The sequence below is a fragment of the Myroides odoratus genome (assembly GCF_001549985.1).
Taxonomy (GTDB): domain Bacteria; phylum Bacteroidota; class Bacteroidia; order Flavobacteriales; family Flavobacteriaceae; genus Flavobacterium; species Flavobacterium odoratum_A.
The window spans coordinates 1-57,671 of the sequence record NZ_LROZ01000014.1; the positions used below are offsets into that span (position 1 = coordinate 1).

Here is a 57,671-nt window from a genome sequence, read left to right on the forward strand (position 1 = left end):
GCCTTGTGCATCGTAATACACAAATGTATTGGTTGTTGGATTGTAGTTTACATTTCCATATTTCCCTTTTAATTCATTGATAATATTTTCAATGAACTCATTGTTATTGGTAATGTGGTTAATGAACTCAACGTTATCTCCTAACTTAGTAATGAACTCTTGGTTCTCTACTAAATTTGTAATGAACGTTTCGTTATTAGCAATTTCTTCAACCGCTAATGAAACTGTATTTCCTGCTGAATCTGTAATTACTAAACGGTCATTTACCAAAGTAAAACTTACGTTTACTGTATTCAGGGCTGACCAATCAATGTCATGCTCTACGCCTTGTGCATCGTAATACACAAATGTATTGGTTGTTGGATTGTAGTTTACATTTCCATATTTTCCTTTTAATTCATTGATAATATTTTCAATGAACTCATTGTTATTGGTAATGTGGTTAATGAATTCTACGTTATCTCCTAACTTAGTAATGAACTCTTGGTTCTCTACTAAGTTGGTAACGAATGTAGTATTATTCGCAATTTCTGCAACTGAAAGATATACACTATGATTTTGATTGTCTGTAACGACTAAAGACTCTTCTCCATTTTTTGTAGGATTTCCTGCAATAGTAAAAGAATAGTTTTTTCTATCAATATAGGTATCACCAGAAAGTAACGGAGTCCAAGCATTTGATTTCCAATAGTAGAACCCTGCAGCTAACTCAGCATTCCCTGTATGATAAACTAATAAACTTTCAATCTTTTCACCCTCAATAGGATTAAAATCAGTACTATTATTCAATTTTACTCTAGGTAGTAAAACCCCTTTTTTCAAAGCAACCACATCTAATTGAGCAGAGCTAGCTGCTTTTTTAGTACCTATACCAACTTGAGCCATTGCTGAACTACTCAATATAAGTGCTACTAACGGAATTAATCTTCTTATCATATTCATTTTTTTTGTTATACAACTCCTAAAATCTTATCTTACAAAGTTATACCTATTATATTAAATTTAATAATACTATGCAATTATTACAATAAATATAAAAAATAATCCAAATAAATAACATTAAACTTGTAAAATTATATTAAATATGAATTTGCATCATATTTAGTTTTATACTAATTATTCGCATAAAATCACTTTTTATATCTATTAAATTCTACCCTATTGAATCCACTCTACCTATAGCAGGTTTGAGAATAAAAACAATCTCGAAATGAGCATTTTCTTACAACGAAAAAAAATTAGATAATTCGCTGCCTTTTTTTTCACTTTTCAAAAAACAAATATCAAAAACTCAAAAAAAAACGTCAGGTAGTACTTCTTTTTACTAAAAGCACAACACTTTACTTCTTTCAATTAGTAATACGAAATAGCAATAGTATTCAAGTCAAGTAAAATGTTCCTAACTACTCAACTCTTATTACAGAGGAAGACACAAAATTTTATTTAGTATTATTCGTTTTAACTATCGATTTATATAGGAAACAAATCAATAAAAGTTGGGTAAAGTATCACGTAGGAAGACGAACATATTTAATCAACTCTAACCCTATAATATACATGAGGTCTTTACAACCCATGTAAGTCCATTTGAGACTTTATTTCCTATTTTGAGCATTATTAATAGTCTGATAAATTTTTGATATTCGGTAAAAATGCTCCGCGAATACAAAAGATTTCTCGAATGTCGTTTGGGTTCACAGTAAAGGTCTCAAAAGCAGGATTATCACTAATAAATAGCAATTCTCCCTCTACAGTATAACGCTTAAAACGGTAGCATAAAATTCCCTTTCCTTCCACCACTAATAAATAAATATGCCAGGGTTTAATATCGGCTAAATCGATTTTCTTGGTTAGCACATAAGAACTTACCTTAATTGTTGGATACATATTTTCAACACCAATCTGAAATGCCATATCAATTTCTTCCTCTGTTGGAAAAACACAACTCGGCGAAGTACCACAACATTTCTCTGGATTTAAAAAATATTCTATATGATGATCTACTGAGATCATTTTTACTCTTCTATTTTCTAAATCTACATTCAATACTGAATTTGGATGAGCTAAAAACAAATCATTTAAATCAATTTTATGTTTCTTGCAGATGGCGATAATTTTATCGTAACGCATGGTTCCACGAACTTTCCACGAGGATAAAGTATTAGGTTTAATTCCCAATAGATTAGCCAATTCTAAATCATTCTTGTAGCCAAGTAGTTGTTTCAATCTTTTAATTACTTCGTTTGCTTGTAACATAACTTTCTTTCTTTTTCTTAATTCTACATTTTCTTCTATTCTCTAAAAATCAATTATCTTGCCAGAAAAATCGCGATTTTCGTTTTTAATAAAAAAACTATTAATATTATGTCGCTAAAAAAACACAAACACCTAAAAACCAACAATATAAAAACAGTACACCTGATTTTATTTTTAGCTTTTTATTAACAAAAAACTTTTGATTATCAAATAAAACCTAGGCCTAAGTTTCATTAAAAACTTTAAAAGGATATTAATTACATTGAATAAATCGCGAATTGTTATTCCAAAAAAATTCGAAACAACCATACATCGATATTACAGAAATGAAAATTCTTATAATTGAGAATAAAACATACGCTCATTGATACGAAATAAGAATAGCTTCATTATTTCATCGATAATGTAGCAGCAATTTTCTCTTCAAGTGCAATGAAGCAAATTTAAACATTACACAACTAAAATAGAGTATGGTTGATATTTTTACTACTAAATACATTTAAACCATAAAAAACAACAATGATTAAATATAATTTAACAATTAAATTACAAACCAAACAATTTAAAATTATTCTAAAAACACACGATTCACCATATTTAGTCCTGATAATTTCTCGTATTGAGGATTTATCTACATTTCATAAGTAAAAAAGACAAAACATGACATATTGTAACTAAAAAACACATACCCAATATTTTAGATAATATGTATCTCTTTTTGTGAAAGAAAATAATAATTTTGGATAAATTCTACTCAATAAGGCTTAGAAATGGTTTTAAAAAGACACATTCTCCTATTGATTTTACAAATTTGAGAGGTGAAGAACCTCTTTCAATATCCTACTTTTATTTAGCTATTTAACCTCAACTTGTGAAGAATTAAAAAAAAAACGCCAGGTAAAACCACCTGGCGTCTGTAAAAATACTTTATTTTTTTTATTCTAATTCAAAACTAATGGATACGGATGTATTAATTTCAATCTCACCAACTGCTAATGTTTGATCCATTGCTTCATCAGCTGCAGCACCTTTCAATGCGTACATCGGTCTAAAAACAGGTGGCATAGAACCCCCACCATCAGTTATCACTAATACTTTTCCAACCTTTTGTCCCAAAGCCGTTGCATAATCTGTCGCTTTTTTCTTTGCTTCTTGTACTGCTAATTTTCTAGCTTCTGTTTGGTAAGAAGCTAATTGCGAAGATTTATACTCCACTCCATCAATTCGATTCACGCCTTTTCCCATCACTCCTGCTACCAATACTTCATATTTCGATAGATCTTCTAAAGTAAGTGTAATCGTTTGACTTGCTTGGTAATAGTCTTTTTTATCTGTATAATCCTTGTAAGAATAAAAGCTTACGCGTTCTGTTTGAATATTCTTTTCAGGAACCTTCGAATCTTTTAAATATTTTAAAACCGCTGAAACAATTGCATCATTTGTTTTTTTAACTTCTTCTGCTGTTTTTCCTTTGTTTTCAATACCTAATCGAATAACAGCTTGATCTGGTACAGCTTTTATTTTCCCTACCCCTTGTACTTGAATTTGAGGGATATTATTTCCTGTTGTAGCAACTTGCGCTTGAGCTGTTACCCCCATAGCTACACAAGCACCTGCTAATAAAATACTCTTTTTCATCTTGTATATTTTCTTAATCGTTCCTAACAAATATAGCCAACTCACTCAAAAAAATACGTTTACCTTTCATTTTATAATAAACCTTTAACAACTATAGTTTGTTGGTTTTAGCTAAAATTAGGAGTAAAACAATGGGTATCAATAGTAAACCTATTAGAAATAATTGTTGTTGCACCAATTCTGGATAACGAATTAACGTCAAAACCAATCCCCCAATCGCCCCGCCAAAATGGGCAGCATGTCCAATATTATCGCTTTTCTTTTTCATGCCATATAAACTATAAAGCAAATAACCTAAAGCGAAAATATACCCTTTAATCCCAATGGGAATAAAGAACAAATACAATTTTAAATCAGGGTACAATAAAATAGACGCGTATACCACTCCTGTAACACCTCCTGACGCACCAACAGCATAGTATTGCCTTTGTTTAAAATACAATTGGTAGGTCAAAATGTTTCCTATAATAATACTCAATACATAAATCAATACAAAGTAAAAACTACCACTAATAGCCACCACAATACCAGAGAACATATATAAGGTAAACATATTAAAGGCAAAATGCATCCAATCAACATGCAAAAAACCAGCTGTAATCATGCGATACACTTCTCCTTTGCGAATGCGATCTAAATCAAAATTATACTTCGCAAAAAAAGCATAATCTTGTAGTCCCTTATACGTGACAATTCCTGAAGCAATTAAAATAACTAAAATAATAGGCGCTATATCCATCTTTATACATTTAAAATCCGTTACTTGGTGTAATTTATGTCGTAAATTACGGACTAAAAATAGTCTAAATCGAGTATCTTTGCTAGTAAATTAAACCAAAATAATGAAGTTATTAATTTACTATATCGCCTATCCTATCTTATGGCTTATTTCTAAATTACCTTTTCCAATCTTTTACTTTGTATCGGATTGCTTTTTTGTCTTACTCTATCATATCGTAAGATACCGCCGCAAAGCCGTAACAGAAAACATAACGTTGACAATGCCTCATTTATCGGAGGAAGAAGTACAAAAAATAGTCAAACAGTTTTATAAACATCTCTGTGATATTTTCTTAGAGATGATAAAAACGTTTACTATTTCTGAAGAAGAGCTCAAAAAACGCTTTCAATTCACCAATCTAGACACTATCTTAGAGGTTGAAAAACAAGGCAAAAGCGCCTTGCTCTTCTGTGCACACTATGCCAATTGGGAATGGTTAATCATATTGGATAAATTCATTAATTTCCAAGGATATGCTGTATATAAAAAATTAGGCAACCCGCATTTTGACAATTTATTTTTAAAGATTCGCACGCGCTTCAATACTCGTCTAGTTGAAATGAAAGAAACCATTCGCGTGATTCGCCAAAATGAAATGGACAAACACCATGGTATTTATGCTTTTATCAGTGATCAATCTCCAATGATTGGAGATGCCAATTACTGGCAAAATTTTATGGGAATTGAGGTTCCTGTATTCACTGGTGGCGAAGCCTTATGTAAAAAATTCAATATGGAACCGATGTATCTAAAAGTTGAATATGTAAAACGAGGGCATTATCAAGCGACATTTATCCCTCTTCGTAAAGAAGAGGAAAACGTAAAAGAAATTCCCAATTATGAATTAACTAATCGCTTTTTACAAGAGGTAGAAAAACAAATACACGAAGCCCCTGCATACTATTTTTGGACACACAAACGATGGAAACACAGAGGTAAAAAACCAGCAAACATCAAGTCTTTTCAATAAAAACCTTTATCATTTTCTTTTTTTCTGAGTAAAACACCTGAATTATATCAGGTATAAAAATTGCATTTTGTACCTTTAACTGAAATTACGCATATTATGACACATATAGAAAAGCTAAACGCTATTCGTTCTTTAATGAAAGAACAAAAAATAGACGCCTATATTATCCCTTCATCGGATCCTCATATTAGTGAATACTTGCCAGAATATTACAAGTGTATTGCTTGGACTTCTGGTTTCACAGGTTCTGCTGGTACATTAGTGATTACCCAACAATTTGCTGGTTTATGGACAGATTCTCGCTATTTTGTTCAAGCAAATGAACAATTAGCGGCTAGTGGTTTTGAATTAGTAAAATTAAAGGTTCAACACATGCCAGAATACGTGGACTGGATTGCAAGTCAATTTGAAACAGGTGTAGTCGCATTTGATGGAAATTTAGCCTCTTTAGCTGTCGCTAATGCTATTCAATCCACGTTGGCTCCAATTGGATTTACCATTAATGGTCATGTGGATTTACTGAGTCCTATTTGGAAAAATAGACCTGCGCTACCAACAGAAAAAGCTTATACCTTACCATTAACTACTACGGGGCAAAGTACAGCAGACAAATTAGCGAAAGTACGAGCTATACTTAAACAAAAAAGAGCCACTTGCCATATCATTTCTTCTTTGGATGATATTGCTTGGTTGTTCAATATCAGAGGCACAGATGTACCTTGTAATCCTGTAACCTTGAGCTTTATCTATCTTGATGCAGAAAAAGCAATCTTGTTTATTGATGCAACTAAATTAGAAGAAGCGACAAAACAAGAATTAAGTAGCTTCGGCATTACCCTTGCAGCATACGATAGCTTACCTCAAACCATTGCAGCTATTCCTGCGGGAAGTACCATTTTACTTGACCCTAAACGCACGTGTTTTGCTACATATGACAGCGTTCCTGTTACAGTAAACATCAAAGAGGATATGAATCCTTCTACTTTATTAAAAGCGATTAAAAACGACGTTGAAATAGCGCACGAAAGACAAGCCATGATTCATGATGGTGTTGCTATGACAAAATTCTTCAAATGGATTGAAGAAAATGTAGCTAGTGAAACATTGACGGAGTTGAATATTGCAGATCATCTACTTGGATTACGCGCTGCTCAACCAGGGTTCAAAGACATCAGTTTCAATACTATCGCAGGGTATAAAGATCACGGAGCATTGCCTCACTATTCTGCCAATGAGCAAAGTAGTTATGATTTAAAAACAGAAGGGTTGTTATTAGTTGATTCTGGAGGACAATACGAAACAGGAACAACAGATATTACTCGTGTTGTAGCTTTAGGTACGCCTACGCAAGAAGAAAAAGATGATTATACCATCGTTTTAAGAGGTACTATTGAAGGATCTATGGCTGTTTATACAAAAGGAACACGTGGATATCAAATTGATGCGATTACAAGAAGACCTATTTGGGCTACATTGAGAAATTATGGACATGGTACAGGACATGGTGTTGGATTTTTCTTGAATGTGCACGAAGGTCCACACGTATTCAACCCAACGCCTACCGATATTGCTATTGAAAAGGGTATGATTACCTCAATTGAACCAGGATTATATCGCGAAGGAAAACATGGAATTCGAATTGAAAACTTAGTTTTAGCTAAAGACCTAGATTCAAATCAATTTGGCGATTTCATGGATTTTGAAACGTTGACCATCTGTTATATCGCTACAGATTTAGTTGATACAAAATGGTTAGAACAAACGCATATTGATTGGTTAAACCAATACAATGAATGGGTATACAACAGCTTAAAAGATTTATTATCAACCGAAGAAGCTTCTTGGTTAAGAGAAAAAACAAAAGCTATTTAATCAAATAAAAAAACCGTCTACTTAAGTAGACGGTTTTTTTATTACGTTATATTATACTTGCCAATTAATTGGTTCTTGTCCAGTATGAACTAAATAATCATTAATTTTTGAAAAGGGTTTGCTCCCGTAAAATCCTCGATATACAGACAAAGGAGAAGGGTGTGCAGTTTCTATTACGAAATGCTTCGAGCGGTCAATCATCTTGCCTTTCTTTTGGGCATAACTTCCCCATAAAACAAATACAACATGCTCTAATTCTGTAGCGACCCTTTCAATTACAGCATCTGTAAACCTTTCCCATCCTTTCTTTTGATGTGATCCTGCTTTAGAAGCTTCTACAGTTAATGTCGCATTCAGCAATAGTACGCCTTGTTTAGCCCAACTTGATAAATCTCCATTGTGGATATTCTTTATCCCTAAATCTTCTTCCAATTCTTTGAATATATTCTTCAAGCTTGGAGGAAATTTTACGCCTTGATGTACGGAAAAAGCCAAACCATTTGCCTGAAATTCACCGTGATAAGGATCTTGTCCTAAGATCACCACTTTGACATCAGAAAAATCAAGACTTTCCAACGCTTGAAATACTTGCTCCTGAGGAGGATAAATTGTTTTCGTTGCTCTTTCTTGAGCGACAAAGGCTTGTAAATCTTTGAAATACGGCTGTTCAAATTCACTTTGTAAAACTGTATTCCAACTTGTATGCTGTAATTTAAAACTCATTATTCGATATAAACGGTTCTTCGATAAGATACTACTTGCGTAGCATCTCTTGCTTCAATTAATATTTGATTGTATTCGTTCAATCCTTTTTTAGGCTTGACAATTTGTTGGCGTACCACCCAGAAAAATTCCTTTTTATCTGGATCAAACTCAAAAGACACAAAATCAACAGGTTCAAACTTCGTTCCTGTTTCTTTGGCAATTTGCAATACTTTACACAAATCTAAGGAATAATCTAAGGCTAATTTCTCTGCTGTTTCAGGTAATTGCAAAGGTGAAATAATTTGCTGGTAATCGTTTAATGCAATACCCACGCAATAGCTCACTCCAGCGACAGGTTCGAAATCGTAGTAAAAGAAATATTTAGTCAAACATTTACTCATATCCACCACGGGATATCTTGATTCAAACTTGCGTATACTATCATATGCGCTAATACTAACCCCTTTGAACTTTAATTTGCTCACCATATCTGCCCCTACTTTAGTCACCAAAAGATCTTCTAAGTTCTTCTTTACTGTAGAAAACCCTTCTGGAACTAGTGCTATCGGTCTGTTACCATAGTGATATCCCGTTGAAGACTTCTCAGCATCAACGAAGTAGTTGTAATACGGACACGCATCTATAAATAAATCACTTTGATAACTTCCTCCTATTTTTACCTTATTTTTATCTAAACCTTGTGCTTGAATCTGAACAATACTTAAGAAAAGTAAAATGACCGACAGATATAACTTCATCTTATTAATATTTTATTAAGAAATCAAAAATATAAAACTTTTCAAATATTCCTCACTTTCTGCGATTTATTTTATATCCAAAGCAGTAAAACTAGAAGTAAAAAACAAAAGCCACATGTTGTACATGTGGCTTTTGTTTATATATTTTTGTTTACAAGCGTTTCATTTGCTCTTTCATCATTTTGATTTGATCTTTTAGCATCCCTTGTTTATCTAATTTTTGCGCTTCTCCTAATAACTTCGTCGCTTCTAATTTTCTGCGCTTTGTCATAGAAATTCCAGCTAATTGTAGTTTGGCCATAGCTAAATCTTGATCCATATTTAAACCTAATTCAATTGCTTTCTTCATGTATTTTTCAGAAGCATTCAAATTCGTTTGAGAAGTCATAATCCCCATCAAGTAATTATAATACCCATTTTGCTTTCTCACTAAAGCTGTTTCAGGATTTTTAATTTTTTTCAACCATCTTTCAGCTCCTTCAAAATCTTGTTTTCTCAATTTTAAAAAAGACAATAAAATGAACTCATTTTTGAAATACAATAGTATTACAAGCCCCATTAAGAATAGTAAGAAAATTCCATTTCCAATATTCGATTCATAAAACTGCCAAACAGCCATTGCTAGTAATAGTGCTGCGATACCTAATTTAATATACCTATGAAACATACGCTATAATTAACTTCATTAAGAATGCAAAATTAAAAAAATAAGCGTAGTATAAAAATTATTCCTCATAAACCTCTTGTCTTTTGTGCGGTTTGTTTGTTGTTCAGTTGCATCCTTCGTTTTTTATCCCAATTATTCCAATCAATTGAACGAATGCTCCTTCCCTCCCCTACACCTCCAATTTTATACCTCGCCTTATTTTCATTTATTTCGATTGAAATAAATGAGCTAATTTATGTGAATCTACGTGCAAGAAAGATTCAATGATAAAATCCGCGGTGCTATAATCCTGTTGTTTAGAATTCTGACTTTGATACCCCAATACTTTAATTCCCGCAGCATTTGCAGCTTTAATACCATTGGTACTGTCTTCAATTACCAAACAGTGTTCTTTTGTTGCAATTTTAGCTAAAGAAGCCGCTTGATTGAAAATCGCTGGATCAGGCTTAGATTTCGGAAAATCCTCTCCACTCACAATATGAGTGAAGTACGGAAACAAGTCAAAACGATTAAATACCCGATGAATCGTACTTTTTGATGCAGATGATCCCAAAATCAATTCAATATCCTGTTCATGAAGCTGTACAATTAAATCGCGAACTCCTTCAATAAGTTCTAAATCGGGTTTGGTATCAAAAGATTCATTAAATAAAGTGCGTTTGCGTAAAACCAAATCAGGAACTTCTTGGGCTAATTGAAAGTGTTCCTTTACTTTTTGATAGGTGTTTTTGGTAGAAAATCCAGTAAAAGAAGTATACATCTCTTCAGGAACTTCAATCCCCAATTCGTCAAAATGCTGAAAATAGGCATAACGATGAACAGGCTCTGTGTCCACAATTACTCCATCCATATCAAAAATAACTGTACGTAACATAATGGTCAATTTTTGTGTAAAGGTAAGGGGTTTTTCGCTATACCAAATAGCCCAGAACTAGAGATTTAGTACTGTACCAGTAAATTATATCTAAAATAGTAGGGTCGCCTCGACTCTTTTTATTATTTTTACATTTACACCTTACCTCACATTCAAATACTTATTCATCTTGTTAGCCTCGGAAGAAGAACAATTCGTACAACAACTGCAACATATCGATACCAAAGACACTGCTTTTCGCACCCTTATCGCGCAAAACAAGACGATGTTATATTACCATATCCGGTCGATTGTAATCCAGCACGAAGATGCAGATGATGTCTTACAAGAAACCTTTATCAAAGCCTACGAAAATATAGACAGCTTTAAAGGTAATAGCAAACTCTCCTCTTGGCTTTTCCGCATTGCAACGAATCATGCCTTGGACTTTTTAAAACAAAAGAGCAAGAGGCAAAAAGTGAGCTTAGAGGAATACAATCAACAGTTAATTGAACACCTTGAAACGGATTCTTTTTTCAATGGAGATGAAGCAACACAACTCTTGCATAAAGCTATAGCCACACTACCCGAAAAGCAACAACTCGTATTTAAAATGCGCTATTTTCAAGAGCTGGATTACCAAAGTATATCAGACATTCTCGAGACCTCCGTTGGGGCTCTAAAAGCCTCGTACCACCATGCGATGAAAAAAATTGAACTTTTTTTAAAATCGCATTAAACCTTTCTATCATAAATCAGTCTAATTAGCAGAAGTATATAAAAATGATGACCAATAATCAACCTCATCCCGCTAGAAAAGATGGATTCAAAACGCCTGAAGGGTATTTTGACACCCTAGATACGCGTCTGTTTGACCGTCTAGCCCAGCGCGAAGAGCAACTCAAGCCAAGGGCAAAAATCTTCCGATTGACGCCAGTCAAACAATATGCCTCTATTGCGGCAGCTGTTACACTATTACTCGGCTTAGGTATATTTCTAAAAGTAAAAACTACATCGGCTATTAGCACGGAAGCTTTAGAACAGTATTTAGAATACGATCCAGCGTATACTTGGTCTAACGATTTGATTCAATCTTTTGATGAAGGTGATCTCAAAGAGTTGGAGCATCAAATCAACGTCAATCAGAAAGAGATCAATGACTATGTACAAACCAATATTGATCTTGACTACTACCTAAATTATTAATATACTATGAAAAGATTCTTCTATCTATTTATCTTGTTCGGTTGCTCCCTTTTTAGCTATGCGCAACATGGGGATGCGGATAAAATCAAGTCTTTAAAAATAGCGCATTTAACTACTGTATTAAACTTAACTACAGAAGAAGCTGAAAAATTTTGGCCGATATACAATACCTACGACAATAAATTGTCTAAACTTAGACATTCAGAAGTAATTCATTATATCAAATCGAATGAAACCCAAGATATTGAGGGACTAACTGAAAAACAAGCAACTGAGAAAGTGCAAGCTTTACTTACTTTTGAAGAGGATTATTGTTCCCTTCGAAACCAGTTCATTTTAGATAGCAAGAAGATTTTATCAAACAAAAAAATACTCTTGTTGAAAAAGGCAGAAGACGACTTTAATCGAAAGTTACTGAAAAAATATAAAGACAAAAAATAAGGGATTGAATAAAAAATAGCAAAACCTTCTTAACCTAGCCTACAAAAGACCTATATTTGTAGGCTATTTTATTTATATATATAATGAGATTACACAGAAACTTAGTTTTTACCGTTATTGACTCTATCTTACTAATTTTCAACGAAGGGGAATATGCAGACAAAGTGGTTGCAAAAGCCTTGAAAAAAGACAAGCGTTGGGGAAGTGCAGACCGCAAATTCGTAGCTGAGACAATTTACGAAATTGTGCGTTGGAAAAGGCTGTATACTGAAATCGCAGAAGTAAAAGAACCATTTACTCGCGACGATGCATGGCGTATTTTTACCGTTTGGGCTGTATTAAGAGGGTACAACTTGCCGGATTGGAAGTATTTTGAAAATGCTCCTATTCGCCGAATTAAAGGTAGATTTGATGAACTAAGTAAAATCAGAAAATTCAAAGAAGCGATTCCCGATTGGATGGATGAATTGGGCGTAAAAGAATTAGGTGAAGAACTTTGGTCTAAAGAAATAACAGCGCAAAATCAACAAGCACAGGTTATTTTACGTGTGAATACTTTAAAAACTACACGTAAGAAATTGCATGCTATTTTGATGGATTTAGATATTGAAACAATACAACCGGAAGAATATCCAGATGCCTTAATCTTAAAAGAAAGAGCAAATGTATTTTTAACCGATGCTTTCAAAGAAGGTTTATTTGAGGTACAAGATGCTTCTTCTCAATTGGTCGCTCCTTTCTTAGGGGTTGAACCAGGTATGCGCGTGGTAGATACTTGTGCGGGTGCTGGAGGAAAAACACTTCACATGGCTTCTTTAATGGAAAATAAAGGGCAGATTATTGCGATGGATATCTATGAAAGCAAGCAAAAGCAATTGAAAATCAGAGCCAAAAGAAATGGCGCTTTTAATATTGAATACCGCATCATTGAAGGAACAAAAACCATTAAAAAACTACACGAAAAAGCAGATCGCGTTTTGATTGATGCTCCATGTAGTGGTTTAGGAGTGATCAAGCGTAATCCTGATACTAAATGGAAATTACAGCCTGAATTTGTAGAGGAAATCAAAAAGGTACAACAACAAATCTTACAAGACTATTCAAAAATAGTCAAAGTAGGTGGAAATGTTGTATATGCTACTTGTTCAATCTTGCCTTCTGAAAATGAAAAGCAAATTGAAAAGTTCTTAGCTTCTGAACATGGACAAAATTTCAAATTCATTAAGGACCACAAAGTATTGGCACATCAAACCGGTTTTGATGGGTTTTACATGGCTTTATTAGAAAGAATTAAATAAGAAGCGTAAGATTTTGGTATGAAAAAGTATTTGGTCGTTGTTTTGTTCGCTTCATTACTTCTTAGTTGTGGATGTACAAAGAACAAAACACAGCCTATCACGGGTTTTAGTCCAATAGAAACAACACAAGCAGGGGTTTCTGAAACAAAACAGGAAGTTACTTATACCATTCCTCAAACGATAAAGACTTACTATAAGGAAATCGATTTTTCCAAGTCTAGTATGGCTTTACAAGAGGATTTAAGTCAATTAACAACGAAACAACACCGTCATCACCTGACCTATAATGAGTTGTGGGACGTGCTGAAAGTAACAGATTTAACTCCCGCAGCCAATGAAGTGTATTTACTTTATGGAGAACGAGGTATTCTTCAAGGAAAAAAAGCTTATACAAAAGGGAAAAATCAAAACGGTGGTCGTCAGAATCAATGGAATAGAGAGCATACCTATGCGCGTTCTTTAGGTACACCTAAACTAGAACAATCCAGCACAGGAGCAAATGAAGACGCTCATCATATTAGACCTGCTGATGTACAATGGAATGCACAACGAGGCAATAAGAAATTTGCACAAGGATCTGGAATTGCTGGCGATGTACAAGGTGGATGGTATCCTGGAGATGACTGGAAAGGCGATGTGGCTCGTATGATGCTCTATATGTATCTGCGCTACCCTAGTCAATGTCTACCAACAAATGTAGCAGTTGGAGAAAAAAATGACCGTGATGCTCATATGGTAAACATACTCCTGCAATGGAATGCTGAAGATCCTGTTTCTGCGATTGAGATACAACGCAATGAATATTTGAGTAAACCTGAAATTCAAGGCAACCGAAATCCATTTATTGATAATCCTCACTTGGCAACCCAACTTTGGGGTGGTCCAGTAGCGGAAAATAGATGGTAGTAAACGATTTACAGAAGATTATCAAGAGATAGAAAACCAATTCTTTTTAGGATTGGTTTTTTTTTGTTTGCTTTTTGCGCTTTGTTCTTTGTTCTTTGCTCTTTGTTAAGTCGTGAGAATTGTCGATTAAAGAAGAAGAATTCTCTTTAACTAGAATGATTTACCTCATCGACTCACCACCTCACCATTCACATCTTCTAGTAAGTGAGCTTTGCTCTTTGTAAGGTTTGCTCTTTGCTCTTTGTGAAGTCGTAAGAATTATCGATTAAAGAAGAAGAATTCTCTTTAACTAGAATGATTTACCTCATCAACTCACCATTCTCATCTTCTCGTAAGTGAGGTTTGCTCTTTGCTCTTTGTGAAGTCGTGAGAATTGTCGATTAAAGAAGAAGAATTCTCTTTAGCTAGAATGATTTACCTCATCAACTCACCACCTCATCAACTCACCATTCTCATCTTCTAGTAAGTGAGGTTTGTATTTTTTCAAATTGTGGGGTTTGTCGATTAAAGAAGAAGAATTCTCTTTAACTAGAATGATTTACCTCATCAACTCACCACCTCACCATTCACATCTTCTAGTAAGTGAGGTTTGTTCTTTGTTCTTTGTGAAGTCGTGAGAATTGTCGATTAAAGAAGAAGAATTCTCTTTAGCTAGAATGATTTACCTCATCAACTCACCATTCTCATCTTCTAGTAAGTGAGGTTTGTATTTTGTGAAATCGTGGGGTTTGTCGATTAAAGAAGAAACTCTGTTTTAATTAGAAAATTCACTCTTCTCCCTTTTCCATTCTATCTCTCAGAGTTCATATATTTGTTTTGGTGTTCGATGAATCTAGACTACGTTTTCGATTTCCCTTTTCTTTTCTCAAACATCAATTCCTTTACTTTTTCTTTGTCTTCTTTTTCTTTTGACAAATCGAACATCGTACCAAAAACGCGATCCCAGAAGGTATTGCTTACACCAAAACCTAATTCTTCGTCTTTATAATGATGTAAATGATGGTTTCGCCACAGCGGTTTCATAAACTTAAAAGGTGGAGCAAAAGCGTGAATAGCATAATGCATAGAGGCATAGAGCAAATAACCAATGATAAATCCGGGGTAAAACCCAAAGGAATATCGGCCTAAAAGGAGGTATTGTAGTCCAAAAAGTATAGAAGCTAAAATAATACTGGGAACAGGAGGCATAAATAGACGTTGTCTATCTCTAGGGTAATGGTGATGATTACCATGCATAATATAAGCCACGCGTTGTAGGTTTTGCTTTTCACTAATGAGGTGAAACAAATAGCGGTGGGCTAAATATTCAAAAAACGTCCAGAACAACATCCCTCCTAAAAACAGAAGTATGAGGTTCTGAACGGATAAATTGTAATCGGTATAACCGGTATAAATAATATAAGACAATATGGGAATATACATCCCCCAGATGATAGCGGGATGTCCCTTAGTCAACATTTCTAAATAGGGATTCTCAAATAGTCTTGCCTGTCCTTTGTTATTTATCTTATCAAATTTCATATATCTTAACTACTTTTCTAGCTAAGATAAAGAAATTACCACTTTAACACAACACTTCCCCAAGTAAACCCACTTCCAAAAGCAGCTAAAACGACTACGTCTCCCGTTTTAATTTTACCTTGTTCCCAAGCTTCTGTTAGCGCAATAGGCACAGATGCTGCAGTTGTATTACCGTATTTTTGAATATTATTAAATACCTGATCATCAGACAATCCAAATTTTTGTTGAATAAATTGAGAAATTCTCAAATTCGCCTGATGTGGGATCAACATATCAATATCAGTTACTTGAAGTTTATTGGCTTCTAATCCTTCCATAATCACTTCACTGAAGCGTACAACTGCATTCTTAAATACAAATTGTCCATTCATATGTGGCATATAACTCAAATCATCTGGATCATTGTCTTTCAAAATATCAGACACCCATCTTCCTCCCATTCCTGGAGCAATTAAAGCTAACTCTTCTGCATGTTCTCCTTGAGAATGAATATGAGTAGATAAAATTCCTGTTTCGTCTTCAGAACGCGTTAAAACAGCGGCTCCTGCTCCATCTCCAAAAATAACTGAAACGGCTCTTCCTCTAGTTGTCATGTCCAATCCTGCTGAATGCACTTCTGATCCTACAACCAAAACCGTCTTATACATTCCTGTTTTGATGTATTGATCTGCCACAGATAACGCATAAATAAAACCAGAACATTGCGCTCTAATATCCAAGGCAGCTACTGTATTTAGACCTAATTCTTTTTGTAACAAAACACCTGGACCAGGAAAATAATAATCTGGACTCAATGTTGCGAATACAACAAAATCAATATCCTTGGCTTCTACTCCTGCTCGTTCCATGGCTTTTCTAGCCGCTTTCACCCCCATTCCTGAAGTAGTATCTTCTTCCAAAACCTTATGTCTACGCTCGTGAATTCCCGTTCTTTCAACGATCCATTCATGGTTTGTATCCATTATTTTTGACAAATCGTCATTGGTTACTACGTTATCGGGCACATAATAACCTAGACCCGAAATCTTTGATCTAAACATATTTATCTGATTTAATTTGTTGAAGCAAAGGTAAGTTTTTTGTGTATTTTAAAAAACATCAACTACAAAAACGATATATTTTATAAATATTCCACGTATCTTGCTCAGATAAACTAAAACAAACAAAAAATGAAGATTTTAAAAACTTCTTTATTCTCTCTTTTTTTAATTACATCTATGTTTGCACAAGAAAATGTAACCTACCAAAAGCCTTCGCAAGAAATTTTGCAACTAGCAGAATTTGAACGTGCTCCTTCTATCTTTATGGATAGCAAAATGGAGTATATGCTTTTAAGTTACCGCAGCACATACAAAACATTAGATGATTTAAATGTTGAAGAGATGCGATTAGGTGGTTTACGAATCGATGTAAACACAAACATTTCAAGTACTCTTACGTACATTAACAACTTAAAAGTTAGAAAAGTAAAAGACAAAACAGAAATTCAAGTGAAAGGATTACCTGCAAACCCTAGAATTTCTAATGTTACTATTTCGCCTGATCAAACGAAAATAGCTTTTACTCACACCACTGCTACGGGTGTTGAACTTTGGGTCGTTGATTTCAAAACTGCAGAAGCTAAAAAACTAACAGACGCAAACCTCAATGCCAATTTAGGAAATCCTATTACATGGTTAAAAGACAACCAACAAGTGTTGGTTAGTGTTATACCAACAAATAGAGCTGCTCTAATAGACACCAAAAAGAATTTACCAACTGGTCCTATTGTTTCGGTTAGTGAAGAAGGCGTTGTTTCTCAAAACAGAACCTATCAAGATCTTTTAAAGAACAAAACGGATGAAGCTAACTTTGAAACATTGGTCACTTCTGAATTATATCTAGTTGATATCAATGGAAATAAAAAGCTATTCAAAGAGGCTGCCATGTACGCAAGTGAAGCTATTTCCCCTGATGGAAATTACCTAATGCTTACTACTTTAGAAAAGCCTTTTTCTTACCTTGTTCCGCTGAATCGTTTTCCTATGAAGACAACGATATACAAAATGGATGGAACCTTAGTTAAGGTAGTGAATGACGTACCGCTAAATGAAATCATGCCTAAAGGATTTATGGCAGTAAGAGAAGGGAAGAGAAGCATGCAATGGCGCGGAGATCAACCAGCAACTTTATCTTATGTAGAAGCTTTAGATGGTGGTGATCCTGCAAAAGAAATCGAATACAGAGACGAAGTATTCACTTGGGAAGCTCCCTTTACAACAGCACCAAAATCTATCGTGAAATTATCACAACGCTATGCGGGAATTACTTGGGGGAATGATCAAGTGGCTCTTGTAGCAGATCAATGGTACGACACACGTAACATCAGACAATACATCATTGATCCTTCTACTTTCAATGCAAATCCTGTAAAAATTGAAGATAGAAACTCTCAGGATGTTTACAGTGATCCAGGAACATTTGAAACAAAAAGAAACAAATATGGTCTCTATACACTTGCGATTGAAAACAATAAAATGTACTTGATTGGGGAAGGTTATACCCCAAAAGGTCAATTTCCTTTTATTGACGAATTTGATTTAGCAACGCTAAAAACAAAGCGTTTGTATCAATCTACCTATACAACCAAAAAAGAAAGTATTCAATCTATTGAAGATATCAAAAAAGGATTGGTACTCGTTTCTATTCAATCTCCAACAGAGTACCCTAATTACTACTTCAGAAATATCAAGAAGAAAAATGATATCACCCCTATTACTACATTCAAAAATCCTTTTGAGAGCTTAAATGGGGTTTACAAAGAAGTAATTACGTACAAAAGAGCAGATGGTTTAGAGCTATCAGGTACGTTGTACTTGCCTGCCAATTACGACAGAAAGAACAAAACAGAGAAATTACCTTTATTAATTTGGGCTTATCCAACTGAATATAAAGATAAAAATAGCGCTGGACAGGTAACATCTAATTCCAGCGAATTTACCTTCCCATACTATGGATCATTTGTATACTGGGTAACGAAAGGATATGCGGTATTGGATGATGCAGCATTCCCAATTGTAGGAGAAGGAACAGAGGAGCCTAATGACACGTATATTGAGCAATTAGTTGCCAATGGTAAAGCAGCAATTGATGCTGTTGATGCTTTAGGTTACATTGATCGTAAAAAAGTTGGGGTTGGAGGACACTCGTATGGGGCATTTATGACTGCAAACTTATTAACGCATTCGGATTTATTTGCCGTTGGAATTGCTAGAAGTGGTGCGTATAACAGAACGTTAACCCCTTTTGGATTCCAAACAGAACAGCGCAACTATTGGGAAGTACCTCAAGTGTACAATACCATGTCGCCTTTCATGAATGCAGATAAAATGAAAACACCAATGTTATTAGTACACGGTGAAGCTGACAACAACCCTGGGACATTTACACTTCAAACAGAGCGCTATTTCCAAGCGCTAAAAGGATTAGGAGCACCTGTACGTATGGTAATCCTGCCGAAGGAAAGTCACGGTTACGTTGCTAAAGAAAACATTTTACATTTATTATGGGAACAAGATCAGTTCTTAGAAAAATACCTTAAATAAAAAAAGCCCCAATATTGGGGCTTTTTTTTATTGGGGAGAGGAAAGGAGAAAGAAGAGAAGAGTAGATTTTCGATTAAAACAGAGTTTCTTCTTTTAATACTGAAAAGGATAACTCGCGTTGAGTGACTAATGCGACCCCTCCTCCGTCGGGGTGACATACTGGGTGGAGATTATGAGAAGGTGAGAGGATGAGGTTTGCTCATCCTCTCACCGCCTCACAAAGAAAAAACCTCACAAATACACTCCTTTCTTTTTTAAAGGGCAAAAAAGAAACAAAAAACCCTTCAACTAACCCAAATAAAGGTCAAATTAGTTTTTAAGTCTGAAAATAAAAGAACTCGCTACGCTCAAACACCTTTTATTTTTACAGCCTCTTCAAACATTTGACGCTCTTTATTTGATTTACGTTGGGGTAAATTGTCTTTTGTAAAGATGTCTTTTGCTTTTAAGTAAATTTATTTTCTATTATCTGTTATGAAAAAAATGATCTCATAACGCATTACTCTTTTCGCTTTTTTGTTAGAGGCTTTTTTTGATGATTTCTTCGCTTAAAGAAGAATGTCTCACCATTATGGGTTATGGGGTTATGAGTAAAGTGTGATCTCATCTTCTCACCGCCTCATCTTCTCACCGCCTCACAAAAAACAAACCTCACAAAACATCGAGTACCTACAAAAAAAAGCTTGCGTTAAAAAACGCAAGCTTTTTTTTATCTTATTACTTTCACACATCTTCCTTCTCCACTTTCCCTTTCTACTATTACTATTCGTCAACGCGATCAATTTTCGCACCCAATGCGCGTAAACGCTCGTCTATTCTTTCATAACCTCGATCAATTTGGTCGATATTCTGAATCACACTTGTTCCTTGTGCAGATAAAGCTGCGATTAACAAAGAAATTCCCGCGCGAATATCTGGTGAAGACATACGTGTTGCTTTTAATTGTGATTTAAAATCATGTCCAATAACAACTGCTCGGTGTGGATCACATAGGATAATCTTCGCTCCCATATCGATTAATTTATCCACAAAGAACAAACGGCTTTCGAACATCTTTTGATGAATCAATACCTCTCCTCTTGCTTGTGTTGCTACGACCAAAATCACACTCAATAAATCGGGGGTTAGTCCTGGCCATGGTGCATCTGCAATAGTCAAAATAGAACCATCAATAAAACTTTGTATTTCGTATCCTTGTGTATGGGCAGGAATATAGATATCGTCTCCTCGTTTTTCCAACTGAATTCCCAATCTTTTGAATGTATTTGGAATCACACCTAAATGCTCCCATCCTACATTTTTAATGGTCAATTCACTCTTAGTCATGGCAGCTAGTCCAATCCAAGAACCAATTTCAATCATATCAGGTAAGATGCGATGATCACATCCTGTTAGTCTTTCAACCCCTTCAATAGTTAAGAAATTAGATCCAACACCTGAAATTTTCGCTCCCATGCTATTCAACATTTTACAAAGCTGTTGCAAATAAGGCTCACAAGCGGCGTTGTAAATGGTTGTGGTTCCCTTAGCTAAAACAGCTGCCATTACAATATTAGCTGTTCCTGTAACAGAAGCTTCTTCTAATAACATATCTGCACCTATCAACTGCTCTGCTTCTACTCCATAGAAATGCTCTTCTTTGTTGTATCTAAATGTAGCGCCTAGTTTGATAAATCCTTCAAAATGCGTATCCAAACGGCGTCTTCCGATTTTATCTCCTCCTGGTTTTGGAATATATCCTTTCCCAAAACGTCCTAAAAGTGGTCCTACCATCATGATAGATCCACGTAAAGCCTTTCCTCCTGCTTTAAAGTCATCTGAAGTTAAATAATCTAAATTCAGATTATCCGCTTGAAAAGACATTTTATTCGGAGCCAATCGTTCGATTTTCACTCCTAAAGACTCCAATAATTCAATTAACTTATTGACATCAATAATATCTGGAATATTGGAAATTACTACTTTTTCATCTGTTAATAACACCGCACAAAGTACTTGTAATGCTTCGTTTTTAGCGCCTTGTGCATATACCTCACCTTTTAATTGGTGACCTCCTTCAATTCTAAATGTACTCATTACTTTTTACCTTTTGCTTGATAATTGTGCTTGCTATACTTTTTGTTGTTATTCCCTTTTTGATTATTGGTATTACTCGGACTGTTGTTGTTCGAATAATTGCTTTTATTGGATTGTTTTCGATTCACCTGAATCAGGTTAGCCGTAGTAGATAACTCTTCTTCTTGTTTAGATAAATTGATTTTTCCTCCCGAAAGTTCACTTAGATGTTCAAAGATTACCTCATCCTTCACATTGTCTTTGTTCCAGCTTAAGTAACTTTTTTTCATGTGATTTGCAATAACGATAATTAGTGCATCTCTCATTTCACCTTCTTCGAATTTCAACGCTTCCTCAATCATACTTTTGATATTATTACCATAATAGCGATAACTCAATTGTTTCTTTGGATAAGGTAAAATTTCTGGTTTTGCATACACCGTTTCTCTCGTTGCAATAGGAAATGGACAATCAACCTCTAACTTAAAGTCAGAAATCATAAAAAGCTGATCCCATAATTTATGCTGAAAATCAGGAACATCACGTAAATGTGGATTCATATCCCCCATGACGCGAATTGCATAATTCGCGGCCTTATTTCGCTCTTCTTTATCTTCCATTACTGCAATTTGCTCAATCATTACTTGAAGATGACGACCATAATCGGGAATTACTAATTTATTGGTGGCTGTATTATAGCCCAAGTGTGTTACTGCTTCTGCGGAGTTAAATTTCATCTAATTGGTGTTTACAAAGTTTGGCTATCTACCTGAATATAAAAATATAAAACTTTCTAAGATAAAGCAATTTTTATAGTGATAATAACCCTTCAATAGTTGATAGTTCAATATACTTATCAACGATAGCTTGTGCACTATTCATGTGCACTTTTATCGATACACTGGTAAAAGTACCTTTACTAGAATTTCTGAAGTTAATCACGGGATTCATTCCGTCAAAAGCACGTTCAATTTGAGCAATTTTACGCTCGTCCGCAGGAACAATAAATTTAAATAAATATTCATTTGGCCAAGTTCTCTCAAACTCCAACTTTTCTTTCAAGCTTTCGTAAAATTCTTTCGTCTTAGTATCCATACATTCTTTTGATGCAAATATAAGCATTTTCTACCTTTCTATTGGAAAGTGGAAATGAGAAAGTAAAGAAGGGAAAGTGGAACAGGGAAATTCTGCTTTAATCGACAAATCTTACATCTTCACAAAAAGTAAAAAGCGACCTACGACTTCACAAAAAACAAACCTCACTTCCCTTGCTAGGAGATTGCTTGGACTATACTTGGACATTCCTTCGACAAAATCCCTTTTTTCCCTAGGAAACTCCAAGGAGTGTCCAAGATGAATATATCTCACCTGGTTTTATATTGGTTTTGGTGTTCGATGAATCTTCACTTCGTTCCGATTTTCACTGCGTTTCGATTTCATCTCCTCACCGCCTCACCATCTCGCACCTCACCATCTCGCACCTCACCACCTCACCGCCTCACCATCTCACCATCTCGCACCTCACCACCTCACCATCTCACCACCTCACCATCTCACCATCTCACCACCTCACCATCTCACCACCTCACCATCTCACCATCTCATCATCTCACCATCTCATCATCTCACCATCTCATCACCTCACCCATTTTAACCTTCTCTTAATAATAAAGAATCCCTGAAAAGGCATGCTATCCCAACTTTTTATTATACTTTTGCCCCTTTCCTATTTTTACGTAGAAATGAATACAAAACTCGTTTTAATAATTGGTGGCCCAGGATCTGGTAAAACAACTATTATCAATGAATTAATTGATAGAGGTTACATCTGCTATCCTGAAATATCAAGAGAAGTTACAAAGAAAGCACAAGAGAAAGGGATTGATCAACTTTTTTTAACGGACCCTTTGTTATTTAGTCAACTTTTACTAGAAGGTAGAATTGATCAACATAAAAATGCAGTTGAAGAAGAGGCGCCTATCGTTTTTATAGACCGTGGAATTCCCGATGTACTCGCATATATGCATTACAAAGGTGATACCTATCCTGAAAGCTTTGACCTTGCTTGCAAGAACCATTTGTATCACCAGATTTTTTTATTACCTCCTTGGGAGAATATCTACGTGAGTGATGATCAACGTTATGAATCATTTGAACAAGCAAATCTCATTCACCGTTATCTAGTAGATACTTACAAGAATTACGGGTATGATTTAATTGAAGTGCCTCGAGAAACCATTGCGAAAAGAGTAGAATTTATCTTAGATCGAGTATAATATAAAAAAGGATTGTTGTAGCAATCCTTTTTACATTTTTGACTACCTTAGTCGAAAGCAAAATCCATGTTTCAATGACTAAAAAGCCGATCGATTTACTTCAACACTATTGGAAACACAGTTCTTTTCGTGAACCACAAGAAGCCATTATCGAATCTGTTTTACAAGGAAAAGATACCTTTGCTTTATTGCCAACAGGCGGTGGAAAGAGCATTTGTTTTCAAATTCCTGCTCTACTCTTGCCGGGTACTTGTTTGGTTATTTCACCTCTAGTTGCCTTAATGCAAGACCAAGTCAACAATTTAAATGCATTAGGTATCAAAGCGGCTGCTATTATTGGTGGTACATCTTTAACGGATATTGATGCGATTTTAGATAACTGCCTTTATGGGGAATATAAGCTACTCTATCTCTCGCCAGAGCGATTGGAACAAACGTGGTTGCTAGAGCGAATTGAAAATTTAAAACTAAGTTTACTTGCTGTAGATGAAGCGCATTGTATTTCACAATGGGGACATGACTTCCGTCCTGCTTATCTCAAGATTAATCAATTGCGCAAGTTATTCCCAAGTATTCCAGTGATTGCTTTAACTGGATCTGCAAATCAACGCGTTATCCATGATATTTGCACCAATCTCGAGCTAGGAGATGTTGCCCTATTCAAAAAGAGCTTTTATCGCAGCAACTTGATTTATGGTGTCTATAAAGTTGAGAATAAAGAAGTCATCGTAGAGCGCATTCTACAAAAGAATCCTTTTCCTACGATTATCTATGTACGCAGTCGAAAGGAGACGCAAGTATTAGCCCAACAATTAAATCAAAAGAATTATAAAGCAGGATTTTTTCACGGCGGACTAAACACCTTTGAGAAAAAGAAGCGACTAGATGATTGGGTTTCAGAAAAAACACCGATTATGGTGGCTACCAATGCTTTTGGAATGGGAATTGACAAGAAAAATGTTCGCAATGTCATTCACTTGCAATTACCTGAAAATTTAGAAAACTATTACCAAGAAGCAGGACGAGCAGGACGAGATGAAACCAAAGCTTTTGCCTCTTTACTCGTTGCCCCCAATGAGCCTAAACCTATTGAGGAATGGGCCAAAGAGAACCTATTTGATAAAAGCTTTTTAAAACTTGTATATCGCAAGCTCAACAACTATTTGAGTATTGGTCTAGGAGAAGGCTATAATACGTCCTATTCCTTTAGCTTCAATCAGTTCTGTGTACATTATAAGTTTCCGTATACGTTAACTCATAATGCACTGCAATTCTTGGATCGTCAAGGTATTTGTAAATTAACCCCTAATTCAACAAATAAAACTCAGGTTCAGTTCACTGTGAGTAGTAGCGAATTGCTCGACTATGTGTATGACAATGAACGACAAGAAAACGTTTTACTACAGATTATTCGCCATTATCCAGGGATACACGAATACAATACCCCTATTAACTTGGCATTCATCAGTGAACAGGTAGGGGAACCTATTTTATTTATACAAGAGTGCTTGCAAACTTGGCATCAAGAAGAATTATGCGTATTCACACCAGAGGAACACGATTTGGAAATTACATTTCTCGAAGCGTGGGAAGAGGATAAAACGATTTATCGAACCTTTCCTTTCTTAGAACAACAAAACAGCCTCAAACTTGATCAATATCGCGCTATTTACTTTTACGCACAAAATGACGATATTTGTAAGAATAAAATCATCTTACATTATTTCAATGAAACGCTAGAGCAAAATTGTGGGAGTTGTTCCACCTGTTTGCAAGCGAATCAAAAGAAATCAACCGATCAGTTGGCTGAAAAAAGAGATTGCATCATCTTGTACTTACAACGCAAACAAGCGGCATCTACAAGTGAAATGGAAGCAGATTTAGCTCTTGATTTACAAGATATACTCCTGCTTTTACAACAGTTGTCCGAACAACAAAAAATAAAATTAAATAACAAAAATCAATATATTCTACTATAATGAAAGACTTACGTATCATTTTTATGGGAACCCCTGATTTTGCAGTTGGAATTCTCGATGCGATGTATCAACATAACTTCAATATTGTTGCTGTGATTACAGCACCGGATCGACCAGCAGGTAGAGGACAGAAATTAAAATTTTCTGCGGTTAAAGAATATGCAGTAGAGAAACAATTACCTGTTTTGCAACCGACAAATTTAAAAGACGAGGCTTTTTTAACGGAGTTAGCATCTTACCAAGCCAATCTACAAGTGGTAGTTGCCTTTAGAATGTTGCCTGCAGCAGTATGGCAAATGCCTTCTTTGGGTACTTTTAACCTGCATGCTTCTTTATTACCTGATTATAGAGGGGCTGCACCAATTAACTGGGCGATTATCAATGGAGAAACTAAAACGGGTGTAACAACCTTCTTTATTGATGAAAAAATTGACACGGGGGCTATTATTTTAAAAAAAGAAACAGCTATTGGGGCCAAAGAAACAGCTGGCGAACTACACGATCGCTTAATGGTTTTAGGTGCTGAAACTGTGGTAGAAACACTAGAATTAATTCAAAAAGGAGACGTACAAGTGATACATCAACCTGCTGAAGACACGAAAACGGCCTATAAATTGAACCGAGAGAATTGCAAAATCGACTTTTCAAAAACAGGTATGGAGATTGAGCAGCTAATCCGAGGTCTAAGCCCTTATCCAGCAGCGTGGTGCATGCTAGAAGACCGTGATACACAGCAAGAATGGAACATCAAAATATACGAAGCACACTTCGAAGAAGAAGAACACCAACTAAATATAGGTCAACTAGTTACAACTAAAAAAACCATAAAAGTTGCAATTCAAAATGGCTTTCTAAGCCTAGTAAAGTTGCAGCTACCAGGTAAGAAAATGATGCTAGCAAATGAAGTATTAAATGGGCAAAAATTTAGCGAAAACGCTATCGTTTTATAACTCATTTCCCTCCTAAGGAATACTTCACATAGAACCTTAACACAAAAAAAGATATTGCATTGCGTTTTTTTTTTACAAAAAGCTTGTTTTATAACTTTATAACCCTAAATTTGTAATAAGAACGTTAATAAAGTTAACCTTTAAAAAAAATTATTATGAACAAAACAGAATTAATTGATGCTATCGCAAAAGATGCAGAGATCAGTAAAGTTGCAGCGAAAAAAGCTTTAGAATCTTTCTTATCTAACGTTGAATCTACATTAGCTAAAGGAGACAAAATTTCATTGGTAGGTTTCGGTTCATGGTCAGTATCTGAAAGAGCGGCTAGAGAAGGAAGAAACCCTCAAACTGGAAAAACAATCAAAATTGCTGCTAAAAAAGTAGTTAAATTTAAAGCTGGATCTGAATTAGAAGGATCTGTAAACAAGTAGTTACTGACTTTGTTTATGTAATATAAACAGATCAAAATAGTAAAAAATTGAAAAAGTCTTATTATATTGTATAATAAGACTTTTTTTATGCCCTATTGTTATGACAAAACACGAGATTAATAAAGGCGATTATTTAATTGCACTTCCCTCTGGATACAATCCAACAGATATCGAATTCAACCAATCGGTCATTCTGTTAACGGACCACAACATTGATGGCTGTATGGGATTTATTTTAAATAAACCTACTCCCTATTTGTTAAGCGAATTAGTACCAGAAAGCAATGGTGCTTTTACAGTCTATCACGGAGGTCCTGTTGAACCAGATCGTTTATTTTGTATTCACAAATGCCCTGATTTAATTCCTGATAGTATCGCAATCACAGATCAGCTCTATTGGGGAGGTGATTTTAACGCGATTTTTAGCCATATTGAAATGGGACTACTCACTCATTTGGATTTGCGTTTTTTCATGGGATACTCTGGCTGGGACAATGGTCAATTGGAGATGGAATTAACCAACCAAAATTGGGTAAAAACCACAACTTTGCCTTTCAACCTCTTTGAGCAAGCAACAAAATCTTATTGGAAACAAGCGATACAAACACTGGGTAAAGATTTTCGTATTTGGTCCAATGCACCAGAAAATCCTAATTTGAATTGATTTTTTTGGAAATGAGAGAAGGGAAAGAGGAAATGAGTGATTTTTTCAATCACTAAAGAAACTTTCTTTTTTAATCTATAAATAAACCGTACACTGTAACCCCATATAACAAGAGATGGCTTGCAATTGCAAGCCATCTCTTGTTATATTCAGAAAATTCACTTCTCTCCCATCTCCACTTTCCTTTCTCCAATAAAAACTACATCAAGCGAATTTTCGCATTCAAACGATCGACTAAATCTTTCGCTACTTGCGTCGTAAAGGTTTTCTTTCTGTATTTTGTTACTGGTTGTACCCCTACGATAACATTCGTAATAAAGATCTCATCGGCCTTTTGCAATTCGAATGGCGAAATAGGACTCTCTTCTAACGTATATTCAGGGTGTTTTCCGAGAAGTTCTATAATTTGCTTGCGCATTACACCCTTTATACAGCCTTCGTCCAATGGAGGGGTTTTAATTACGTTTTTACTTACAACAAATAAATTTCCATTCACTGCTTCGATGATGTTCTTCTTGTCATTCACCAATAAACAGTTTTGATACTCATTTTCTGCGGCGAAAATACTAGCTAATACATTGACTGCACGATTCGTTGTTTTTACCGTTGACAGTAAATTTGCTGCTACATAAAAATCTTTGTACAGTTCAACTTCATACTGCTTCTCTTGAAAGGTATATACTGCATCTTCTAAAACTTCTGCAGTTAGTACAAATCCAATCGTTTTATTTTCTTTAGGGAAGTACTTTCCTTCCGCCTCACGGAAAACGGTTAAGCGCACGCGAAATGCTTTCGCTTCACTTGTACTAGCCTCAACTGTTTTTATAATTTCTTCTTGAAAATTTTCTAAGGTAAAGTGCATGGGGATTTCCATACGCATGATTCGCATCGAAGACATCAATCTAAAGTAATGATCTTCAGCGAATAAAACTTTTTTATCTAAGACTCTCACTGTTTCAAAAACAGCATCTCCATATAAAAAACCGCGGTTGTTTTCTATCGCAAGGTCTGTAGTAGAAACAAGTTTGCCGTTAACATTAATCATAGTTCTAATTTGTGATTACTATTAACGGCAAATATAAGTTATATTTTATGGAAATTAGGCAGAACCCAACACTTGTTTTAAATCCATGATTTGATTTTCCCACAATTGCTTTGATTCATTTATTTCATCTGCTTCTGCAAAATCAGTTACAATAATGGTGACATCTTTTGTCAATTCATCGCGTATTATTTTAATTTCAAAGTAATATTCGGTATCATCGCCCTCTTCATCTAGCCATCTATATCGTACTCTTTCGTCCGTTTTTCGTGTAACTACTCTTGCTTTTTCCTCCGAATCTCCCCATATAAAAGAATATACTTCTCCTCTTGAGTTTACGTTGTCAGCAAACCATTCGCTTAATCCTGAGGGATCTGACACGTATTGATATAACAATTGAGGGGACGAATTTATTGAAAATTCTAATTCATATTTTTCTTTCATAGCTGTACTTAAAAAAGTTATAATTCCTCGAATATAAACATATTTTGGTAATAAAAAAATATTTTTTAAGAAGCTTACCGTTTGCTTTATATCAAAATAATAGTAACTTTGCACTCGCATTCTAGAAATAGAATAAAAAACCAACATTTGGCGAGGTAGCTCAGTTGGTTAGAGCGCAGGATTCATAACCCTGAGGTCACGGGTTCAACTCCCGTCTTCGCTACAAAAGAAAAGACACAATCGATGATTGTGTCTTTTTTTATTTAGAATATAGTTGAAAAGAGCACCACAAAAAGGGTTATTTCAATTGTTTGGGCATTTGCTTTTTTTCCATACTTTCTGCCACTTCATCGATGCGTTTTTGTCGAGTTTCAACTCGTTTGGCCAGGACAATCCAGCTCAATACTATTTTTATTTTCGACTTACTCAAGCTCAAGAAATACTCTTTTGAACCGCTGTGTCTAATAAAAGCTAATTCTAAATCATCCGGTATGACTAATTCTTCTACTTCGTCTAAAATAATCCAAGAACCATTCTGCTTTGCGATTTCAATACTTTCAAAACCTGCTTTGGTCATGCTGTTATTTTCAATAAGTGCTTGCACAATTTCTTTATTGATTTTAGACCAAATACTTTTAGGTTTGCGTTTACTAAAATACTGGATAGACGAAGAATCGTCAACTTTTTTTCTTGTACTATCAATCCAACCAAAACAAAGTGCCTCATCTACTGCTTCCCGCCAACTGATGGAAGGAATGTTTGATTTTTTTGTATAGTAAATAAGCCAAACTGCTTGTTTGGACTGATGATTTTCTTCCAACCATTGCCTCCACGCTGTTCGATTTTGGGGATAATAGGTTTCTACTTCTTTAGACATGCTGTTATTTTAACTGTTGTAAAAAGGCTGTTATTTAATGGTGTCATGACAAAGTGCAATTGATTTTCCAGTATGCTCTTTACCTGCTTCAAATATTTCTAATGCTACTCGGTTAATAGAAAGAAGAGTAGATTGAGGAAAACTATTTGAGTTCATTTCGTTGATTATATTATTCTTTTAAAAGAATACTTAACGATACAAACATACACCTCCTGTGTGACAATCCTATGGCAAGAATAAAAAATGAATGCCCTATTTTCGATGTCCTACAAGAAAGGCTCAATTACATGTGTAATTAAGCCTTTTTCTTATACTCAAAGTGCAACTCTTCTCCTTTTGCACTATCAATAGAACACTTTTATTCGTATTACTTCTTCACAAAACGCTTAACCACTCGTTTGTTATCCTGGTTCAGCTCAATCAAATAGACTCCTTTGTTTAACTGACTTACATTTATCCCTTGATCTGTGGCCGTATTTTGTTGAATTACCTGTCCAATTGCATCAAAAATGCGATACGAGATAGCGTTTTCTGACCCCGAAGTAACGTGTAAAATATCTGCTGTTGGATTTGGATAAAGTACAAAATCTAAATAGTCCGCTTGGCGTTGTCCTTGGTTTGGTTTAAAGATTGCTTTTACTTTAAAATTTTCATTTGGATTAATTACAAGTTTTGAATTAGTGGAATTGATATCTCCTTCCCAGCGCACAAAGCGATAACCTGGTAGAGCAATAGCTTCTATTGTAACTGGAATCGTTTTAAAATAATACCCCTGCCAATTTTCATACTCATCGCCTACCCCTACAGTACTGCTGTTAATCTCAATGGTGTTGACTTTGATAAATCCTTTATCTTTATTATTAATATGCGCTTTCAAGCGATACTTTCCACTTAAATTGAAATGCGTTTGGATGTGTTGATCTTGGTAAGTAGGTCTTACACGAGCAAATTCCCTCATTTGTTCCACTCGATTTTCCCAATCTTGCATGGAAGTCAATAAATTCCATCGTTCAATGTATCTGGGCATTTCGGTGCGAATACGTTCTTGCATGTCATTAATTAATGTAATGACGTGTTGCTCCTTATAACACGTATTCATTAAATCGGCAAATCGATTTAAGAAGTAATTTTTATACGTTTCATTGGCGAGGAGTCCCTTTAGAATATGATCTTCACTTGCTATTGCCGACGCTAAAGTATTATGGCTATAAGAATTGTTAATCCATTCATCAATTCCATTAAAACCTGCATCTAAATCTTTGAATACCCAGCGGAATCGGCCATCCTGTCCATAAGGAGCATCGGGCGTGTACTCCACTCTTTTTCTAAAGTAGGTATTGTTGTTGTGTGGCCAATCAAAATTAGCCGCATAGATTTCGGCAATTTGAAAATCTGTAAAATTCACCTCATCAATATAGGTCAATGCTTTTTTATAGTTTTTCTTCTTTTTTAAATTTTGATTCGTAAAGAAATCAACCACCTTCAAATACTGTACATTATCCCCAACATCTGCCAAACCCGCATTTTCTAGAAAGTCAAGATCTCTTTCTTTGATGTCGTATACTCGTTCAAAATACTTTTCGTCATATCGCTCGCGTAAATTCATCAAACCATAATATTCGCCATTGACAAACGTTACGACAGGTTGGTATTTTTGCGTTTCAAAATGAAGATGTTCATTCAATTTTTGCACAAAGGCATCTCGAAACATAGTTCTATACGTATCATTTCCAGAATTTCTTACAATCAATCGTTTAAAACTATCATAGGGATATTCATCAAAGAAATTATAACCCAAGTCCTTCTTTCCATACTCTGATTTCGCATACATACGATAAGATCTATTTTTAAAATGTCGTGATCCATTACCGTGGTTTCGTATACCTACCGTTTGATTGATTTTCTCCCCTCCATTGGCTAAATAAATGAAGTTAACAGGCACTTCCGAAGTTGAGCCACTTGCCCAATAATTGGCTGGGACTGTGGTTTCATACTGATCAACCTGTGGATTTGCCAATCGCCAATCATCAAATGTTTTTCCTGCCACCCACAATCCATTTTCATAACCAAAGAGTTGATCATCATTCACATTAATATTCACCACAGGAAATGCATATTGTTTATTGATCAAATATACTCTTGTGGTTGTTTCGGAAAAATGTTGGTTGTCGAGATAAGCTTTGGCTCTCACTACAAAACTTTTATCTACAGAAGTAGCAGGGAAGTATGGATTGGATTCAAAAGTCGTCGATATATTTGCTAATCGATTAGGCTCCATCGTTCTATCATAGATTGCAATTGGCGTTGTATACACCAAGGAGCGTATTGTATCTTGATGTAGTTCAAAAGGCAATTGACCACCGCGTTCTGGATATTTGGTTTTATAAGTAAATGTGCTCCCTCCTAAATTCTCAAGGGTCGGTTCTGATCCATCGAGCGTATAGACAATCTGTACATTAGAATTTTCATGACTAAGATGTAACGTAAATGCCTGTTCATAAAATCCACTGGCAGCAGAAAAAACAGGTGGTATTACTTGTTGACCAAACACAGATAAGGTCAAACTAAAAACGAGTACTAAATAACATTTTTTCATCATACTTTAATTTTAAAGATTAAAATTTTATCTTAAAATTAAAATATTAACATAAATAAAACTATTATTTAATTAAAAATCACAAATAAAAACATCGACAAACACAAAGACACAACGGAGTTAGCTACGTGATGCAGAACAAAACATTAGAAATCGTGCGCTTGAAGCTACTAAACAGTCTCCGATAGTTTGATTTGATTTTAGTTACTTGAAAAAGCAGTACTTCCTACTTTCATCGAAAAAGTTCTTTTTAATTTCGCTTAATCCAGGTACTCGCCTTTTTCTTCTTTGACTTTCTAGGAACTGGATGTGCTGCCCAGCTAGTAGGTCCTGTTTTCTTCCAAACCATATCACTCGTGCGAATCATTTTAATATATCCCCAAATGCCTAGCGTGAGCATCAAAATAAAGAATACTAAGATTCCTGTGACAAAAAGAGGAACCTCATTACCATAAAACAAAGCGTAAATTAATAACCCATCAAAAAGTATCATGACAATTGGTATAAAAAAGGTAAGTCCGATGTATTTAATTACTTTTAAGTAGTAATCCATCTTGTAATTCATCGCATAGAGTAAGATACCCCAAAAGGAAAATACCAAGATAACCATCAGGAGCAAAGCACCAAAAAACAAGGCAAATGTACCAAAGCCAAAACTCACACCATCCTTGGAAACTTCGTCATAATACACCGTTACAGCTTCTCCAATTGTTGGTTTATTACTTGAGGAATACGATAAGGTATGATCAACCAACACGCCAGATAACGTTGTAAATTCAACAGTAGGTGTAAACATCGTTGTAGTTGTTCCTGCATCTGCATCATGACTTTCATAAGAGGAATAAGAAACAACTTTTGCTTCATATCGCTGTCCATTGACTAGCAATTGGGTTGTTTTATAGAGCGACGACCCCATGCCTATGGTTATGCTTATTGCAAAAACCATCACAATCGTTACCACCAAAAAAACATACCCAAAGCCAAGACAGCCTAGCCCACCTTTTCCAGCGTGCAAACGACGTTGTCCTATTTTATAAGTCAACCAAAGTCCAAATAGTAGCGCTAAAACCCCACTCCAGCCATATAAAGTCAAACTGAGAAAAATCATAGAGAACAGAATCATAGTAGAAATACAACTCAAACCGCTTAGTTATAACGAGAAGTTTGATGTTTAAATGTTGTTTTTTGACGTTTGATTAAATCATTATCCTGAACGACTTGCTTCTCCATTCTTGTTTGAATCCCTTCTCTTTCTAAAGTGCTAACAGTTGCAGCTTGAGGCATTAGATGATCCTTTTTTGTATGCATCGCCCAATAGTTGCGTACCTCCATCAGTCTTCTGATAACTACATAGAGAAAATACAAGGCGAAAATAAGGATAAAAATAGAAAAGACCTCCGCTTCTTCTTCAGAACCAAATATTCGATATTGATAAAAAACAACGAGAATATATCCTACCAGTAGCATACGCAAAGGTTTAATCAACAGGTGAATTCCCTTTCTAATAGCCGCTGCAGTCTGATTTCCAATAATAGCAAACGCATGCAAAACAAATAAACCTAAAAACAGCCCCATTCTACAAACTAAAAAGGCCACAACAAGAATAATATAAGCCAGAATCAGATCTTCATAAGTCAACCAAAACGTACCGCCTTCTGCATCTAAGAATACCGCTTGATCAACCTCCCAAAAGAAATCATGTGTTATATCTTCTAAGCGTTCAGCAGGAATAAATACTTGATTTCCGTCTAACCTAGTTCCAACAATTCCGATAGCCACGCTCCCTCGCTCATCTACAACGCGTTCTAATCGCCCCGTATACAATTCGCCCGTAACAAGTGCTTGTCCCATTTGAACAGGTACACTAGCCATTGAAAGTACCCAAGAACTACCTGCGGATAGCAGAATTAACACGATAATAATCGGAAGGAAATTAATTTTCTTATCGCTTTTTGGATTCATCTTGCTTGATTTTTCTTTTTCTATGCAGTATAGAAAAGTTAATTTTAGTATTATCAGCAAGATACCACAATATAAATTAAGAAACCCTATCCCCTTTCCTCATCAACCAAAAAAAGGATGAATTACAACATTCATCCTTTCGTTCATTTATATCGCGATATCGTATTTATTCTCCTTTGATAAAAGTGAGGAATTCATCATAATACTGAGCTAAAAGTATTTGATAACCTTCACTTTGATTTACTTTTATTTTATCCGTATCAGATTGAGAAACAAAATAAATAACAAATGCATTTACTTTTATTCTTCTTTTATCATTAATTTATTAACTACATATTCGATAAACCAGTTTGGAACTTTATTTTTAGAAACTAAAATTTCAATTGCACCATGTTCTAACTCTGCGATTAATTCCATTTTATTAGTTGAATTATCAAAAATGTAAGCTCTATCAACTAATAAAAGCGCTGGGAGTAAATTATTTAATGTTTGAAAATATCGTCTTTTGACCCGTTCTTCATCTACATTGTGCCCTCCCTTTTCTACGCGGTTTAAAACTCTGGAAACATTAATATCAGCATCTTGTAAACAAACAAAATACAAATAGGTTTTATATCCTAATTCTTTTGCTTGACGAATTTCATCTAATTTAGATGGATGGCTCATTACAGACTCAAAAGAATAACTTGTTCCTTTTTCTAAAAGGTGTTTACGCAAAAAAGACGTAACTAGAGAGGCTTCATAACTATGAGTTTGTTTCGATTTATCTACAATTACATTTTCTCGAATCTCAACATCAATCTCATGCCCTTCAAGCTCAGCTTTATGAATCAGTGTTTTTGTATTGGGCTCTTTTTTAAAAGCATCTAAATCTTCTTGTTTAAGTGTTAACCCAAATTTTTCTATATTAATAAAACCGGTGGAAGCTATTTGATTTTCAATCTCATCTGCATTAATAAAATGTCCTACATTAAATTGTTCTGCTATTGAGGCGAAAAGTGTAGATTTACCAGAACCATTGGGACCACCAAATACTCTTAGTCTTTTGGTTGCAGACATATTTTAACTCCTTTAGCTAAATGGACCTTACTTTTTACTTGTCGTACTTCCTTTAGTTCTCGTGTAGTACCATCAGCCTCTTGTAATACCACCTTATTTCCTTTCACCATCTGTATAGGTAATTCTAATGCAGTAGAGATTCGTACAGCACTAGAAGAAGCTTTTTTAGCAGCTCCTACAATTAGTTTACGCTCCTCACGTAACTTCGTTGCTGATGTATTTTTTCTTACTTGTTTTGGCATTTTAATTCCTTTTATAATGATTGATAAAGTTACAAAACTTAAAGTTGCTTTCCTAAACGTTTTTAAGTAGAAGCTTACTCTATTTGATGATAATTCAAAATTTATATTGTCTTTAAAAATAAAAAAAGGATGAATTACAACATTCATCCTTTCTTTCATTTATATCGCGATAAAGTACTTATTCTCCTTTAATAAAAGTGAGGAATTCATCGTAATACTGAGCTAAGAGTATTTGATAACCTTCACTTTGATCTACTTTAATTTTATCCGTATCAGGTTGAGAAACAAAATAAATAACAAATGCATCCACATGATACTCTGGAATTCCTAAATCTTTCATTAGTTCTTCTCTTGGGTATTGTTTATAAAAAGAAGCCATATTATTTTCAATCTTTTCATATTCAATCATTTGTAAATCACGCTTTCGCGTTCCATTCAATCGATTGATGATTCCATCAATGGTGATTCCCATTTTTAAATCACTAGTAGACATGAATATGCGATTATTTTTATTGTATCGCTTTTCAGCTGGCGTTAATTTTTTACCGCCAAAATTCATTTCACCTTCACCAAACTCCTTTTTAACGATTACGATTTCCTCTAATTTCTGTCCTGGTTTTACCAACACTGGTGTAATGCGTTTGGTTTGCAAATCTCCTTCATCAATTACATAGAGCATCGTTGCACTGTAATCACTCGAAAAACGCAACGTATCACCTAAATGGGTCTGTATTAAAAAATAACCTGTTTGATCGGATTGAGTTTTTTCCTTTGTATTTTTATTTTCAATAGAAACTGGAATAATTTGTCCGTTGTACAATCGAACGCGTCCATCTATTAAAGTTGGTCTTTGAGCATATGCACCCAAGCCAATACATACCATACTCAATAACGCCAATAGGTTTTTCATAATTTACTAGTTTGTTTGGATAAAGATATAATTACTTCAAAGAATAAAAAAAAATTATTCCTCAAGCATTGTATTTATTTTTTCTAACACATACGGAGGAGGAACAGTTGGACGACCAGTTTGCATATCAACAAACACCAACATAGAATATCCCGTTGTTAATAACTCGTTATTTTGATTGTATAATTCATAATCGAATTCAATTTTCACTCCACTGCATTTTTTAAATATGGTGCGAATACACAGATCTTCATCATACTTTGCAGGCTTTTTATAGTTCATGGTTAAGGATACGACAGGAAGCATGATTCCCAATTCTTCCATTTGTTTATAAGAGATTCCTAAGTTGCGCAACCACTCAACTCTCCCTATTTCAAAGTATTGTGCATAATTCCCATGGTACACGACTCCCATTTGATCTGTTTCTGCATAACGCACACGTACCGTGTAATCGAATTTTTTCATATTCCTTTTAAATTTTATTTGACTAATTGAATTATAAATGTACTTACCATTTTTTTTTGAAAATTACAATGACCAATTCGTTTTTTTATCCCAAAAATTGTTCACATATTTGCCATCTGATTCGACACCGACATCAATCCAAAAAACATTCAAAAATAGTAACTGTTTTTTTAAAAATCTAACCAAAAATGCACGAATACAAAGACATGACAGCGCAATCTGCTTGGAATGCTTGTCTTGAATTCATAAAGGATAATATAGGCGAACAAGCGTTTAAGACTTGGTTCATGCCTATTAAAGCCATTGAATTAACTGAAGATAAGCTCTATATACAAGTGCCTAGTAAATTCTTTTATGAATGGCTAGAAGAGCACTACGTAAGTATATTGAAAGTTGCGTTGACAAAAGTGTTAGGTGGCAATGCAAAGTTACTATATAAAATACAAATGGAAAATGTATCTGGCAACAAGCAGCCATTTACAGAACAGTTACCTAGTTCACAACGAGGACCTGTAAAACCACAAGAATTGGATGTTCCTGTACAGAATAAAAACCCTGAACTAAAAAATCCTTTTATTATACCGGGAATTCGAAATGTAAAGATTGAGTCCCAATTAAACTCAAACTATTCTTTTGATAATTTCTTAGAAGGAGATGCAAACCGTTTAGCGCGTTCTGCAGGCATGGCTGTGTCTAAAAAACCAGGAGGAACTTCATTCAACCCTTTATTGATTTTTGGTGGCGTTGGATTAGGAAAAACTCACTTAGCACATGCAATTGGTGTAGAAATAAAAGAATACTTCCCTGACAAAACTGTACTTTACATTTCTGCAGAAGTATTCACACAACAATATGTGGACTCTGTTCGCAAACAAACAAGAAATGATTTCATCTATTTTTATCAATTAATTGATGTATTAATCGTCGATGATATTCAATTCTTATCTGGTAAGTCAGGAACACAAGATGTATTTTTCCACATCTTCAACCACTTACACCAAAATGGAAAACAAGTAATCTTAACCTCAGATAAAGCTCCTGTTGACATGCAAGATATTGAGCAACGCTTATTATCTCGTTTCAAATGGGGATTATCTGCAGAAATTCAAACACCTGATTTTGAAACTAGAGTTAAGATTGTTAAACATATTTTATACCGTGATGGGGTGACAATGCCAGAAAGCATCATCGAGTATATGGCTAAAAATGTATCGACAAACGTTCGTGAATTAGAAGGTGCTATTATTTCATTAATTGCTCAATCTTCTTTCAACAAACAAGAAGTTACTATTGATTTAGCTCGTCAAGTAATTGAGAAATTCATCAAGCATACGCAAAAAGAAATTTCAATTGACTACATCCAAAAAGTGGTTTCTGATTACTTTGAAATGGATATTGAAACGTTGAAATCAAAAACGCGTAAACGCAATATTGTACAAGCAAGACAACTAGCTATGTTCTTTGCTAAGAAGTACACCAAAGCTTCTTTAGCGAATATTGGTTCTCAAATAGGAAAACGCGATCACGCTACCGTATTACACGCTTGTAAAACAGTAGATAACTTATTAGAGACGGATAAGGAATTCAAGAAATTCCACGATGAAATTAACCAAAAGTTCAATATGTAATGCAAACAAAAGTACTCATGGTCTGTTTAGGTAATATCTGTAGGTCACCCTTGGCCGAAGGTATTCTACAAGCTAAACTTCCCCAAGAAGACTTTTTAGTAGATTCAGCGGGTACTGGAAATTGGCATGTGGGTGAATTACCTGATCAACGTTCCATTGCAGTAGCTAGAAAATACGGTATTGACTTAACTACGCAAAGAGCCAGACAATTTAAAAAAAGTGATTTTTCTACTTTTGATTATATTTTTGTCATGGATCAATCGAATTACAACAATGTAGTTCAATTGGCAGAAAAGCCAGAAGATGCACAGAAGGTTCGTTTGTTATTGGATGTTATTCATCCAGGTAAAAAAGCAGAAGTTCCCGATCCTTATTACGGAGGTCCTGATGGATTTGAGCATGTTTTTCAACTGGTTGATGAAGCGTGTACGCTTATCGCTAAAGATTTAAAATCTTAGTAATTTATATAATAGATTCAAGGAGGAAATTGTATTTCTTCCTTTTATTTTTTCTAAACTGCTTTACTTACCTTTGTCGTTTAAACACAGTTCCAAAATATTATGGATAAAGCCACTCAAACGGGAAACTTGTACATGATTCCGACCACATTGGGAGACAATGATCCCATGCAAGTACTTCCACAAGCTGTTAAAGATACCATCGATCGATTGACTATTTTCATTGTCGAAAATGAAAAAACAGTTCGAAAATTCATCAAGCGAATTGCACCAGACAAAAAACAATCGGAATTACTTTTATTCCCATTAAACAAACACACGGATCCTGCTACATACAAACAGTATATACAGCCATTACTTGAAGGCAAAGATGTAGGAGTTATTAGCGAAGCTGGGTGCCCCGGTATTGCTGATCCTGGTGCAACTATTGTGGAACTAGCCCACAAACAAAATATTCGCGTATTACCCTTAGTAGGGCCATCTTCTATCCTCCTTGCCCTGATGGCTTCTGGAATGAATGGACAAAGTTTTGCATTCAATGGTTATCTTCCCATAGATAAAAATGAAAAAAAAGGAGCTTTAAAAACCTTTGAACGTTTGTCTTTTGAAAAGAGTCAATCGCAAATTTTTATCGAAACTCCATATAGAAACAACCAATTGTTGCAAGATTTAATTCAAACCTTACATCCCAATACGCTCTTGTGTATCGCTTGTGATATTACACTAGAAAGTGAATTCATTCAAACGAAACCAATAGCTGCTTGGAAGAGAACTACAATTGATTTGCATAAAAGACCTTGTATTTTTATTCTACATAAAAATTAAAATTCCAAATGAATGTAGCGTCTTATTTTGAAATTCCCGTTACCAATATGCCACGTGCCATTGAATTTTATAGTACGGTATTTGGAGTAACTTTAGAAGAAGATTTTTTTGACAATCTTGAAATGGCTTATTTTCCTTTAGACAAACAAGCAAAAGGCATCAGTGGTGCTTTGGTAAAAGGAGAAATTTATAAACCTACTCATAAAGGCGTTTTACTGTATTTCAATACCTTTGATATTGAACAAACAATACAACGCGTGCTACACCAAGGCGCAAAAATCCTCTTCCCTATTCATCGACATGAAAACGCAGGTTTTGCCGTTGCTGAATTTGAAGATTCTGAAGGGAATCGCATTGGATTACATCAAATCTTATAGAAAATAGGAGAAGAGAAAGGAAGGATGAAATAATTTTGACCTACCGAAAGTATATAAAACAAAAGCGAAAGATAAAATCTTTCGCTTTTGTTTTATTACTTATTTTCTTCATTGTAAAAAATCACTCCATTCCCATTTCACTTTCCTTGCTCCAATATATTATTTTTTCACCTTAATTGTACAACCAATAGCTACAGTTGTCGTTTGTTCAATTGCTTTTCCTGCTAGTAAAGCATCGACTGCTTTTTCTACATATTTTTGAGAAACTTGACTTGCATCTTCATAATTATCGTCGATAGCTCCAATATATTTCACAACATTTTTATCTCCTTCTTTTTGTAAGATAAAGACATGCGGTGTTTTTGTTGCTCCATATTGTGGATAAATCTTTTGTCCTTCATCTAACAAATAAGGAAATGTAAATCCTTTTTCTTTTGCTCTCACTTTCATTAATTCTAGCCCATCCTCTGGTTGAACAACTGGATCATTAGGATTGATTGCCACAACAGGGTAGCCTAATGCTTTATATTTTTTATCTAAAGCGACAATGCGTTCTTCATACGCTTGTGCATAAGGACAATGATTACAAGTAAAAATAACAATATACCCCTTTGCTTCAGCAAAATCAGCCAAACGATGTTGTTGACCATCTGTTCCAATTAAACTAAAATCAGTCGCCACATCTCCAACTTTATACCCTGAGACTTCTTTAAAGTCGTTTACAGGCTCGATTACCTCTTCTATAGGGTCAATAGCCTCAATTTTGTTTGGATCTTTCTTACAAGCCATAAAAGCAAGGCTGCATAGTACTGCTAAACCAACATTTTTCAACATAATTCTATTTTTTTATTGCGTTAATTTTTTAAGTTCTTCATAAGTCAGTATTCCTTCATGGAAATATACCTGTTTGCCATTCTTATATATAGCTGTAGCAGGAATAGCTCCACTCCAAGATTGGTTTATAGCAGGAATCCATTCATTCATTCGCTTCACATCTGCCAATACTACCACAGGAGGTGTCAACTGATGTTCTACAACAAAAGGTTTTACTTTGGTTTCAAAATCGCGAGCTCGATCCAGACTAACCAAAACCATTTCAAAATCAGTTCGTGCTGCATTTTCATTGTACAATTGAACAAAATCAGGTAATTCTTTAACACAAGGCACACACCAAGTAGCCCAAAAATTCACCACGTAGATTTTGTCATCTTGGCGATTAACAGCTTCTAAAAGTACATGATAATCCGCTACAATTCCTTCTAATCCAAAAGGCTCTTTTTGTACCTCTCCTTTCTTACAACTTATTGTTGCAAAGAAGAGTAAACTTACTATTACATATCTCGTCATCTAATCTATACTTATGAGTCTCTAACAAATATAATTTTTTTTGTAATGCAGTGTTTTCATTTTTTTACTTTTATCGGATTGGAATAAGTAAAAATGGAAACAAAAATAGCGAAGCCTCAGCTTCGCTATTTTTGTTTATTCCTTTATCTGATAAGCTGATTCAGCCTTACTTTGTCTTGTCTTTAGGATAAATAAACCCTAATCCCATTCGAGTCAACATTTTTTTTACGAAATTCCAAAAGAACTCCCGTTGACCAAATAAAGTTCCGATGCAAATCAGGATTACTTTATACATGGGAAAAATAATTAAAACATAGAGTACCCAATACAACAAAGGATGGGTCAATCCTCTTTCTATTCCTAAATACGTTAAGATAGGTTTCGAAATAAACGCTGCTGTTGAACCTGTAATTGCAAATACAACTAGGATAATGACCACTTGAAAATTAGAAGTAAGTCCCCAACGTTGCTTTAACTTTTCCATTTATTTATTTTAAATCTAAACAAAAGTAGTGCTTTTTTGAGTAGTAAAAAACTAATTTTTACTTAAATATAAAAGCCATTCGAATGAATGGCTTTATCTGTTTTTATAGTTCAATTTGATTCAGTGTTTCCAATACATATTCATGCATGACTTCGCGATAATCTAAATGAGTTACAATGCGCAACCATCCTTTGCCGATTTCGCTAATTAGGATATTTTTCTGTTTGAGTTTATCCAAAAAAGGTTTGATATTCGCATCATCATCCAAGCGAAAAACCAAAATATTTGTCTGTACAGGTAAAATCTCTTTCACCCATGTTTTTTTATTGAGTAGCATTTCAATTTGCTTCGCGCGATAATGGTCACGTTGTAGGCGACTTACATTATTTTTTAGTGCAAATAAAGCTGCAGACGTTAAGTATCCTGTTTGTCTCATCCCTCCTCCCATTACTTTTCTCAAGCGAATGGCACGTTGAATCGCCTCTTTAGATCCTAATAATACCGATCCTACAGGCGCTCCTAAGCTCTTGGAAAAACAAACAGAAATCGTATCGAATAGCGCCCCAAACTGCGTTGGATGCTGAGATTTAGCTACTAAAGCATTCCACAAACGCGCACCGTCTAAATGCAATTTGATATTACGTGCTTCACATACTTCTTTGATGCGTTCAATTTCACTCAACTCATAACAAGCTCCCCCACCCATATTCGTCGTATTTTCTAAACATACTAATTTGGTAATAGGTAAATGTACATTGTTAGGATCTGTATAGTGATATACTACATCTTCTGCTGTAATTCGTCCGCGATCTCCATCAACTAAGGCACTACTTACCCCGTGATTCACCGCAGCTCCTCCTCCTTCAAACTGATAAATATGCGAACTTCTATCGCAAATCAATTGATCTCCAGGTTGTGTATGTAATTTGATAGCAACTTGATTAGCCATAGTTCCCGAAGGGAAAAACAAAGCAGCTTCCATTCCAAACAATTCAGCTACAGCTGTTTCTAATTCATTAGTACTACCATCTTGTTTATAAACATCATCTCCTACTCTCGCTTTCAACATATAATTTAACATTTCAGGAGTAGGCTTTGTAATTGTATCGCTAATTAAATTAATTTCCATAAATTTGCAGGAATAAGTATTTTTGCTTGTAAAAGTATTAAAAATTATGGTAACCACAGAACAACAGAAGGACATTATTGATCGCCTTGGTGCGTTAAGGAGGTATCTTTGACGTCGATAAGAAGTTAATTGAAATCGCAAACGAAGAAGAAAAAACGTTTGCTCCAGACTTTTGGAATAATTCAAAAGAAGCTGAAATTATTGTCAAAAATCTAAAATCCAAGAAAAAATGGATTGAGGATTATGAGCAAGCCAAAAATTATTTGGAAGAACTTCAGATTCTAATTGAATTCTACAACGCCAAAGAAGTAACGGAAGAAGAGGTTGTAGAGCAATATAAGAATACACTGGAACTCATTGAGAATTTGGAATTCAAAAACATGTTATCCGATGAAGGAGATAACATGAGTGCTGTTTTGCAAATCACGGCTGGTGCTGGTGGAACAGAGAGTTGTGATTGGGCTGCCATGTTGATGCGTATGTACATCATGTGGTCTGATAACAGCGGGTATAAAGTAAAGGAACTCAACTATCAAGAAGGTGAGGTTGCAGGTGTAAAAACGGTTACCTTAGAAATTGAAGGAGAATTTGCTTTTGGCTACTTAAAAGGTGAAAATGGCGTACATCGCTTAGTTCGTATTTCTCCTTTTGACAGTAATGCCAAACGCCATACTTCTTTTGCTTCTGTTTATGTGTATCCATTAGCTGATGACACGATTGAAATTGAAATTAGCCCTTCAGATATTTCTTGGGAAACCATGCGTTCTAGTGGTGCAGGTGGACAAAACGTAAACAAAGTAGAGACTGCGGTTCGTTTGCGTCACCATCCAACGGGTATTATCATTGAAAATTCTGAAACACGTTCTCAATTAGATAATAAAATCAAAGCCATGCAGCTCTTAAAATCTCAACTTTACGAAATTGAGTTGAAGAAAAAACAAGCCATGCGCGATGAAATTGAAGCAAATAAGAAAAAAATTGAATGGGGATCGCAAATTCGAAATTACGTTATGCATCCGTATAAATTAGTCAAAGATGTACGAACAGGCTATGAAACAACAGATGTTGATTCAGTGATGGACGGTGAAATTGATGCTTTCTTAAAAGCGTATTTAATGATGATGGGACAACAAGAGGAGTAATATGGTTGACAGTTAACAATTAACGGTTTACAGTTGATAAAGTGAATAAAAAAACAAGCTTGGGTAAAAACTCAAGCTTGTTTTTTTTGGGGGTATTTGGTGTTTGGTTTTCGTTGTTTGGCTTTTGATGTTTGGTGTTTGGCTTTCGTTATTTGGTGTTTGCTGAAGTCGTCATTTACAAAGAATAACTTTCTTATAACACAATCAAAGAACAAAGTGCAAAGAGCAAAAAACAAACCGCACAAACAACAAAAAAACTAATTCACCTTTTTCATTACATCTTTCAACATATGCCGAATTTCCTGAAACATCGCTTTGGTATCTGCCTCTCCTAAATCCTCTGGTTTAAATTCTTCCGTAGCAATACTAGAAGCATACTCCCAAATTTCCAAGATATCATAGACCTTAATACGATAGGGTTCATAAAAGGTATTATCTGAATGCAATTCATACGTTTCCTTATCAATGCGATACACGCGTTTGTACACCACCCCTTCATTTGCAGTCATAATGATATACGTTCGTCCATTGCGGATATCTTCTAATTGCTCGATATAACTACCAATAATAAACGAACCTTCCTGATGGGGAGGCATCGAATCTCCTTCAATTGGAAATGCTCGGTATTTGCCCTCTCGTAAAAAAGGCAGCGAAATCTGATCGAGATTCTGAATGAATTCTGGATCAGCATACCCAGATAAATATCCTGCTCTTGCCTTATGTGGAATTATTTCGATAAAATTATTGCCATTGGGATCTACCATAATAGGCAATAATATACGATTGTCCTCTAATTTTAATAAATCCTGCATCGGCACCTTTCTCAAATCAACTGAAATGAGTAGATCTACACTCACATGAAAATAGCGAGAGATTTTCAACAAAACTTCCAAAGGAGGCTCAGAGGCTCCTTCTTCATATTTTGAATAACGGGCACGCGTAATAAGTAGCGAATCGGCTACCTTTTGCTGAGACAATTCTTTCTGTGCTCGTAAATACCTGATGTTATCTGATAAGTATGACATTTGCTATTATTTATAGCATCAAATATACTAATAATTGCTAACATACGTAGTAAGTTTGTTTAAAATAATTTACTATCAGGAAGATGCAACGCGCTATTGTACATTTAGATTTGGACAGTTTTTTTGTTTCTTGTGAGCGATTAACCAATCGACAACTCACTGGTATTCCCCTTATTATAGGTGGAGGAGACCGTGGCGTGGTATCGAGTTGTTCCTATGAAGCTCGTGCTTTTGGCGTACGTTCAGCCATGCCAATTCGCATGGCCATGCGTTTGTGTCCTCAAGCCAAAATCATCAAAGGTGACATGGAACTCTACAGTAAAATGTCCACAGAAGTAACGGAAATCATAGCTGAAAAAGCTCCTGTAATGGAAAAAGCAAGTATTGATGAATTCTATCTTGATTTAACGGGAATGGATCGCTTTCACAGTACCCAGCAATGGACATCCGAATTAATAGCTACCATCCAAAAAGAAACACATCTACCGTTGAGCTATGCCTTATCGATCAATAAGACAGTATCTAAAATGGGAACCAATGAAGCCAAGCCTTCGGGTGCATTGATTATTCCCGAGAAAGAAGTACAACCGTTTCTCAACCCATTATCCATTCGAAAAATCCCCATGCTGGGACAAGCCACCTATGATTCCTTAGCACGCTTGGGGATTCGAACCATTGAGACACTATCTACCATGCCTGCTGAAATTTTGTTTCAATTGCTCGGTAAAAATGGTGTAGATCTTTGGAGAAAAGCCAATGGTATTGATTTTACACCTGTTGAACCCTATCGAGAACGCAAATCAATATCAACCGAACATACATTTTCACAAGATACGATTGACTTGACCTTATTAAAAACAACCTTATTGGGTATGGTAGAGCAATTGGCTTTTCAATTGCGCTCGGAAGGTTGGCTTACTTCTGTGGTTTCGGTCAAAATTCGCTATACCAATTTCGATACCGAAACCAAGCAATGTAAAATTACCTATACCTCCGCAGATCACATACTCAATGCCTATGTACTGGATTTGTTTGAAAAACACTACCAACGTCGGATGCGTCTACGATTAATTGGCATCAATTTCAGCGGTTTAGTTCGCGGAAGTTATCAGATTAATTTATTTGAAGATTCCCAGGAAATCATGGCATTGTATGAAGCCATGGATCACATCAAAAAACAATATGGCATGCAGGCAGTTCATCGTTGCTCTAGTGCCTTACTCAAATCTAAAAAGAAATAGCTATGTTATTAAATTGCCATTCTTACTATAGTCTACGCTTTGGTACTATTCCACTAACGCAATTGGTTGCTGCAGCACAAAAACTACAGATCTCTGCCTTAGCACTTACGGATATTCATACCTTTTATGGTGTTTACGACTTTATTCGCCTCTGTCAACAAGCGAATATCAAACCACTCATTGGTGCTGAATTTCGCGTTAATCAACGCCTACAATACATAGGAATTGCTAAAAACCAATTGGGATTTGCAGCAATGAATCAATACATAACCCAACACAATAAAACCAAACAACCTTTCTCGAAAAAGGCTCCTGATTTTGCGCATACCTTTGTTATCTATCCACTAGACAACTGTCCGTCAACACTAGCAGATCACGAATATATAGGCATTAAACTAAACCAACGTAATTTATTGTATCAAGAGCAATGGAAGCAGTTGATTCACAAAATGGTCATCCTCCATCCTGTGACAATACAACAAACAGAGGAATATGAGTTACACCGCATCCTCCAAGCCATTGATCAAAATACACTATTAAGTAAATTGGAGGCTGACACTTGTGCTTCGCCAGATGAAATATTACAATCAGAAGAGGAATTATTGCGCCATTTTGAATCTTTTCCTACACTTATTGCCAATACCCAACAAATCGTAAGGGAATCAAACTTTTCATTTGAATATAAAAAAAGTAGAAATAAGCTCCATTTTACAGCCAACAAAGCAAGCGATTTACAACTGCTTACTACCCTTGCACAAGAGGGATTAACACGTATTTATGGTGCCAACCACGAACAAGCAAAACAACGCTTAGCAAAAGAACTTGATGTTATTGAAAAGCTATCTTTTGCCAGCTACTTTTTAATTATTTGGGATATTATTTCATATAGCACAAAACGCGGCTTTATGCATATTGGTAGAGGAAGTGGTGCCAATAGCTTAGTAGGCTATTGCATTGGAATTACCAATGTTTGTCCTCTAGAACTCGATTTATACTTTGAGCGATTTTTAAATGTCAACCGTAAATCACCTCCTGATTTTGATATTGATTGGTCCTGGACCGATCGCGATGCTATTATTGATTATATTTTCCAAACGTATGGGGAAGAACACGTTGCGTTTTGTGGAGCTATGTCTACCTTCAAGACGCGTTCTATGGCAAGAGAAATTGGCAAAGTATACGGTTTAGCTAAAGAAGAGCTCGATCAATTGAATCAGCGACACACTAGGGACTATCAAGACAACAACTCCATTGTACAGCTCATTCATCAGTATAGTCAAGTACTGGAAGGTTTTCCTAACCAACGCACCATGCACGCATGTGGAATTATTATTTCAGAAGATCCCATCACACATTTTACAGCATTGGATTATCCACCTAAAGGCTACGCTGTAGCTCACTTTGATATGCATATTGCAGAGGATATTGGCTTTGAAAAATTCGATATTCTCAGCCAACGAGGCATTGGACACATCAATGAAGCAGTAGAATTAATCGAAAAAAATCAACAAATTACCATAGACATCCGCGATATTTCACTGTCTAAAAATGAAGCAAAATCCAATGCATATTTACAGCTAGGTAATACCATTGGATGCTTTTACATTGAAAGTCCCGCTATGCGTGGTTTATTGAGAAAACTAAAATGTAATAATTATAAAACACTAGTAGCAGCTTCTTCTATTATCAGACCAGGGGTTGCTCAAAGCGGTATGATGCAAGAATATATTTACAGACACAACAACCCCAATGAATTTGAGTACTTCCACGATGTTTTCAAAAATCAATTGGGAGAAACCTATGGTATCATGGTATATCAAGAAGATGTGATTAAAATTGCCCTTCATTACGGCGGTTTACCCGCGGAGGATGGCGATATCCTCCGTCGCGCAATGAGTGGAAAAAGTCGCTCAAAAGAAGGATTACAAGCAGTTCGTCAACGTTTTCTTGCCCTGTGTGAGGAGAAAGGGCATCCACAAGCACTCAGTGAAGAAATTTACCGCCAAATCGAATCTTTTGCAGGGTATTCTTTTTGTAAAGCTCATTCTGCTTCTTATGCTATTGAGAGCTATCAAAGTTTGTATTTAAAAGCACATTACCCCTTGGAGTTTATTGTTGCTGTAATCAACAATCAAGGGGGATTCTACCGTACTGAAGTCTACGTTCACGAAGCGAAGATGTCTGGAGCACGTGTATTTCCGCCTTGTATCAACCGAAGTAATCGAGGAGCAACCTTGAGAAGACGAGATATCTTCTTGGGTTTTCAATTGGTTAAAAACTTAAATACAGCTTTAATTGATACACTGTTGACAGAACGTCAAAAAAATGGAAATTACACTTCCTTAGCAAACTTCATACAACGCGTAAATATTAACCTCGAAGCTTTAGAAACACTCATTTTTATTGGTGCCTTTCAATTTACTGGGCTCCAAAAAAACGAATTGCTCATTCAAGCAAAATTATTGTACCACAAAAACAAATCCAATCCCACTTGGCAATTGCTACAAGAGCCTATAAAATCTTTTTCTTTTCCTCAATTGAAGCGAACGGAAACAGAAGATGCCTTTGATGAGCTAGAGTATTTGGGCTTTCCTATTACTTCTAGTCCCTTTAACTTATTACAAACGAAATTTAGAGGAGAAATAACAACAAAGGACTTCCTCTATCACAAGGGTGAAAATACGCGCTTGGTGGGCTATTTAATCGCATTAAAGCCCATTCAAATTAAAAGTGGGCTCATGTACTTTGGTACCTGGATTGACAGCAATGGGGATTATTTTGACAGCGTGCATTTTCCGCATAGTTTACAACAATATCCTTTTCAAGGTAGTGGATGCTATTTGTTATTAGGTACGATTCAAATCGAATATGAGGTACCTACCTTACATGTGCTAAAAATGGCAAAACTTCCATATATGGCAGATCCTAGGTATCATGTAAAAGGAGAAGGTGTGGTGATGAGAGGGTGAGGTGGTGAGGTGGTGTGGTGGTGAGAGGATGAGGCGATGAGATGTAAAATCTCGTAGTGGCAAATGGCAATTCGCCAAGTAACAGGATAAATTATGGAAACAACGGATCTATTTCCAGACGAATTTTTCAAACAGTTTACAAACAACAAAAAAAGGCAAAAAAAAATCCCCTAACTAGGAGATCCTAAAAATAAAAAAATGGCAAGCTACCTACATCGCACCGCTACAACCACATACCTTTGCTGCGTTCCCACCCTGGAGGATTCTGCAGGAGCTGGTCGTGTAGGACTTGCCGTTGCAAATATACAACCATTTTATATTTTTCCAAGTGTTTACAACTATTATAATAACTTTTGTATATTGTAATAAAATTAAAATGACCGATGAAAAGACATAACATGCTTATACCCTTAGCCTTATCTTTCGCTATTTTCAGCTGTTCTGAAAAAAATAATTTAGAAAAAAATGTAATTTCTTTAAATACATCCGAATTAAAGCAGGTTTACAACGATAAAGAAGCTATAAAATTAAGCTTAAATCTCGCGCCAAACACCGAGCTAGACTCTGTAGTTTACCACTTAAACGATATCCGTTTAGGTGCAGTAAAGGGAAATGAAATCCTAAACGCTCCTTTGAAAGGACAAAAATTTGGACAATACACCCTGAAAGGAACAGCCTATCTCAATAAAGAAAGTAAAGAAGTTTCTTCTCATATTGCAATTCTTTCTTCCGTTGCTCCTCAAATGATTAATTATACAATCGTCAATACTATTCCGCATGATATCAAAGCCTATACACAAGGTCTAGAATTTCACAATGGTATTTTATTTGAAAGTACAGGAAATGGCGAAGGAATTGGAACGGGTACCAAAGGTGTATCGAGCGTTCGCCAACTCAACCCTAAAACAGGGGAAGTAATCAAGATTAAAGAACTTCCAGCAGCAATCTTTGGAGAAGGTTGTACAATTCTAAACAACAAATTGTATCAATTGACTTACAAAAACAATGAAGCTTATGTTTACAATCCAGATACTTTAGAACAGCTTGCTACTATTCCTTACTTCAAAAAAACAGAAGGTTGGGGATTATGTAATGATGGACAATATCTCTATATGACAGATGGCTCTGAAAAGATTTACAAATTAAATCCAGATACATTTGAGAAAGTAGATGAAATAACAGTTGCTGCACAACGAGAAATCTTAGTAAACATCAACGAACTAGAATGGGTAAATGGTAAAATTTACGCTAATTTCTATGGTAAAAGTGGTGTAGCTGTCATTGACCCAATATCAGGATCTGTAGAAGGAGTTCTTGATCTTTCTCAACTATATGATTTAGTTGAAAAACATCCTGATTTAGATGTCTTGAACGGTATTGCATACAATGCCAAAACAAATACATTTTTTGTAACAGGTAAAAACTGGAATAAAATGTTTGAAATTAAGATTATTGACTAGGTGGAGAACGAAATGAAAAATGGTGTTGGTGAAATTTATCTACCCTAATTTATAACTGAACATAAAAAGAGGAACTCGATGAGTTCCTCTTTTTATGTGATTAAGTAAGCTTCTATAAGTACTTCCCTTCTCCATTTTTTCCAGCCAATTAGCAAATTACCACTTTCCACTTTCCCTTCTCCACTAATCATACAAACTCACTCCATTTACATCTGTTGTCAGTACTTCAGACATATAATCAAAAAAGGGCTTCATTGCTTCAAACGTCTGAATCGCTTCCTTGATAAATCCAGGTTGGATCATTTCTTCATCCGTAAAGGATCGCATCACTAAAAACTGTTTTTTGCGCAGTAAATCAATAGCAGGATGCTCTTTATCGAAACCTTTAGGGGCCGTTTTAAGCTCCTCACCCACTAATCCTCCAAATGCTTTTACAAATACTGGATTACTGATAATTTCACGTAATTCTGAATCATCTAAAGCGATTTCTTTTCTAATGCGCAATAAATCATCTTTATTAGGTTCCCAAAATCCTCCTCCAACAAAACTCTTTCCAGGTTCTATATTGAGGTAATATCCTCCGCGTAGTAAAGGTTTTTTTCTTCCAATATGTAAACCAAAATAGGTTTTATATGGGGTTTTATCTTTTGAAAAACGCACATCTCGATACAAGCGATGCACGTGAAATACTTCAACCTCATCAACAGCTGCCATCTGATCATAAACGCTTTTAAAAAAGCCCTTTACTTCTGTAAAAATGGCATCAATTTGTGGTTTATTTTCGGTAAACCAAGGCTTATTATTATTCGTTGCAATCTCCTCTAAAAGAGCGAAATGCTCTTGTTTCAAATGATTCATATACTTTCTTTCTAACAATTGAATGACAAATTTACTTTAAAATAACGGTATATTTTTCGATATACTTTTGACGTTGGTCCTTTGTAATGGATAATCCTTCCTGAATATAATTATCCATCGATCCATACTTTGCTTCTATTGCAGCAAACATCGCTTCTAAATAATTGGGTTTAATCCAAGAGAAATTCTCAATTACTTCATAGTCAATTTTAGGAAAAATAAATTTGCCAAACTTCGCTAATTTCATTCTTCCAGAAACGTCATCGACGCGTTCATTATTAGAGCGTAAATACTCTTCCATGATGGTTTCTCGATCCACATTGAGAATACTCAACAGTATAGCGCCAATCATCCCCGTACGGTCCTTTCCTGCAGAACAGTGAAACAAAGTAGCTTCCTCATGATCTAGCATACGCAAAACAATCTCGCGAATCTTTTGAGGATTATCCAAAACGTAAACCCCATAAAAATCCTCCACTGCCTTATTCGATTCCTCTACTGTCACTCTTCCCTTTAAGACCTCTTTTTTCGCCTTACTAAACATGTCTTCTGAATCTTCAAAAGCTTGTTCATTGTAATATTGGATGGTTGTTGGTAGATGATCTGGATGCTTTTTTATTTCTCGATCCGTTCTTAAATCAATGACTTGCGTAATAGTATAGTCGTCTAATATTTTAAAATGCTTCTTTTTTAATTTTCCTAAATGACCACTGCGATAAAAATGACCAGATTTGATTACCCGTTGATCTTGTGTGATAATTCCTCCTAATTCGCGAACATTAGAAACATTAGGGATTTCAACTCTTTGATTCACTTCTAGATATAATTCTCTCTGTTTAGCATTGGGGGTAAACTTATTTTCTTTACCCATCGCATAGCGTTGGGTTAAAGCTTCATAATTTTCAGTAGTGTCTAGCTTAGAAAATCTAATTGGTTGATAGGCATGTTTATAAGAACAGCTCCCCAATAACAACATCCCTCCTACTAAAACAAGGATTTCATATTTTTTCATAACTCATTTTATATTAACCTTTCTCAAAGTTAAGCATTTCTAACCTATTTTTGTTTTTACCCCGTTTCCATAAAAAAAGCAATGCTTGACTGCATTGCTTTTTTATTTTTGAGCTAAATTCAAACTAAATTCCCATAAACTGGAACGGTTTGCTCTCTACTAATTGATTATTCGATAAACCGAAATACTGTTGTCTCTTAGAAACATCTAATTTTTTTACTTTAGTTTTCTCACTGAAATCCAACGTTTTTAAATCCAACCACAAAGGCGATAACGTCAATGGATCTTCGTAATAATACAGTAAATTCTTTTGATCCGAAACAGCTCTCCATTTTGTAGAAGAAAGATTTGGATACCCTTCAATATGAACCCCATACGGAACAGAACAGTTTCGAATGACACTAAATGCAGCACCTACTGCAACCATCGGATCATCACTTTGATCTACTGCTGTTGCATAATAAGAAGCGCGAGCAAAGCGATCTTCTGATCTTCCTGTTCCTGGCAATACTTGGTTTCCTGGTAAAAATGCCCAATAATCTCGAATTGCCAATTGTTTTTCATATGTTGGTGAATTGGTAACTACCGTATAAGAGGGATCGTGATATACCACTAATTTCCCATCAATATACTCTAAAACAGCATTATCTCCTTTGGCATCAGACATTGTTAAATGCACCGTGGCTAATGTTGTTCTACCTGGCGTATTAGCTGTAACAACTGCAACAGGATTTTTCTGTAAATCCGTTACTGCTTCTGCTACCGTTGCATAATTATCTAATACATATTGTGCCCAAATAGCTAAACTCATTCCTTTTTGTTTTCCATTTGGATCGTAATCCGGATATTGTGACTCTACTAACCATAGGATATTCGCTACAAGACCTTTTTCATTCATTCCGTCAGTTGTAGCAATATCAAAAGCCGATACAATAACACTACCGTATTTTGATTTCCATTTGGCTGATGCTTTACCAACTTCACCGGTGCGTTCCATTCCTCTTGGGAAAACCCAGATATTCGGATCAATTTCATCTTTCCAATCCATGGAGCGTGCAGTGATAATTGTGTTATTAGGCCCTTTGTATACCACTCGAGTACACGCATAGGCATCTGATGCTACAGGTAGTAAAAAAGCTGCTAAAGCTAGATTAGCGACCCAGATTTTCCATTTTTTCATAGTTCAAGGGTTTTATGTGTGTTTATTTTAAAGCTTGTTTAAAAGCTAGTAAAGCTCGTTCCCTAGCTAGTTTATGCTCCACTATAGGAGTAAGATAAGTAGATTCTTCATACTGAGGAATCCACTTTTTTATGTAATTGAACTCTTTGTCAAACTTCTTTTGTTGTTCTGCGGGATTAAAAACTCTAAAATAAGGAGCAGCATCACAACCACATCCTGCGGCCCATTGCCAATTCCCCACATTTAGAGCTAGGTCATAATCATTGAGGTGTTGAGCAAAATAGGCTTCTCCCCAACGCCAATCAATCAATAAGTGTTTCACTAAAAAACTAGCAACTACCATACGCACGCGATTGTGCATATATCCCGTTTGGTTCAATTCGCGCATTCCTGCATCCACTAGTGGATACCCTGTTTCTCCTTTACACCAAGCCTCAAATTCTGCTTCGTTATTTCGCCATTGTATATTTTCATATTCTCTTTTAAAACAGGCTCTTGCCGATTGTGGATAATGGTATAAGATGCTCATAAAAAACTCCCTCCAAATCAATTGGCTCAACCAGGTTTCATTATCATGCAAGGCTTGTCGCACACAAGCGCGAATAGATACTGTTCCAAATCGCAATGCAATTCCCAAACGCGTGGTAGCATCTAAGGCTGGATAATCGCGATTGGCTGTATAATTTTGAATGATGGATGAATCAAAGGCTGGTGTTGTAAAGTCAAATTTCGTTTCTGCATCATAGCCCAACTCCGTTAAGCTTGGCATCACTTGATTCTCTTTTTTAGCAACAAAATAATCTGCTTTTAAGTCCAAAGTCCAAGCTAGTAAATGCTGTTCTGTCAGCCTACTTCTCCATAATTTAGCATAAGGCGTATAAACTTTATAAGGAGTCTGATCACTTTTCAGCAATTCATTTGCTTCAAAAATCACTTGATCTTTATAAGCATAAAAAGGAATAGCATGCGTTGCTAAAAAAGCATGAACAGCTACATCTCGTTTACGCGTTGCTGGTTCGTAATCTGCATTGGTATAAACCGCCTTGATTGCATAGGTTTGTACAAGTTGTTCAAAAACAGGTAAGACTGCGTTATGATAAAAAGCCACTTGACTGTTATGCTCTTGCAAGAGCGTATTGACTTGTTCTAACGCTTGATACAAATATTGTACTCGTTTATCTGCTGTATTTGGAAATTGCGCCAAGATATCCGTATCAAAAATGAATATCGGCAACACTTTTTTTCCTGATTTTATAGCATGATATAAACCTACATTGTCATGTAAGCGAATATCCCTTCGATACCAAAAAATTACAATTTCTTCCATATTAGTAAGTCCTACTAAAAAGACCCTTTATTAAATGGAATAAAGGGTCTTTAAAGATAACTTTTTTTATTTAAAAATAACCAATAATACTGAGCCAAGTTGTTCCCACTACCAAATAAATCGCTAGCAATAGGAGACCGATGATCAATCCATACGTCCACCAAGACTTCAATTCAACATAACCACTTCCGAAAAATACAGGAGCTGGGCCATGTCCATAATGTGTCAAGGTTCCATAGATAGATCCCATATATCCAAGAGTTAAAGCCAATAACATTGGTGGCACACCTAAGGATACACCAACTCCCAAAAGGGCAGCATACATTGCCGCAACGTGAGCAGTTGCACTAGCAAATATATAGTGACTAAAGAAATAAACAATGATAATTAGAGGATAAGCATAATGCCAATCAATTCCTCCCATTTGTGCCTTAACTAAATCACTAAACCAGCCAATAAATCCAAGCGTATTCAATGAACTAGCCATCATTACTAACACTGCAAACCACACAATGGTATCCCAAGCGCCTTTTTCTGATTTGACATCATCCCATGTTAATACAGAAGTCAACAATAAGATAGCTAATCCGATAAAAGCTGTAGTTGTTGCATCAATCGTGAATAAATCTCCTGTAATCCACAAGAAGAGCAAGATAAAAAAGGTCACTAACATCAACTTTTCTGGCAATGTTAATTTCCCCATTTCTCTTAATTTCTCTGTAGCAATTTTTGGGGCATCCCCTGTTTTCTTTAATTCTGGTGGATAAATTTTATACAACACCAAAGGAGTAAGGAGGAATGCAAGCGCCCCAGGTATAAAACCTCCAACGGCCCAATTCATCCAGCTAATATTAATTCCAATATCGGCAGCAAACTTCTGACACATCGGATTACTTGCCGTACCAGTTAAGAACATGGCTGATGTAATCAGGTTCAAGTAGTAGCAATTCAAAGTTAAAAAAGAGCCTACTTTCTTTTTTGTTTCTTCTTTTGATGGGTCAGAACCAAAATTCATCGCCATCGATTTCATGATGGGATATATAATTCCACCCCCACGAGCTGTATTACTCGGAATAGCAGGTGCTAATACCAAATCGGCCAATCCTAATCCATACGCTAACCCTAACGTACTTTTACCAAAAGCACGAATAAATAAGTAAGCAATACGATTCCCTAACCCTGTTTTAATAAAACCTCTAGCAATAAAGAATGAGATTCCAATTAGCCAAATAACCTTATCTCCAAATCCTTTTAAACTAAGCGTAATAGATTGTCCTGCATTTCCTGGTGCTAACAATTGAAAGAATGCCGTAAGTCCCACAGCAATCATACACATGGTCCCCATAGGAGCAGCTTTGAGGATAATCCCTAAAATAGTACTCACAAAAATGGCAAACAAATGCCAAGCTTCTGGTGTTACTCCCTCTGGGATGGGACAAAACCAAAGTAATATCCCTATTACTACGGTAATTCCGAAATTTTTTAAATTTACTTCTTTCATAGAAGGAGTTTTTTATTGTTGTTCTTTATTTACTGTAATCGACACTGAAATTGAATAAAGGCAAGATTTGAGTTATATGATTTTGTATGCTCAATATTCGTTTTATAATTGTCGATTTGCATTCCTACTTGTAATCGAGCACCATAGTTCTTTAAAAATTCTAAACTCACCATGGGAATCCAAGTTTGTCTTCCATTGGAATTGAGGTGTGCATTACCATCTAAGTATTCGTAACGACAAGAAAGTTCAATCGTTTGCAATCGTTTCTTCCCTAAATCATAGCGAACATTTGGCAGAATA

At 35.4% G+C, this 57,671-nt stretch carries 54 protein-coding genes, 1 tRNA gene, 1 other RNA gene and 1 pseudogene (1 of these 57 running past the window's edge); 22 read left to right on the forward strand and 35 right to left on the reverse strand.

Annotated features, from left to right (window positions below):
* From AWV75_RS13360 to AWV75_RS13375, 4 genes and pseudogenes are all read right to left on the reverse strand, one after another.
* A pseudogene (locus AWV75_RS13360) lies at window positions 1–936 on the reverse strand (hypothetical protein); the annotation flags it as partial.
* 681 nt (window positions 937–1,617) lie between these two features.
* Window positions 1,618–2,256, reverse strand: coding sequence for a LexA family transcriptional regulator (locus tag AWV75_RS13365; protein ID WP_060874855.1), 639 nt, complete (start codon window positions 2,254–2,256; stop codon window positions 1,618–1,620).
* A gap of 936 nt (window positions 2,257–3,192) precedes the next feature.
* Window positions 3,193–3,894 (reverse strand): SIMPL domain-containing protein, encoded by a 702-nt coding sequence (locus AWV75_RS13370; protein WP_060874856.1) that lies wholly within the window; start codon window positions 3,892–3,894, stop codon window positions 3,193–3,195.
* 91 nt (window positions 3,895–3,985) lie between these two features.
* A complete protein-coding gene (locus AWV75_RS13375; protein WP_060874857.1) occupies window positions 3,986–4,633 on the reverse strand; it encodes a rhomboid family intramembrane serine protease in 648 nt (215 codons plus the stop codon).
* Window positions 4,634–4,736: 103 nt separating this feature from the next.
* Between AWV75_RS13375 and AWV75_RS13380 the strand changes: the two genes are divergently transcribed.
* Window positions 4,737–5,645, forward strand: a complete 909-nt coding sequence (locus tag AWV75_RS13380) for a lysophospholipid acyltransferase family protein (protein WP_060874858.1) — start codon at window positions 4,737–4,739, stop codon at window positions 5,643–5,645.
* 96 nt (window positions 5,646–5,741) lie between these two features.
* The gene (locus AWV75_RS13385; protein WP_060874859.1) at window positions 5,742–7,517 is read left to right on the forward strand and encodes an aminopeptidase P family protein; all 1,776 of its coding nucleotides are present in this window, start codon (window positions 5,742–5,744) and stop codon (window positions 7,515–7,517) included.
* Window positions 7,518–7,568: 51 nt separating this feature from the next.
* Here the strand turns inward: AWV75_RS13385 and ung are convergent, their stop codons facing one another.
* From ung to AWV75_RS13405, 4 genes are all read right to left on the reverse strand, one after another.
* The gene (gene ung / locus AWV75_RS13390; RefSeq protein WP_060874860.1) at window positions 7,569–8,240 is read right to left on the reverse strand and encodes a uracil-DNA glycosylase; all 672 of its coding nucleotides are present in this window, start codon (window positions 8,238–8,240) and stop codon (window positions 7,569–7,571) included.
* A complete protein-coding gene (locus AWV75_RS13395) occupies window positions 8,240–8,980 on the reverse strand; it encodes a hypothetical protein (RefSeq protein WP_060874861.1) in 741 nt (246 codons plus the stop codon). Before AWV75_RS13395 ends, ung begins: the two co-directional genes overlap by 1 nt.
* Before the next feature lie 151 nt (window positions 8,981–9,131).
* The gene (locus tag AWV75_RS13400; protein WP_002986010.1) at window positions 9,132–9,647 is read right to left on the reverse strand and encodes a hypothetical protein; all 516 of its coding nucleotides are present in this window, start codon (window positions 9,645–9,647) and stop codon (window positions 9,132–9,134) included.
* A gap of 205 nt (window positions 9,648–9,852) precedes the next feature.
* Window positions 9,853–10,521 carry an HAD family hydrolase gene (locus AWV75_RS13405; RefSeq protein ID WP_060874862.1) on the reverse strand — a complete coding sequence of 223 codons (669 nt, stop codon included), beginning with the start codon at window positions 10,519–10,521 and terminating at the stop codon, window positions 9,853–9,855.
* Window positions 10,522–10,690: 169 nt separating this feature from the next.
* On the opposite strand from AWV75_RS13405, the gene AWV75_RS13410 reads away from it, so the two are divergent.
* From AWV75_RS13410 to AWV75_RS13430, 5 genes are all read left to right on the forward strand, one after another.
* Window positions 10,691–11,239: an RNA polymerase sigma factor gene (locus AWV75_RS13410; protein ID WP_060874863.1), complete on the forward strand. Its 549-nt coding sequence runs from the start codon at window positions 10,691–10,693 to the stop codon at window positions 11,237–11,239.
* A gap of 44 nt (window positions 11,240–11,283) precedes the next feature.
* A complete protein-coding gene (locus AWV75_RS13415) occupies window positions 11,284–11,706 on the forward strand; it encodes a hypothetical protein (RefSeq protein WP_060874864.1) in 423 nt (140 codons plus the stop codon).
* A 6-nt stretch (window positions 11,707–11,712) separates the two neighbouring features.
* Window positions 11,713–12,147: a hypothetical protein gene (locus AWV75_RS13420; protein WP_060874865.1), complete on the forward strand. Its 435-nt coding sequence runs from the start codon at window positions 11,713–11,715 to the stop codon at window positions 12,145–12,147.
* An 83-nt stretch (window positions 12,148–12,230) separates the two neighbouring features.
* The gene (locus tag AWV75_RS13425; RefSeq protein WP_060874866.1) at window positions 12,231–13,445 is read left to right on the forward strand and encodes an RsmB/NOP family class I SAM-dependent RNA methyltransferase; all 1,215 of its coding nucleotides are present in this window, start codon (window positions 12,231–12,233) and stop codon (window positions 13,443–13,445) included.
* Window positions 13,446–13,463: 18 nt separating this feature from the next.
* Complete coding sequence (locus AWV75_RS13430; RefSeq protein ID WP_060874867.1) at window positions 13,464–14,351, forward strand: endonuclease I family protein; 888 nt, start codon at window positions 13,464–13,466, stop codon at window positions 14,349–14,351.
* Window positions 14,352–15,188: 837 nt separating this feature from the next.
* On the opposite strand, the gene AWV75_RS13435 is transcribed toward AWV75_RS13430, so the two are convergent.
* Together AWV75_RS13435 and AWV75_RS13440 are read right to left on the reverse strand one after the other, a co-directional pair.
* Complete coding sequence (locus tag AWV75_RS13435; RefSeq protein ID WP_060874868.1) at window positions 15,189–15,872, reverse strand: sterol desaturase family protein; 684 nt, start codon at window positions 15,870–15,872, stop codon at window positions 15,189–15,191.
* Between the two features lie 35 nt (window positions 15,873–15,907).
* The gene (locus AWV75_RS13440; RefSeq protein ID WP_060874869.1) at window positions 15,908–16,912 is read right to left on the reverse strand and encodes a 3-oxoacyl-ACP synthase III family protein; all 1,005 of its coding nucleotides are present in this window, start codon (window positions 16,910–16,912) and stop codon (window positions 15,908–15,910) included.
* Between the two features lie 129 nt (window positions 16,913–17,041).
* On the opposite strand from AWV75_RS13440, the gene AWV75_RS13445 reads away from it, so the two are divergent.
* Window positions 17,042–19,456, forward strand: coding sequence for a S9 family peptidase (locus AWV75_RS13445; protein WP_060874870.1), 2,415 nt, complete (start codon window positions 17,042–17,044; stop codon window positions 19,454–19,456).
* 762 nt (window positions 19,457–20,218) lie between these two features.
* On the opposite strand, the gene murA is transcribed toward AWV75_RS13445, so the two are convergent.
* The 3 genes from murA to AWV75_RS13460 all read right to left on the reverse strand — a co-directional run bounded on the left by murA (window position 20,219) and on the right by AWV75_RS13460 (window position 22,606).
* Window positions 20,219–21,532, reverse strand: coding sequence for a UDP-N-acetylglucosamine 1-carboxyvinyltransferase (murA, locus tag AWV75_RS13450; protein WP_060874871.1), 1,314 nt, complete (start codon window positions 21,530–21,532; stop codon window positions 20,219–20,221).
* Window positions 21,532–22,248 (reverse strand): DUF4290 domain-containing protein, encoded by a 717-nt coding sequence (locus AWV75_RS13455; RefSeq protein ID WP_060874872.1) that lies wholly within the window; start codon window positions 22,246–22,248, stop codon window positions 21,532–21,534. Before AWV75_RS13455 ends, murA begins: the two co-directional genes overlap by 1 nt.
* A gap of 73 nt (window positions 22,249–22,321) precedes the next feature.
* Window positions 22,322–22,606 carry a DUF493 family protein gene (locus AWV75_RS13460; RefSeq protein ID WP_197429584.1) on the reverse strand — a complete coding sequence of 95 codons (285 nt, stop codon included), beginning with the start codon at window positions 22,604–22,606 and terminating at the stop codon, window positions 22,322–22,324.
* A 647-nt stretch (window positions 22,607–23,253) separates the two neighbouring features.
* Between AWV75_RS13460 and AWV75_RS13465 the strand changes: the two genes are divergently transcribed.
* The 5 genes from AWV75_RS13465 (at window position 23,254) to AWV75_RS13485 (ending at window position 27,811) form a co-directional block, all read left to right on the forward strand.
* Complete coding sequence (locus AWV75_RS13465; protein WP_060874874.1) at window positions 23,254–23,787, forward strand: AAA family ATPase; 534 nt, start codon at window positions 23,254–23,256, stop codon at window positions 23,785–23,787.
* Between the two features lie 74 nt (window positions 23,788–23,861).
* Window positions 23,862–25,766, forward strand: coding sequence for a RecQ family ATP-dependent DNA helicase (locus tag AWV75_RS13470; RefSeq protein WP_060874875.1), 1,905 nt, complete (start codon window positions 23,862–23,864; stop codon window positions 25,764–25,766).
* A complete protein-coding gene (gene fmt, locus AWV75_RS13475) occupies window positions 25,766–26,716 on the forward strand; it encodes a methionyl-tRNA formyltransferase (RefSeq protein ID WP_060874876.1) in 951 nt (316 codons plus the stop codon). The genes AWV75_RS13470 and fmt overlap by 1 nt, the downstream gene beginning before the upstream one ends.
* A gap of 155 nt (window positions 26,717–26,871) precedes the next feature.
* Window positions 26,872–27,147 (forward strand): HU family DNA-binding protein, encoded by a 276-nt coding sequence (locus tag AWV75_RS13480; protein ID WP_002986040.1) that lies wholly within the window; start codon window positions 26,872–26,874, stop codon window positions 27,145–27,147.
* A gap of 100 nt (window positions 27,148–27,247) precedes the next feature.
* Window positions 27,248–27,811, forward strand: a complete 564-nt coding sequence (locus AWV75_RS13485) for a YqgE/AlgH family protein (protein WP_060874877.1) — start codon at window positions 27,248–27,250, stop codon at window positions 27,809–27,811.
* Between the two features lie 199 nt (window positions 27,812–28,010).
* On the opposite strand, the gene AWV75_RS13490 is transcribed toward AWV75_RS13485, so the two are convergent.
* Both AWV75_RS13490 and AWV75_RS13495 read right to left on the reverse strand, forming a co-directional pair.
* Window positions 28,011–28,856 (reverse strand): aminotransferase class IV, encoded by an 846-nt coding sequence (locus tag AWV75_RS13490; protein WP_060874878.1) that lies wholly within the window; start codon window positions 28,854–28,856, stop codon window positions 28,011–28,013.
* A 54-nt stretch (window positions 28,857–28,910) separates the two neighbouring features.
* On the reverse strand, window positions 28,911–29,297 hold the full coding sequence (locus AWV75_RS13495; protein ID WP_036462682.1) for an START-like domain-containing protein: 387 nt from the start codon (window positions 29,295–29,297) through the stop codon (window positions 28,911–28,913).
* A 149-nt stretch (window positions 29,298–29,446) separates the two neighbouring features.
* Here AWV75_RS13495 and AWV75_RS13500 point away from each other — a divergent pair.
* A tRNA-Met gene (locus AWV75_RS13500) sits at window positions 29,447–29,520 on the forward strand.
* Window positions 29,521–29,595: 75 nt separating this feature from the next.
* On the opposite strand, the gene AWV75_RS13505 is transcribed toward AWV75_RS13500, so the two are convergent.
* From AWV75_RS13505 to AWV75_RS13540, 8 genes are all read right to left on the reverse strand, one after another.
* A complete protein-coding gene (locus AWV75_RS13505; RefSeq protein WP_060874879.1) occupies window positions 29,596–30,174 on the reverse strand; it encodes a YdeI/OmpD-associated family protein in 579 nt (192 codons plus the stop codon).
* A gap of 367 nt (window positions 30,175–30,541) precedes the next feature.
* Window positions 30,542–32,773: a CotH kinase family protein gene (locus AWV75_RS13510; RefSeq protein WP_060874880.1), complete on the reverse strand. Its 2,232-nt coding sequence runs from the start codon at window positions 32,771–32,773 to the stop codon at window positions 30,542–30,544.
* Window positions 32,774–33,020: 247 nt separating this feature from the next.
* Window positions 33,021–33,878 (reverse strand): DUF3592 domain-containing protein, encoded by an 858-nt coding sequence (locus AWV75_RS13515; RefSeq protein ID WP_231738149.1) that lies wholly within the window; start codon window positions 33,876–33,878, stop codon window positions 33,021–33,023.
* A 38-nt stretch (window positions 33,879–33,916) separates the two neighbouring features.
* On the reverse strand, window positions 33,917–34,732 hold the full coding sequence (locus AWV75_RS13520; protein WP_060874882.1) for a hypothetical protein: 816 nt from the start codon (window positions 34,730–34,732) through the stop codon (window positions 33,917–33,919).
* Between the two features lie 300 nt (window positions 34,733–35,032).
* Entirely contained in the window at window positions 35,033–35,791 is a 759-nt protein-coding gene (locus AWV75_RS13525) for a zeta toxin family protein (RefSeq protein WP_060874883.1), read from the reverse strand.
* Entirely contained in the window at window positions 35,770–36,033 is a 264-nt protein-coding gene (locus tag AWV75_RS19150) for a hypothetical protein (RefSeq protein ID WP_231738151.1), read from the reverse strand. The genes AWV75_RS13525 and AWV75_RS19150 overlap by 22 nt, the downstream gene beginning before the upstream one ends.
* 178 nt (window positions 36,034–36,211) lie before the next feature.
* Window positions 36,212–36,943 (reverse strand): hypothetical protein, encoded by a 732-nt coding sequence (locus AWV75_RS13535; protein WP_060874884.1) that lies wholly within the window; start codon window positions 36,941–36,943, stop codon window positions 36,212–36,214.
* A 54-nt stretch (window positions 36,944–36,997) separates the two neighbouring features.
* Entirely contained in the window at window positions 36,998–37,408 is a 411-nt protein-coding gene (locus tag AWV75_RS13540) for an acyl-CoA thioesterase (RefSeq protein ID WP_002986080.1), read from the reverse strand.
* Between the two features lie 188 nt (window positions 37,409–37,596).
* Between AWV75_RS13540 and dnaA the strand changes: the two genes are divergently transcribed.
* The 4 genes from dnaA to AWV75_RS13560 all read left to right on the forward strand — a co-directional run bounded on the left by dnaA (window position 37,597) and on the right by AWV75_RS13560 (window position 40,696).
* A complete protein-coding gene (dnaA, locus tag AWV75_RS13545; protein ID WP_060874885.1) occupies window positions 37,597–39,036 on the forward strand; it encodes a chromosomal replication initiator protein DnaA in 1,440 nt (479 codons plus the stop codon).
* On the forward strand, window positions 39,036–39,494 hold the full coding sequence (locus tag AWV75_RS13550; protein WP_060874886.1) for a low molecular weight protein-tyrosine-phosphatase: 459 nt from the start codon (window positions 39,036–39,038) through the stop codon (window positions 39,492–39,494). The genes dnaA and AWV75_RS13550 overlap by 1 nt, the downstream gene beginning before the upstream one ends.
* A gap of 102 nt (window positions 39,495–39,596) precedes the next feature.
* Window positions 39,597–40,319 (forward strand): SAM-dependent methyltransferase, encoded by a 723-nt coding sequence (locus AWV75_RS13555; RefSeq protein ID WP_060874887.1) that lies wholly within the window; start codon window positions 39,597–39,599, stop codon window positions 40,317–40,319.
* A gap of 8 nt (window positions 40,320–40,327) precedes the next feature.
* Window positions 40,328–40,696: a VOC family protein gene (locus AWV75_RS13560; RefSeq protein ID WP_060874888.1), complete on the forward strand. Its 369-nt coding sequence runs from the start codon at window positions 40,328–40,330 to the stop codon at window positions 40,694–40,696.
* A gap of 159 nt (window positions 40,697–40,855) precedes the next feature.
* On the opposite strand, the gene AWV75_RS13565 is transcribed toward AWV75_RS13560, so the two are convergent.
* The 4 genes from AWV75_RS13565 to AWV75_RS13580 all read right to left on the reverse strand — a co-directional run bounded on the left by AWV75_RS13565 (window position 40,856) and on the right by AWV75_RS13580 (window position 43,656).
* Window positions 40,856–41,530 carry a thioredoxin family protein gene (locus AWV75_RS13565; RefSeq protein ID WP_060874889.1) on the reverse strand — a complete coding sequence of 225 codons (675 nt, stop codon included), beginning with the start codon at window positions 41,528–41,530 and terminating at the stop codon, window positions 40,856–40,858.
* 12 nt (window positions 41,531–41,542) lie between these two features.
* Window positions 41,543–42,043 carry a TlpA family protein disulfide reductase gene (locus tag AWV75_RS13570; protein ID WP_060874890.1) on the reverse strand — a complete coding sequence of 167 codons (501 nt, stop codon included), beginning with the start codon at window positions 42,041–42,043 and terminating at the stop codon, window positions 41,543–41,545.
* 166 nt (window positions 42,044–42,209) lie between these two features.
* The gene (locus tag AWV75_RS13575) at window positions 42,210–42,527 is read right to left on the reverse strand and encodes a DUF6787 family protein (RefSeq protein WP_060874891.1); all 318 of its coding nucleotides are present in this window, start codon (window positions 42,525–42,527) and stop codon (window positions 42,210–42,212) included.
* Between the two features lie 103 nt (window positions 42,528–42,630).
* Window positions 42,631–43,656, reverse strand: coding sequence for a threonine aldolase family protein (locus tag AWV75_RS13580; RefSeq protein ID WP_060874892.1), 1,026 nt, complete (start codon window positions 43,654–43,656; stop codon window positions 42,631–42,633).
* Window positions 43,657–43,702: 46 nt separating this feature from the next.
* Here AWV75_RS13580 and prfB point away from each other — a divergent pair.
* Window positions 43,703–44,798 (forward strand): peptide chain release factor 2 gene (prfB, locus tag AWV75_RS13585; RefSeq protein WP_156424202.1). Its coding sequence is split into 2 segments (ribosomal slippage): window positions 43,703–43,765 and window positions 43,767–44,798, totalling 1,095 coding nucleotides; the frame shifts between segments, so codons are not numbered across the junction.
* A 257-nt stretch (window positions 44,799–45,055) separates the two neighbouring features.
* Here prfB and AWV75_RS13590 read toward each other — a convergent pair.
* Complete coding sequence (locus AWV75_RS13590; protein WP_060874894.1) at window positions 45,056–45,823, reverse strand: XRE family transcriptional regulator; 768 nt, start codon at window positions 45,821–45,823, stop codon at window positions 45,056–45,058.
* 83 nt (window positions 45,824–45,906) lie between these two features.
* On the opposite strand from AWV75_RS13590, the gene dinB reads away from it, so the two are divergent.
* Both dinB and AWV75_RS13600 read left to right on the forward strand, forming a co-directional pair.
* A complete protein-coding gene (gene dinB, locus AWV75_RS13595; protein WP_060874895.1) occupies window positions 45,907–47,064 on the forward strand; it encodes a DNA polymerase IV in 1,158 nt (385 codons plus the stop codon).
* A 2-nt stretch (window positions 47,065–47,066) separates the two neighbouring features.
* Window positions 47,067–50,033: a DNA polymerase III subunit alpha gene (locus AWV75_RS13600; protein ID WP_060874896.1), complete on the forward strand. Its 2,967-nt coding sequence runs from the start codon at window positions 47,067–47,069 to the stop codon at window positions 50,031–50,033.
* Between the two features lie 196 nt (window positions 50,034–50,229).
* Here the strand turns inward: AWV75_RS13600 and ffs are convergent.
* An RNA gene (gene ffs, locus AWV75_RS13605) (signal recognition particle sRNA small type) lies at window positions 50,230–50,328 on the reverse strand.
* A gap of 88 nt (window positions 50,329–50,416) precedes the next feature.
* Here ffs and AWV75_RS13610 point away from each other — a divergent pair.
* Entirely contained in the window at window positions 50,417–51,493 is a 1,077-nt protein-coding gene (locus AWV75_RS13610; RefSeq protein ID WP_060874897.1) for a glutaminyl-peptide cyclotransferase, read from the forward strand.
* Window positions 51,494–51,676: 183 nt separating this feature from the next.
* Here the strand turns inward: AWV75_RS13610 and AWV75_RS13615 are convergent, their stop codons facing one another.
* The 6 genes from AWV75_RS13615 to AWV75_RS13640 all read right to left on the reverse strand — a co-directional run.
* Entirely contained in the window at window positions 51,677–52,351 is a 675-nt protein-coding gene (locus AWV75_RS13615; protein WP_060874898.1) for a DUF2461 domain-containing protein, read from the reverse strand.
* 31 nt (window positions 52,352–52,382) lie between these two features.
* Window positions 52,383–53,363 carry a tyrosine-protein phosphatase gene (locus tag AWV75_RS13620; protein WP_060874899.1) on the reverse strand — a complete coding sequence of 327 codons (981 nt, stop codon included), beginning with the start codon at window positions 53,361–53,363 and terminating at the stop codon, window positions 52,383–52,385.
* A gap of 124 nt (window positions 53,364–53,487) precedes the next feature.
* Entirely contained in the window at window positions 53,488–54,543 is a 1,056-nt protein-coding gene (locus AWV75_RS13625) for a linear amide C-N hydrolase (RefSeq protein WP_060874900.1), read from the reverse strand.
* Window positions 54,544–54,565: 22 nt separating this feature from the next.
* Window positions 54,566–55,870, reverse strand: coding sequence for a cryptochrome/photolyase family protein (locus AWV75_RS13630; protein ID WP_060874901.1), 1,305 nt, complete (start codon window positions 55,868–55,870; stop codon window positions 54,566–54,568).
* A 70-nt stretch (window positions 55,871–55,940) separates the two neighbouring features.
* Entirely contained in the window at window positions 55,941–57,371 is a 1,431-nt protein-coding gene (locus AWV75_RS13635) for an anion permease (protein WP_060874902.1), read from the reverse strand.
* A 29-nt stretch (window positions 57,372–57,400) separates the two neighbouring features.
* On the reverse strand, window positions 57,401–57,671 hold the end of the coding sequence (locus AWV75_RS13640) for a porin (protein ID WP_231738152.1). The gene runs 902 nt beyond the window's last position; the window shows 271 of its 1,173 coding nt (coding positions 903–1,173); its start codon lies off the right edge, out of view; its stop codon occupies window positions 57,401–57,403.

Bases quoted from the DNA above. Each gene is read 5' to 3' on its own strand.
- AWV75_RS13365 (WP_060874855.1), bottom strand. From the start codon at position 2,256: ATGTTACAAGCAAACGAAGTAATTAAAAGATTGAAACAACTACTTGGC.
- AWV75_RS13370 (WP_060874856.1), bottom strand. From the start codon at position 3,894: ATGAAAAAGAGTATTTTATTAGCAGGTGCTTGTGTAGCTATGGGGGTA.
- AWV75_RS13375 (WP_060874857.1), bottom strand. From the start codon at position 4,633: ATGGATATAGCGCCTATTATTTTAGTTATTTTAATTGCTTCAGGAATT.
- AWV75_RS13380 (WP_060874858.1), top strand. From the start codon at position 4,737: ATGAAGTTATTAATTTACTATATCGCCTATCCTATCTTATGGCTTATT.
- AWV75_RS13385 (WP_060874859.1), top strand. From the start codon at position 5,742: ATGACACATATAGAAAAGCTAAACGCTATTCGTTCTTTAATGAAAGAA.
- ung (WP_060874860.1), bottom strand. From the start codon at position 8,240: ATGAGTTTTAAATTACAGCATACAAGTTGGAATACAGTTTTACAAAGT.
- AWV75_RS13395 (WP_060874861.1), bottom strand. From the start codon at position 8,980: ATGAAGTTATATCTGTCGGTCATTTTACTTTTCTTAAGTATTGTTCAG.
- AWV75_RS13400 (WP_002986010.1), bottom strand. From the start codon at position 9,647: ATGTTTCATAGGTATATTAAATTAGGTATCGCAGCACTATTACTAGCA.
- AWV75_RS13405 (WP_060874862.1), bottom strand. From the start codon at position 10,521: ATGTTACGTACAGTTATTTTTGATATGGATGGAGTAATTGTGGACACA.
- AWV75_RS13415 (WP_060874864.1), top strand. From the start codon at position 11,284: ATGATGACCAATAATCAACCTCATCCCGCTAGAAAAGATGGATTCAAA.
- AWV75_RS13420 (WP_060874865.1), top strand. From the start codon at position 11,713: ATGAAAAGATTCTTCTATCTATTTATCTTGTTCGGTTGCTCCCTTTTT.
- AWV75_RS13425 (WP_060874866.1), top strand. From the start codon at position 12,231: ATGAGATTACACAGAAACTTAGTTTTTACCGTTATTGACTCTATCTTA.
- AWV75_RS13430 (WP_060874867.1), top strand. From the start codon at position 13,464: ATGAAAAAGTATTTGGTCGTTGTTTTGTTCGCTTCATTACTTCTTAGT.
- AWV75_RS13435 (WP_060874868.1), bottom strand. From the start codon at position 15,872: ATGAAATTTGATAAGATAAATAACAAAGGACAGGCAAGACTATTTGAG.
- AWV75_RS13440 (WP_060874869.1), bottom strand. From the start codon at position 16,912: ATGTTTAGATCAAAGATTTCGGGTCTAGGTTATTATGTGCCCGATAAC.
- AWV75_RS13445 (WP_060874870.1), top strand. From the start codon at position 17,042: ATGAAGATTTTAAAAACTTCTTTATTCTCTCTTTTTTTAATTACATCT.
- murA (WP_060874871.1), bottom strand. From the start codon at position 21,532: ATGAGTACATTTAGAATTGAAGGAGGTCACCAATTAAAAGGTGAGGTA.
- AWV75_RS13455 (WP_060874872.1), bottom strand. From the start codon at position 22,248: ATGAAATTTAACTCCGCAGAAGCAGTAACACACTTGGGCTATAATACA.
- AWV75_RS13460 (WP_197429584.1), bottom strand. From the start codon at position 22,606: ATGGATACTAAGACGAAAGAATTTTACGAAAGCTTGAAAGAAAAGTTG.
- AWV75_RS13465 (WP_060874874.1), top strand. From the start codon at position 23,254: ATGAATACAAAACTCGTTTTAATAATTGGTGGCCCAGGATCTGGTAAA.
- AWV75_RS13470 (WP_060874875.1), top strand. From the start codon at position 23,862: ATGACTAAAAAGCCGATCGATTTACTTCAACACTATTGGAAACACAGT.
- fmt (WP_060874876.1), top strand. From the start codon at position 25,766: ATGAAAGACTTACGTATCATTTTTATGGGAACCCCTGATTTTGCAGTT.
- AWV75_RS13480 (WP_002986040.1), top strand. From the start codon at position 26,872: ATGAACAAAACAGAATTAATTGATGCTATCGCAAAAGATGCAGAGATC.
- AWV75_RS13485 (WP_060874877.1), top strand. From the start codon at position 27,248: ATGACAAAACACGAGATTAATAAAGGCGATTATTTAATTGCACTTCCC.
- AWV75_RS13490 (WP_060874878.1), bottom strand. From the start codon at position 28,856: ATGATTAATGTTAACGGCAAACTTGTTTCTACTACAGACCTTGCGATA.
- AWV75_RS13495 (WP_036462682.1), bottom strand. From the start codon at position 29,297: ATGAAAGAAAAATATGAATTAGAATTTTCAATAAATTCGTCCCCTCAA.
- AWV75_RS13505 (WP_060874879.1), bottom strand. From the start codon at position 30,174: ATGTCTAAAGAAGTAGAAACCTATTATCCCCAAAATCGAACAGCGTGG.
- AWV75_RS13510 (WP_060874880.1), bottom strand. From the start codon at position 32,773: ATGATGAAAAAATGTTATTTAGTACTCGTTTTTAGTTTGACCTTATCT.
- AWV75_RS13515 (WP_231738149.1), bottom strand. From the start codon at position 33,878: ATGATTTTTCTCAGTTTGACTTTATATGGCTGGAGTGGGGTTTTAGCG.
- AWV75_RS13520 (WP_060874882.1), bottom strand. From the start codon at position 34,732: ATGAATCCAAAAAGCGATAAGAAAATTAATTTCCTTCCGATTATTATC.
- AWV75_RS13525 (WP_060874883.1), bottom strand. From the start codon at position 35,791: ATGTCTGCAACCAAAAGACTAAGAGTATTTGGTGGTCCCAATGGTTCT.
- AWV75_RS19150 (WP_231738151.1), bottom strand. From the start codon at position 36,033: ATGCCAAAACAAGTAAGAAAAAATACATCAGCAACGAAGTTACGTGAG.
- AWV75_RS13535 (WP_060874884.1), bottom strand. From the start codon at position 36,943: ATGAAAAACCTATTGGCGTTATTGAGTATGGTATGTATTGGCTTGGGT.
- AWV75_RS13540 (WP_002986080.1), bottom strand. From the start codon at position 37,408: ATGAAAAAATTCGATTACACGGTACGTGTGCGTTATGCAGAAACAGAT.
- dnaA (WP_060874885.1), top strand. From the start codon at position 37,597: ATGCACGAATACAAAGACATGACAGCGCAATCTGCTTGGAATGCTTGT.
- AWV75_RS13550 (WP_060874886.1), top strand. From the start codon at position 39,036: ATGCAAACAAAAGTACTCATGGTCTGTTTAGGTAATATCTGTAGGTCA.
- AWV75_RS13555 (WP_060874887.1), top strand. From the start codon at position 39,597: ATGGATAAAGCCACTCAAACGGGAAACTTGTACATGATTCCGACCACA.
- AWV75_RS13560 (WP_060874888.1), top strand. From the start codon at position 40,328: ATGAATGTAGCGTCTTATTTTGAAATTCCCGTTACCAATATGCCACGT.
- AWV75_RS13565 (WP_060874889.1), bottom strand. From the start codon at position 41,530: ATGTTGAAAAATGTTGGTTTAGCAGTACTATGCAGCCTTGCTTTTATG.
- AWV75_RS13570 (WP_060874890.1), bottom strand. From the start codon at position 42,043: ATGACGAGATATGTAATAGTAAGTTTACTCTTCTTTGCAACAATAAGT.
- AWV75_RS13575 (WP_060874891.1), bottom strand. From the start codon at position 42,527: ATGGAAAAGTTAAAGCAACGTTGGGGACTTACTTCTAATTTTCAAGTG.
- AWV75_RS13580 (WP_060874892.1), bottom strand. From the start codon at position 43,656: ATGGAAATTAATTTAATTAGCGATACAATTACAAAGCCTACTCCTGAA.
- AWV75_RS13590 (WP_060874894.1), bottom strand. From the start codon at position 45,823: ATGTCATACTTATCAGATAACATCAGGTATTTACGAGCACAGAAAGAA.
- dinB (WP_060874895.1), top strand. From the start codon at position 45,907: ATGCAACGCGCTATTGTACATTTAGATTTGGACAGTTTTTTTGTTTCT.
- AWV75_RS13600 (WP_060874896.1), top strand. From the start codon at position 47,067: ATGTTATTAAATTGCCATTCTTACTATAGTCTACGCTTTGGTACTATT.
- AWV75_RS13610 (WP_060874897.1), top strand. From the start codon at position 50,417: ATGAAAAGACATAACATGCTTATACCCTTAGCCTTATCTTTCGCTATT.
- AWV75_RS13615 (WP_060874898.1), bottom strand. From the start codon at position 52,351: ATGAATCATTTGAAACAAGAGCATTTCGCTCTTTTAGAGGAGATTGCA.
- AWV75_RS13620 (WP_060874899.1), bottom strand. From the start codon at position 53,363: ATGAAAAAATATGAAATCCTTGTTTTAGTAGGAGGGATGTTGTTATTG.
- AWV75_RS13625 (WP_060874900.1), bottom strand. From the start codon at position 54,543: ATGAAAAAATGGAAAATCTGGGTCGCTAATCTAGCTTTAGCAGCTTTT.
- AWV75_RS13630 (WP_060874901.1), bottom strand. From the start codon at position 55,870: ATGGAAGAAATTGTAATTTTTTGGTATCGAAGGGATATTCGCTTACAT.
- AWV75_RS13635 (WP_060874902.1), bottom strand. From the start codon at position 57,371: ATGAAAGAAGTAAATTTAAAAAATTTCGGAATTACCGTAGTAATAGGG.